General features: G+C 61.3%; 49 protein-coding genes (1 of these 49 running past the window's edge). 20 read left to right on the plus strand and 29 right to left on the minus strand.

Annotation, left to right across the window (positions count from 1 at the left end):
• Positions 1-168 precede the first annotated feature (168 nt).
• The 15 genes from DCO57_RS24025 to DCO57_RS22795 all read right to left on the minus strand — a co-directional run bounded on the left by DCO57_RS24025 (position 169) and on the right by DCO57_RS22795 (position 16,076).
• On the minus strand, positions 169-2,142 hold the full coding sequence (locus DCO57_RS24025) for a hypothetical protein (protein ID WP_133192745.1): 1,974 nt from the start codon (positions 2,140-2,142) through the stop codon (positions 169-171).
• Between the two features lie 82 nt (positions 2,143-2,224).
• Positions 2,225-3,664, minus strand: a complete 1,440-nt coding sequence (locus DCO57_RS22730; RefSeq protein ID WP_116701204.1) for a hypothetical protein — start codon at positions 3,662-3,664, stop codon at positions 2,225-2,227.
• A gap of 20 nt (positions 3,665-3,684) precedes the next feature.
• Positions 3,685-4,185, minus strand: a complete 501-nt coding sequence (locus DCO57_RS22735) for a hypothetical protein (RefSeq protein WP_133192746.1) — start codon at positions 4,183-4,185, stop codon at positions 3,685-3,687.
• 3 nt (positions 4,186-4,188) lie between these two features.
• Complete coding sequence (locus DCO57_RS22740) at positions 4,189-6,621, minus strand: hypothetical protein (protein ID WP_116701206.1); 2,433 nt, start codon at positions 6,619-6,621, stop codon at positions 4,189-4,191.
• On the minus strand, positions 6,618-7,205 hold the full coding sequence (locus DCO57_RS22745; protein WP_116701207.1) for a hypothetical protein: 588 nt from the start codon (positions 7,203-7,205) through the stop codon (positions 6,618-6,620). Before DCO57_RS22745 ends, DCO57_RS22740 begins: the two co-directional genes overlap by 4 nt.
• Positions 7,206-7,228: 23 nt before the next feature.
• The gene (locus DCO57_RS22750; RefSeq protein ID WP_116701208.1) at positions 7,229-7,567 is read right to left on the minus strand and encodes a hypothetical protein; all 339 of its coding nucleotides are present in this window, start codon (positions 7,565-7,567) and stop codon (positions 7,229-7,231) included.
• Positions 7,568-7,637: 70 nt separating this feature from the next.
• On the minus strand, positions 7,638-8,675 hold the full coding sequence (locus DCO57_RS22755; RefSeq protein ID WP_116701209.1) for a hypothetical protein: 1,038 nt from the start codon (positions 8,673-8,675) through the stop codon (positions 7,638-7,640).
• 258 nt (positions 8,676-8,933) lie between these two features.
• Complete coding sequence (locus DCO57_RS22760) at positions 8,934-9,833, minus strand: hypothetical protein (protein ID WP_116701210.1); 900 nt, start codon at positions 9,831-9,833, stop codon at positions 8,934-8,936.
• On the minus strand, positions 9,833-10,147 hold the full coding sequence (locus tag DCO57_RS22765; RefSeq protein WP_116701211.1) for a hypothetical protein: 315 nt from the start codon (positions 10,145-10,147) through the stop codon (positions 9,833-9,835). The genes DCO57_RS22760 and DCO57_RS22765 overlap by 1 nt, the downstream gene beginning before the upstream one ends.
• A complete protein-coding gene (locus tag DCO57_RS22770; RefSeq protein WP_116701212.1) occupies positions 10,134-11,837 on the minus strand; it encodes a portal protein in 1,704 nt (567 codons plus the stop codon). The genes DCO57_RS22765 and DCO57_RS22770 overlap by 14 nt, the downstream gene beginning before the upstream one ends.
• Positions 11,837-12,064 (minus strand): hypothetical protein, encoded by a 228-nt coding sequence (locus DCO57_RS22775; protein WP_133192747.1) that lies wholly within the window; start codon positions 12,062-12,064, stop codon positions 11,837-11,839. Before DCO57_RS22775 ends, DCO57_RS22770 begins: the two co-directional genes overlap by 1 nt.
• A gap of 462 nt (positions 12,065-12,526) precedes the next feature.
• Positions 12,527-13,129, minus strand: a complete 603-nt coding sequence (locus DCO57_RS22780) for a hypothetical protein (RefSeq protein WP_116701214.1) — start codon at positions 13,127-13,129, stop codon at positions 12,527-12,529.
• Positions 13,130-13,265: 136 nt separating this feature from the next.
• Positions 13,266-13,721 (minus strand): hypothetical protein, encoded by a 456-nt coding sequence (locus DCO57_RS22785; RefSeq protein ID WP_116701215.1) that lies wholly within the window; start codon positions 13,719-13,721, stop codon positions 13,266-13,268.
• Positions 13,722-13,765: 44 nt separating this feature from the next.
• Positions 13,766-15,346, minus strand: coding sequence for a terminase (locus tag DCO57_RS23670; RefSeq protein WP_165814826.1), 1,581 nt, complete (start codon positions 15,344-15,346; stop codon positions 13,766-13,768).
• Positions 15,318-16,076 carry a hypothetical protein gene (locus tag DCO57_RS22795; RefSeq protein WP_133192749.1) on the minus strand — a complete coding sequence of 253 codons (759 nt, stop codon included), beginning with the start codon at positions 16,074-16,076 and terminating at the stop codon, positions 15,318-15,320. Before DCO57_RS22795 ends, DCO57_RS23670 begins: the two co-directional genes overlap by 29 nt.
• Positions 16,077-16,401: 325 nt before the next feature.
• Here DCO57_RS22795 and DCO57_RS22800 point away from each other — a divergent pair, with 325 nt between their 5' ends.
• The 4 genes from DCO57_RS22800 (at position 16,402) to DCO57_RS22815 (ending at position 21,508) form a co-directional block, all read left to right on the plus strand.
• Positions 16,402-16,818: an Hpt domain-containing protein gene (locus DCO57_RS22800; RefSeq protein WP_116701217.1), complete on the plus strand. Its 417-nt coding sequence runs from the start codon at positions 16,402-16,404 to the stop codon at positions 16,816-16,818.
• Between the two features lie 161 nt (positions 16,819-16,979).
• Positions 16,980-19,613, plus strand: coding sequence for an ATP-binding protein (locus tag DCO57_RS22805; protein ID WP_165814827.1), 2,634 nt, complete (start codon positions 16,980-16,982; stop codon positions 19,611-19,613).
• 240 nt (positions 19,614-19,853) lie between these two features.
• Positions 19,854-20,201: an Hpt domain-containing protein gene (locus DCO57_RS22810; protein ID WP_116701219.1), complete on the plus strand. Its 348-nt coding sequence runs from the start codon at positions 19,854-19,856 to the stop codon at positions 20,199-20,201.
• 8 nt (positions 20,202-20,209) lie between these two features.
• The gene (locus DCO57_RS22815) at positions 20,210-21,508 is read left to right on the plus strand and encodes a diguanylate cyclase (protein WP_133192750.1); all 1,299 of its coding nucleotides are present in this window, start codon (positions 20,210-20,212) and stop codon (positions 21,506-21,508) included.
• Here DCO57_RS22815 and DCO57_RS22820 read toward each other — a convergent pair.
• Positions 21,489-21,854, minus strand: a complete 366-nt coding sequence (locus tag DCO57_RS22820; protein WP_116701221.1) for a response regulator — start codon at positions 21,852-21,854, stop codon at positions 21,489-21,491. The two genes, DCO57_RS22815 and DCO57_RS22820, sit on opposite strands and share 20 nt — an antisense overlap.
• 159 nt (positions 21,855-22,013) lie before the next feature.
• Positions 22,014-22,670, minus strand: a complete 657-nt coding sequence (locus tag DCO57_RS22825) for a GntR family transcriptional regulator (protein ID WP_116701222.1) — start codon at positions 22,668-22,670, stop codon at positions 22,014-22,016.
• A 136-nt stretch (positions 22,671-22,806) separates the two neighbouring features.
• Between DCO57_RS22825 and dctP the strand changes: the two genes are divergently transcribed.
• The 6 genes from dctP to DCO57_RS22860 all read left to right on the plus strand — a co-directional run bounded on the left by dctP (position 22,807) and on the right by DCO57_RS22860 (position 29,744).
• Positions 22,807-23,793: a TRAP transporter substrate-binding protein DctP gene (gene dctP, locus DCO57_RS22830; RefSeq protein ID WP_116701223.1), complete on the plus strand. Its 987-nt coding sequence runs from the start codon at positions 22,807-22,809 to the stop codon at positions 23,791-23,793.
• Positions 23,794-23,878: 85 nt separating this feature from the next.
• On the plus strand, positions 23,879-24,427 hold the full coding sequence (locus DCO57_RS22835) for a TRAP transporter small permease (protein WP_116701224.1): 549 nt from the start codon (positions 23,879-23,881) through the stop codon (positions 24,425-24,427).
• A complete protein-coding gene (locus DCO57_RS22840) occupies positions 24,427-25,743 on the plus strand; it encodes a TRAP transporter large permease (protein ID WP_116701225.1) in 1,317 nt (438 codons plus the stop codon). Before DCO57_RS22835 ends, DCO57_RS22840 begins: the two co-directional genes overlap by 1 nt.
• Positions 25,740-26,987, plus strand: coding sequence for a malonyl-CoA decarboxylase (locus DCO57_RS22845; RefSeq protein WP_116701226.1), 1,248 nt, complete (start codon positions 25,740-25,742; stop codon positions 26,985-26,987). The genes DCO57_RS22840 and DCO57_RS22845 overlap by 4 nt, the downstream gene beginning before the upstream one ends.
• Before the next feature lie 11 nt (positions 26,988-26,998).
• Positions 26,999-28,516 carry a malonyl-CoA synthase gene (locus tag DCO57_RS22850; RefSeq protein ID WP_116701227.1) on the plus strand — a complete coding sequence of 506 codons (1,518 nt, stop codon included), beginning with the start codon at positions 26,999-27,001 and terminating at the stop codon, positions 28,514-28,516.
• A gap of 469 nt (positions 28,517-28,985) precedes the next feature.
• Entirely contained in the window at positions 28,986-29,744 is a 759-nt protein-coding gene (locus tag DCO57_RS22860) for a matrixin family metalloprotease (protein ID WP_165814828.1), read from the plus strand.
• Between the two features lie 23 nt (positions 29,745-29,767).
• Here the strand turns inward: DCO57_RS22860 and DCO57_RS22865 are convergent, their stop codons facing one another.
• A complete protein-coding gene (locus DCO57_RS22865; RefSeq protein WP_116701230.1) occupies positions 29,768-30,646 on the minus strand; it encodes a LysR family transcriptional regulator in 879 nt (292 codons plus the stop codon).
• A 114-nt stretch (positions 30,647-30,760) separates the two neighbouring features.
• On the opposite strand from DCO57_RS22865, the gene DCO57_RS22870 reads away from it, so the two are divergent.
• From DCO57_RS22870 to DCO57_RS22895, 6 genes are all read left to right on the plus strand, one after another.
• Positions 30,761-31,588: a putative hydro-lyase gene (locus DCO57_RS22870; RefSeq protein WP_116701231.1), complete on the plus strand. Its 828-nt coding sequence runs from the start codon at positions 30,761-30,763 to the stop codon at positions 31,586-31,588.
• A gap of 22 nt (positions 31,589-31,610) precedes the next feature.
• On the plus strand, positions 31,611-32,669 hold the full coding sequence (locus tag DCO57_RS22875; protein ID WP_244288004.1) for a TRAP transporter substrate-binding protein: 1,059 nt from the start codon (positions 31,611-31,613) through the stop codon (positions 32,667-32,669).
• A 12-nt stretch (positions 32,670-32,681) separates the two neighbouring features.
• Entirely contained in the window at positions 32,682-33,215 is a 534-nt protein-coding gene (locus DCO57_RS22880; protein WP_208978102.1) for a TRAP transporter small permease, read from the plus strand.
• On the plus strand, positions 33,212-34,492 hold the full coding sequence (locus DCO57_RS22885; protein WP_116701232.1) for a TRAP transporter large permease: 1,281 nt from the start codon (positions 33,212-33,214) through the stop codon (positions 34,490-34,492). Before DCO57_RS22880 ends, DCO57_RS22885 begins: the two co-directional genes overlap by 4 nt.
• A 12-nt stretch (positions 34,493-34,504) precedes the next feature.
• On the plus strand, positions 34,505-35,158 hold the full coding sequence (locus DCO57_RS22890) for a DUF2848 domain-containing protein (RefSeq protein WP_116701233.1): 654 nt from the start codon (positions 34,505-34,507) through the stop codon (positions 35,156-35,158).
• Between the two features lie 141 nt (positions 35,159-35,299).
• Positions 35,300-36,592, plus strand: coding sequence for an amidase family protein (locus DCO57_RS22895; protein ID WP_116701234.1), 1,293 nt, complete (start codon positions 35,300-35,302; stop codon positions 36,590-36,592).
• Between the two features lie 66 nt (positions 36,593-36,658).
• On the opposite strand, the gene DCO57_RS22900 is transcribed toward DCO57_RS22895, so the two are convergent.
• The 3 genes from DCO57_RS22900 to DCO57_RS22910 all read right to left on the minus strand — a co-directional run bounded on the left by DCO57_RS22900 (position 36,659) and on the right by DCO57_RS22910 (position 37,866).
• The gene (locus DCO57_RS22900) at positions 36,659-37,018 is read right to left on the minus strand and encodes a DUF6362 family protein (RefSeq protein ID WP_133192751.1); all 360 of its coding nucleotides are present in this window, start codon (positions 37,016-37,018) and stop codon (positions 36,659-36,661) included.
• A 108-nt stretch (positions 37,019-37,126) separates the two neighbouring features.
• Positions 37,127-37,537 carry a hypothetical protein gene (locus DCO57_RS22905; RefSeq protein ID WP_116701236.1) on the minus strand — a complete coding sequence of 137 codons (411 nt, stop codon included), beginning with the start codon at positions 37,535-37,537 and terminating at the stop codon, positions 37,127-37,129.
• A complete protein-coding gene (locus tag DCO57_RS22910; protein WP_116701237.1) occupies positions 37,537-37,866 on the minus strand; it encodes a hypothetical protein in 330 nt (109 codons plus the stop codon). The genes DCO57_RS22905 and DCO57_RS22910 overlap by 1 nt, the downstream gene beginning before the upstream one ends.
• Before the next feature lie 271 nt (positions 37,867-38,137).
• Here DCO57_RS22910 and DCO57_RS22915 point away from each other — a divergent pair, with 271 nt between their 5' ends.
• From DCO57_RS22915 to DCO57_RS22925, 3 genes are all read left to right on the plus strand, one after another.
• Positions 38,138-38,872, plus strand: coding sequence for a S24 family peptidase (locus DCO57_RS22915; RefSeq protein WP_116701238.1), 735 nt, complete (start codon positions 38,138-38,140; stop codon positions 38,870-38,872).
• A gap of 200 nt (positions 38,873-39,072) precedes the next feature.
• The gene (locus tag DCO57_RS22920) at positions 39,073-39,390 is read left to right on the plus strand and encodes a hypothetical protein (RefSeq protein WP_116701239.1); all 318 of its coding nucleotides are present in this window, start codon (positions 39,073-39,075) and stop codon (positions 39,388-39,390) included.
• Between the two features lie 155 nt (positions 39,391-39,545).
• Positions 39,546-40,457, plus strand: coding sequence for an SMP-30/gluconolactonase/LRE family protein (locus DCO57_RS22925; protein WP_116701263.1), 912 nt, complete (start codon positions 39,546-39,548; stop codon positions 40,455-40,457).
• 41 nt (positions 40,458-40,498) lie between these two features.
• On the opposite strand, the gene DCO57_RS22930 is transcribed toward DCO57_RS22925, so the two are convergent.
• The 7 genes from DCO57_RS22930 to DCO57_RS22960 all read right to left on the minus strand — a co-directional run bounded on the left by DCO57_RS22930 (position 40,499) and on the right by DCO57_RS22960 (position 50,475).
• Positions 40,499-41,596: a transporter substrate-binding domain-containing protein gene (locus DCO57_RS22930; RefSeq protein ID WP_165814829.1), complete on the minus strand. Its 1,098-nt coding sequence runs from the start codon at positions 41,594-41,596 to the stop codon at positions 40,499-40,501.
• 53 nt (positions 41,597-41,649) lie between these two features.
• Positions 41,650-43,620 carry a hypothetical protein gene (locus DCO57_RS22935; protein ID WP_133192752.1) on the minus strand — a complete coding sequence of 657 codons (1,971 nt, stop codon included), beginning with the start codon at positions 43,618-43,620 and terminating at the stop codon, positions 41,650-41,652.
• Between the two features lie 326 nt (positions 43,621-43,946).
• The gene (locus DCO57_RS22940; RefSeq protein WP_116701242.1) at positions 43,947-44,744 is read right to left on the minus strand and encodes an FCD domain-containing protein; all 798 of its coding nucleotides are present in this window, start codon (positions 44,742-44,744) and stop codon (positions 43,947-43,949) included.
• Positions 44,745-44,881: 137 nt separating this feature from the next.
• Positions 44,882-45,892, minus strand: a complete 1,011-nt coding sequence (locus tag DCO57_RS22945) for an oligopeptide/dipeptide ABC transporter ATP-binding protein (protein WP_116701243.1) — start codon at positions 45,890-45,892, stop codon at positions 44,882-44,884.
• A complete protein-coding gene (locus DCO57_RS22950; protein WP_116701244.1) occupies positions 45,889-47,826 on the minus strand; it encodes a dipeptide/oligopeptide/nickel ABC transporter permease/ATP-binding protein in 1,938 nt (645 codons plus the stop codon). Before DCO57_RS22950 ends, DCO57_RS22945 begins: the two co-directional genes overlap by 4 nt.
• The gene (locus DCO57_RS22955; RefSeq protein WP_116701245.1) at positions 47,826-48,770 is read right to left on the minus strand and encodes an ABC transporter permease; all 945 of its coding nucleotides are present in this window, start codon (positions 48,768-48,770) and stop codon (positions 47,826-47,828) included. The genes DCO57_RS22950 and DCO57_RS22955 overlap by 1 nt, the downstream gene beginning before the upstream one ends.
• Positions 48,771-48,915: 145 nt before the next feature.
• Complete coding sequence (locus DCO57_RS22960) at positions 48,916-50,475, minus strand: ABC transporter substrate-binding protein (RefSeq protein ID WP_116701246.1); 1,560 nt, start codon at positions 50,473-50,475, stop codon at positions 48,916-48,918.
• A 146-nt stretch (positions 50,476-50,621) separates the two neighbouring features.
• Between DCO57_RS22960 and DCO57_RS22965 the strand changes: the two genes are divergently transcribed.
• Positions 50,622-51,875, plus strand: a complete 1,254-nt coding sequence (locus DCO57_RS22965) for a Zn-dependent hydrolase (protein WP_116701247.1) — start codon at positions 50,622-50,624, stop codon at positions 51,873-51,875.
• A 67-nt stretch (positions 51,876-51,942) separates the two neighbouring features.
• On the opposite strand, the gene DCO57_RS24115 is transcribed toward DCO57_RS22965, so the two are convergent.
• On the minus strand, positions 51,943-57,671 hold the 3' portion of the coding sequence (locus DCO57_RS24115) for an autotransporter outer membrane beta-barrel domain-containing protein (protein WP_116701248.1). Its footprint extends 1,015 nt past the window's final position; the window shows 5,729 of its 6,744 coding nt (coding positions 1,016-6,744); the start codon falls outside the window, past its right edge — the gene reads right to left on this strand; the stop codon is at positions 51,943-51,945.

The following is a 57,671-nucleotide window of genomic DNA, read 5'->3' on the forward strand; positions in this document are numbered from 1 at the left end:
CTTCCTGACTAAGCGAAGAATACCCGTTATTGGTGAAATATAAAAATTTCACCTATGTTAATAGCGCACTCATGCACATGAACTTCAGTGCCTATCCATAATTAACCAGAGCACCGGCCAGCCCCGATGGCAGTTAAAATGTCAAAATTTCTCATATCGCAACAATTATCATGAAACCCTTTCGTATAAAGCATAACTCTCGGAGATTATACCACCTTGCCGCCACCTCACGGTAAGAGCGGCACCTTTAGATCCAGAAAAAGTGCTATCGACATACTGTTTGTTATCATCACCATACAAATACAGAGTACGGCTAGCATTTCTATTGGGTCCAGAACCATATGCTGCGGCAATATAGTGTCCAATTGGGAAGTTTGTCTCTGTGTGCGAAGAGCCGTCATAAACTAACGCGAGCTTGTGCATACCTCCATCGTTCTCTTCAGCAACAAAAGCGTTTGCACTGTCGTCCCACAGCAACGACCTCCAGGTATTACTGTTGTCATCGTAGAAATAGGCGTTGCTGTCGCCACCTCCGTTCTTGCCAACGTACCAGTTCCCCTGCACCGAAAGGTTCCCCGTCACCGTGTAGGTCCCCGACAGGGTATCGTTCGCATCCGAACGGACAAATTGCGTGCTGTTCAGCCCGTCGAGCGTTCCGGCGTCATAGCTGGTCGAGCCTGCAGGTCCTTGTGGCCCCTCCGGTCCGGTCGCCCCCGTGGCACCCGTATCGCCTTTCGCGGCCAGAAGCCCCCAGTCATCGGGTGACGTACTCGGATTGCGGCCGGTATTGACCGTCAGGGAGATATAGGCCGACCCGTTGTAGGTCACTGTTTCGTCGGAATTGTACGTCTCCCCGGAAGACCACATGCCCCGATAGGTCAGGCCGGGATCTCCCTTTGGACCCTGCGGTCCCTGTGCCCCTGTCGGACCCTGGGCACCGGTGTCTCCCTTCGGACCCTGGATGCCTTCCGGCCCCTGAACGCCCTGAGGACCTTCCGGCCCCTGCAGGCCTTGCGGTCCCTGCAGTCCCCGTTCGCCTTTCGACGCTACGATGTCCCATTCGGCGGCAGCATCTTCCGGGATCACATTCACATGGGGAAGAATGCAAATGTAGTAGGAGCCGTCATGGGAGACAGTATCGCCAACGTCATAGCTCTCCGTTTCTGACCAGCTTCCCCGATGCACCATGCCCACCGGACCGGCAGGCCCCTGGATCCCTTGCGGTCCCTGCAGGCCCTGAGGGCCGCGGCCGAAGGGAACCCCGTCCGACCATGCCCCGATGTCATTGGAAAGCTTGAAGTAGACCGTGCCTGTCTCGACATCGAGAAACGAAAAGTTGGCCGGTTCCGCGTTATAGGCAGCCTTGTCGGCGGTCAGGCCGGCCGCGTCCGGGTCAAACGATTTGCCCACAGGGCCTTCCGGGCCCTGAGGCCCCTGCGGTCCGGCCGGTCCCTGGGGGCCTGTCGGACCCGTCGGTCCTTCCGGCCCTCGCGGACCTTCCGGTCCCTGCAGTCCGGTCGGACCACGCGGCCCCTCATATCCGATCGGTCCCCGCTCCCCTTGCGGACCCTGCGGCCCTTCCGGCCCCTGTGCCCCCGCCGGACCGGTCGGCCCCTGATCACCGACAGGCCCCTTCGGACCCTGGGCCCCGGGCAGCGAGGCGATCTCCAGCACCTGCTGAAGAGTGGGCAGGTCACCGTTGTCAGCCGCTTCGATCCCGTTGATCAGGCGCCGGCCCTGCAGGTCGAAACCGCCGTTTTTCTCCATCAGCGCCCGGGTCGCCACGGACTGCATGTTGATCGCGGACCGGTCCATGGCCCGTTCCATCACCGCCGGATCAATCTCCCCACCGGCCAGGCTGTAGGGCTGTTCGAATGCACTTACCAGCAGGACTGTCAGTTCCTCCCCCGGCTGCAATGCCGACGCATCGAAGAAGACCGTACCGGTGGCGAAGTTCCCTCCGGTATAGGACCAGTTGCCGGGGTTCTGCTGATATACCCAGATCGTCGTTTCCCCTTCTGTGGAGGTGTGAATGACCTGCAGATTGGTTTGGTCGACAAACTGAAATGGCAGGTCGATGCGATCGGTCACGCCGTCACCCTGAATCCGGGCACGGCCTTCCGCCAAGGCTGCTACTGTCATGAAATTTCCTTCGTAACGTTCGCGGCTTCATGAGCTGTTCGCGGCCGGAGTACCGGCCCCGCTGAAAATGCCGCCGGATGGCCTATCCCAAGAGATGGCTTGCCGGCCCGTTTCCGGGCACCTGCTCAAAAACTGCCTGCTTTTCGAGATCGTTCATTCTTGCCAGCTTTTCGGCCGCCTCTTCCGCGGTAAACCCGGAATGATCCGTGAGCAAATGCCATCTGGCTTTGGCTTCCAGGAGATATTTGCCCTGCTCCGAAGCCTGAACCGCGTCCGGGTTGATGGCAAGTATTCGCGCCAGGTTTTCATGCGCGTTGGCCACATCTCGCGGGTCTTTGCTCGCCAGTTCCTGCCGAAGCGAAAGCGCGTAAGGCCCCGGCAAAACGCCTTTCATGCGCAGCAGTCCGCGCGCCAGTTCGTCCCGGTCCGTCTCGCCGTCATCCAGGTAGGAGAATGCACGATCCGCAAGTTCTCCTCGAGTCTTGTCCCCCTCCTCCTCCGGACCGGAGGACCACACCCACTGGAGAGCTTCAATATCCTTCTCCCGCTTCGCGACCGAATCTTCGAGACCTCTGATCAACTGCGCTTTCTGATGCGGTTGAAGCAGGGAATTGTCCGCGATTTCGGCCGGATCGATGTGCCCGTGCTCCACCGCTATTTTTCTGGCGATACGCTCGGCCTCCGTGGCGGCCGCGGTCGTCCTTTGCTTCACGGCGGCCTCATGCAGCCGCTTCAGTGCCATGTCCGGCAGGATCGAAAGCGGTTCGGAAGTCTTTCCCGATGATGGCGCTCCGGATGCATTTCCGGCGTCCCCGGCTTCGCCAACATCACCGGCCTGCGGCTTCCGCCGCCTTTGCAGCTCCCTTTCAAGCGCGACAACCTGCTCTTCGAGAGGCAACGCCTCCACCCAGGTCGTGGCAAGCAGTTCATCCAGTTCGAGCAAGGCCTCTTCCTTCGCCTGCGCGGACAGAGGCATGTTTGCCAGAACCGATGCACCTTCGAGACGGACCTCATCGAGCATCCCGGGGCTTTCGCTCACCTCGGCTGCAAGCAGCCTGGAAAGATCGCGGAAGCCCTGCCGGAAATAGGCCCTGTATTCCGCATGTTCGCGCGCTGCGAACCGGTGCGCATGGCGGGCATGGGTCGCCTCGAATTCCCGGTTGAAGCTGGCGTGCACGCTTTCCGGCAGCGTCCCGAGAGCTTCCTCCCGTCCTTTTTCCAGATGCGCCAGCATGGCTTCCGTGTATCCGGCAGCGCCCGGGCGAAGGTTCCGCAGCTCCTCCGCCTGCCTGTCCCTCACATAGGCCAGCAGCTGCCGATGGGCCTTGCTCCGTTCAAAGTCATCAATCTGCTGCTGACGCTTTTGCGCCAGATGCGCCAACCGGTCGGCCTGCCCTGCCGAACGCTGGATCTGCCTGCCCAGCGCTGCGGTTTCCGCACCGACCGCCGTGTCGGCAATCACCTGTGGGCGCCGTACGCCCGGAAGGCTTTGCGCACCGCTGTATTTTTCAAATCTTGCCATCTTCCGAGAACCGTTCGCCGTCAGCCGATTTTTGAAACGCTGCTGTAAAATCCATTACCGAGCGTGGTCGCTGCGCCGGTAATGCTGCCCAGAATCGCCCCGGTGGCGCCGATTCTTCCCGCCCGGCGCTGCGATCTGGCGCGCTCCCTCGCCGCACGGGCCTCGAAGTCGAGAGTGTCCCCTTCGCCCTCCGCCCTGTAACGGATCGCCTCGATGTCCTGCGCGGCCTCATAGGCATTGTCATCGGCGATATCGGTGAGCGAGCCGGTTTCGGACAGCCCCCGTTCGGCTCCTGCCGCCCGGTTGTTCCCGAGCACGCGGTCCAGGCGTTCAAGCGTTCGCTTCCGCTCGAATGATGCCTGCGTCCGGTTCACGTCCTTCTGCCTGTCTGCAAGCTGTGCCCGGCGCTCTTCCGCCTGGGCCTCCGCATCCGCCTGCTGCCTGATGCCCCGGGCCTGCACGGCACCGCCTGCCAGGGTTCCGGCCACGGAAACCGCTGTTAGAATTGCTGGATGACACATGGTTCAAGGCTCCAAGTCTCGGCCGAAATTGATGGCCAGGATGGTGCAGGGTTTGCCGCCACCGGCTTCCAGTGTCAGCTGCCCCCCGTCTTCCCACCGCGTTTCGATTGTCTGGTCGAGCACCCCTGTGCGCAGCGGTGCCGGCTGCCCCGCAGGATCGCCTGCCCGGTAATAGATCAGCTCGTCCAGATAGGTTTCGTCGGCCCCCGCTTTCAGCGTGCCGGTTTCCAGAACCGCGATTTTGCAGCTGTCGACCCGCATCTTGCGCCCCATCGACGATCCGTCCTGTGCATTGACAGGAAAAGGCAAGGTCCTGGCTCTCGCCGTAACATCCAGTCCGACAAGAATGTTGCGCGCGGTCTGCCCGTTTGGCAGGCTCACCTCCCCCTCGGACACCCTTGTGCGGTAATCGGTCCCGTCAGCGTAGAGGACGACATCCTCCCCTTCCAGATAGTCCAGTCCTGAAATCGTGTTCGCCGGTGCGCCTTCATAGCGGCTGGCGCAATCCAGATGCCAGGCGTCTTCGATGGCCCCAGCCGGGAAAGGCCGCTGCATGATTTCGATATATCGCCTTGTCTGCCCATCGATGGTACGCCGGACGATCATCCAGATTTCATCCGCTTCTGCCCCGGACAAATCAGCCATGCATTCCACGACACCGCCAAAATCGTGACGCTGCATGCCGTAGACCTGTTGCTGTCTCTCGTAGGTAAAACCGATGACACGTCCCTGTGTGTCCCAGGCCCAGATGATGCTGTCCGGATATTGCTGATAGCAGGCACCGGCTACGCGCTCGCGGAAAAGATGCGACTGCACCTCGCTGACCGATTGTGAAATCCGGCCGTCCGCACCGAAGTCATAGGCCATTTCCCGCATGTCGGTTCCATACGGACCGAAATACAGCAGAACGGAACCGACCTTGATCGGGCTCACGCTGTTGGCGCCGAAATTGGTTTCCGGTCTCTGGTCGACATTTTCAGGCCCGTAAGGATCCTGGTCTGTCGCCTTGCCGACCGCGCGCACGGCTCTTGTGGTTCCCACGATCAGATCACTGTCGTCGATAAGCCATTGAATGCGGTTCACCTGGCCCGACAGGATGCCGGCGGTCACTGCATCGGATGCGTCAAGAACATGGGACACCGAAAAATTGGTAAAATCCTCCGTCTGACTTTCCCAGATCTTCTGCGGTTCCTGCTGCGTCCCTGCAAAGGCCAGCCGGCTTTTGTGCCAACCGACGGTTTCCGGCCAGCCGGTTGTCTGCGACCATGCGCCGAGCCGCCAGATGCTCTGGGCCTTGGTATCCTGCAGCGACTGCCCGAAAAGCTGCACCTTCACCACGGTGGACGACGTGCGGCTGCTGATCCGGAACCAGCGCCAGAAACCGTCGGACCCGCGAAACCGGATATGCCGGCCGACATCCGAGGTCTTGAATCCCGCCCCGCCGTTGATACCCGCCGTCCCCGATGCGGTCAGATCGAACGGCGTCTGGTCGCCCCCCGCCTGGTGATAGACGATCTGCCCGATCGCCGAATTGTCCGAGGTCGAGCCGCCGCCCTGTTTGAAGCTCAGCCGGTAGTGGGTAAAGGCGGTCTCATTGTGGAAGGCGTATTGCCGCCATTCATTCGAGGCCCAGGTATCCTGTCCATCCTGCGTGTCCAGGATGGTCCAGCCTGAACCGTCGTTGGAGGCCTCGATGGTCCATTGCCAGGGCATGTCGTCATTCTGGCTGTTGTCGTTCGGCGCCTGCAGCATGTAGCCGTCAATCACCACCGCGCTCGGGAAACGGTACTCCACCCAGCCGCTCCCGCCGTTTGACAGCACGACCTTGCCTTCCGATCGGCTGAACACCTGCCAGGCGCTCGCGCTGCCGTTGGAGGCCGAAACCGTCCCGCTCGGCGCGGTGTTGGAGGTCATCTGCGGAACCGGGTTTCCGGTGCCCGAAGGCTTGAGATTGGTCGGCGATATGTTGACGTCCAGATAGGGACCGTCCTTGAAGGACATCGGCTCGATGATCCACGACGTCTCGCCAAGGCGCTGCAATGCCTGTGGCGGCACCCCGCCCCCCGTGATGAACAGCGTGTCGGTTGACTGGACGAACTTCAGGTCCGGCAGCACCTCCGTGCTGTAGGGTGTCGCCACCTCCACGGTACCGACACGGCCGGAACTGGTATGGACCCGGAAGTAATGGCTCCCGAATTCCAGCATGTAATACTGGCCGTTCCCGAACTCGAAGGGGATCAGCCAGCCGCCCGTTGCACTGCTTTTCAGCTCGGCGATGAACCTGGTTCCCCCGCGCCGGCGCAAACCGCCCCGCTTCAGGGTGATGAAATTCCGGCACTCGGCAAGCGAGGACCGGAAAAGCTCGAGGTCCGAACGGTAGATCAGTTCCGGGTCGAGTTCTCCCCGGCTGAATGTGGCTTGAAGGTGATAGGTCATCGGTCCGTGATGATGTCCAGATCAATCATGGGCAGGGGCGTTCCCTGCATGGCATCGAAGCTTCCCGCCTGTTGAAAGGTTTCCCGCGCGGCCTGGCGCAGGGCCTCGGCCCGGCTGTTCTTGCCGGTGATCGCATGGGCGCAGCCGGCCGCCAGGAAAAGGGAAAATCCGTGCACGAACAGGGGGGCGAATTCGACCTCGCGGATCACCCGGCGAATGTGACGGAGCGGGAAAGGCGGCGGCTGATCGGTCATGATCCGCTGTCCCACCACTTCAAAGGGAACCGCCCGGCCTCCCGCCTCGCCATTCACGGTCTGCAGCGGCACGCGCAAGCTGTCGGCCGGCCTCTTGTACTGGTAGGCCCAGCGGAAAGGCGGCCTGTCCGCCTCCGCCGGCAGTTTCACAAGTTGCGTCGCAAAGTCCCAGTCATGCATGGCCAGATAGGCGTCCCTGTGGGCGGCATAATGGTTGCGGAACCAGCGGGAGGCGACGGAGGAAAAGTCGAAATCGCGGATGGGCGCCTCCTTCAGATGCGCAAGCGCAAGGTTGGCCATCTCGACGGATGTATTGACCGTACCGGACATGTAAACGCTTTCTTTTCTGCTGTTCAGGCCGCCGCATTCCCGGCGAGCCGGGCTTCATAGGCGGTGAGCGCCTGAACGGCCTCCTGTTTGTTGGCCGCCTTGACACCGGCATAATGCGCCGCCATCGCCTGCTGGGTTTTCCAGTGTTCCTTGCGCCAGCCCTTGGGAAGCGCCTGGGGCTGCGCGGAGGAACCCGCGCCCTTGCGTTTTCTGTTCCAGTCGGCCGATAGCGCATCGCACAGGGCCGCGTGTCGTTCCTCCGGGCTGGATCCGCGGTCACCGCGGCGCGCCTGAAAATCCTGCTCGTGGTTCTCCTCGAGCCGCTGTAGATGCTTCAGCCGCCGCATGATGAGTTCATCCATGTCATCCCCTTTCCAACAGGAAAAAAGGCGGCCGAAGCCGCCCCGAAAATCCGCTGTCTGACGGCAGGAGTCAGATATTCACCTTCAGACAGGCGAATTTCACGTTCTTGCGGGTGTACTTCCGGTCCCAGTTGGCCGCATCACGCAGCTCCGCCAGCGATGCTCCCTGGGACTTGGCAAGGGTGTTTGCCAGAAAGTCCATGCCGGCCGGATGGATCAGCTCGAAACGACGCGTGGTCAGGTAATCCGCGCCACCGCCGTCGCCGATATCCGGATCGCGCGTGATTTCCGTGCCTTCATTGCCGTAGATCGTCGGTCGGTTCGGCACCTCGTCGAAATGCATGAAGGCACCGGGAGCGAACAGGAAGCAGGAATATTCATCGGAACTGGCCCCCGCCGTGACCGGCATCATTTCCGAATGCACAACCATCATGCCTGCATAATAGGGCACCTCGAAAGGCGCCTCGGACGGCTTCTTGAACTCGATCTTTTCGTCATCCAGAAGCGTGCCGTACACGAAGCTGTGCATGGCGATGACACGCAGGTCGTCCAGATTTTCCCCCATCGTCAGCCGAGCCCGGTTGATCGCCTGATAGCTGATCCGGTTGGCTGCCGTCGGCGAGCCGACATCGGCATAGATCGAATAGACCATGTCACCGCCGTCATTGGCCACATTGTCCGCGATCACCCCTTCGGCGGTGGCAATGATGCGCTCTTCCTTGCGCCGGCCCCAATAGGCCCCGATCCGCTCTGCGACCCGGTTCATGGCGCTGTCGCCCCGGCCCGTGGCCGCGTAGCTCGCAACCGTCTTGGCGCCGTATTTCTTCGCAAGCCGGTGCTTGTAGGCCTTCATGTCGCTGGCGGTGATCTTGCTGGTGGTGATCCTGTTGTCGCTGTCGTCCATCACCGTCGGTTCGGCATCGTCCAGGTCTTCCCAGTAGGGCACCTCGATCTGGTTGCCGCCGGTCTTGAAGCGTTTTGCGATCTCCGGCGCCGGAGCTGCCAGAATGCCGGATTTTTCCAGCATGATCAGTTTCGCCGGTTTGTTCTCGGCCATGTAAGGCGTGAAAACGCGCGGCACCACGATATCGGAAATTGCAGAAGTCATCGATTTTCCTTTGATTGGAGTCCTTTGGGACATGTGCCGGCCGGAAGCGGCCGGCGAAGCGGACGCAATGTCCGTTTCGGGTCGGGAGATCGAGGGGGAACTGCCTGCATCTTTGCAGGCCCCGAGGTCCCGGGCGCACCGGGAGCTCAGGAGGTCTGTCTCGCCACCGGAGCGGACAGGCGCCAGGGAAGCACCTCCCGCTTTTTTCGCGATCCCCGGCCCCTTCTCGGCATGAAAGCGTTGGTGGTTTGAAAGCGCTTAAAGCATGAATTTTCGCGGATCTCGGCCGGCCGCAAGGATCAGTTGTCTTGCCCGTGCCGGATTGCGTTCCAGCAGATCGGATTGCTCTTTGAGGTTGGGACGATCCCGGTCGAAAGGATTGGCGCCGCCCCCTTCTGTTCCGGATACGGCAAGGCCATCCTCGGCAAAGGCCTTGTCATGAACGAAGGCAAGCAGCTTCACCGCGGCTGGATCGGCCACCTGCTGAAGACCGTTTTCATCAGGCTGCGTCAGGGCGCCCTTGCCGCTGAACCAGTCGCCGAGATCGACGCCGGCATTCTTCAGGCCGGATAATGCCCGCTCGGCCTTGGCGACCACGTTCTGATATCCGTCGCTTCCCGGTTCTCCATATTCCTTCACCAGGGCCCGATGTGCGGCCTCCACGGCCTCCGCCTGCTGTCGGGCAGCATCTCGGGAAGCCTGTTCATGAGCAGTGAACTGATCGGCCATCTTGCCGACCCACCTGTCATGCAGCTTCTGCGCCGCCGCCGGATGCAGTCCCGCCTCCTGGAACCAGCCTTCCGCCTCTTTCGCGAATGCCTGATCGTAGGGAAAATTTTCCGGCAGCGCTTCGGGCATCCTGAACTGGTAGCCGTCTTCCGGCGTCCAGGTCTTTGACAGCTCCGCATAGAAGGCCGCCCGGTCTTCCTCGCTGGCGGATTTTTCCGGAAGCGTTACCGCCCCCGAGAGCTGTTCCCGCAGCGTCCGGTAGCTTTCCAGCACACTGCCGATATCCTGCCAGCCGTTCTCCGTCGCCAGCGCCCTGTCGTTGTCGCTCAGCGTGGACAGAAACGCTCCAGCCGGCGTGTCCATCCCTTGCAGGCCCTCCGCCTGCGGATTTCCCCCAGCTTCGCCCCTGTCGAATTCCCCGTCGCTCATCACAAGTCCTCATCGTTTTCAAGGTCGGGAAGTGTTTCCAGCCGGGCCGCCTCCTGCAGGGCCGCATGTTCCTCCGGGGAAATGCGGATCATGGACAGGATGCGGGCATAGAGCGCCTTGCGCCCGTCAAGATAACCGCTCGCCCGTGGCGCGAGATCCACCGGCGGCGCCTGATAGATCCCGCATTCGGCGGCCAGATCCGCCAGGACGGTTTCACCTTCCGGACACAAAAAAACGGACCGATAGGCCCGTTCGATCTCCGTGGCTCTGTCCCGTCGCCGTCTGGCAACCCGTCTCAGGCTATGCCAGACCATCTATCCCTCCCTGCTCCCCCAGGGATTTCAGGAGCGGCGCACCGTCCTTCGCCATCCGCGCCAGGCTTTCACCGGCCGCGAGCTGTTGCTGCCGGCCCTGCCGCGCCGCCCGTTCGGCCCGCAGGGCCTCCACCTCTTCGGGCCTGCGTTTGAGTTTCGCCGGCAGCCCCAGAGCCCGCCGGGTCAAGTCATATTCCTCTTCCCGGTCATGCAGATCCAGGATGGAGGGATCGGCCCCGGCGGCGATGCTCAGATACTCCTGGAAGCCCATGATTGCCTCGAAATGTCCCGCCTCGCGCATCTGGTCGATCGGCGCCGTCGAGGTCAGCGTGACATCACTGTCGAGAACGCTCTCGGGCGGAGACAGGGGAGATCCCGGTACAAAGGCGCCCCGCCGGCCCAGAATGCCGATCTCCCGCTCGAACAAAGCGTCGTTGCCCGCCATGATATTGGTGGAGAACGGACCGATCATGTCGGCCATTTCCTTGCGGCGGATATTGGCCTCCGTGGCCGTGCGGCCGTTGCCCTGCAACAGCGTCTGCCACAGGTCGCCATAAAGGCCGATACGCAATTTCTCGCGGATGGCTTCGATCTGCGCATCGGCTGCCCCCGGATTGACCGTGTCGATCATCGGCCGGAACAGCGGCCGCCCCTGCTCGTCGATCAGGCCGGGATTAGTCCGGCCCGGATTGAGATCGAGCTGCCGTTCCTGCGCATGAGTGGCGATCGGCGGCCGCACGGCCTGTGAACTGGCGATCAGACTGTCCCGGGCCAGGCTCTGCAGGCTCTTGATATCGCTCATCAGCTTTGCCTGCGGCGGCGAGCCGTAGGGCGACAGACCGTCCCGGTCCCACCGGCTGATCACCAGCGGATATTCGAAGAAGCCGCCCCTTCGGCAGATGTGTTTGCTTTCTTCCTCGAAATGCAGACTCTCATAGCGGGACTGCCCAATATCCGAGGCCTGCGGATGACCGCCCTCGCGCAGGAAACAGGCATGCACGAAGGCGTGCTCCGTGTTTTTGCGTTTCGGATCATCCGCCTCTTCCTTCACCTTTTCCGAAACATTGCCGCCATACTCCTTCACCGCCTGCCACGACGTCAGCATACGCACGCGGAAAAACCCGCAATCGTTTCCCTGCGCATCCACGATCAGATAGATCTCGTAAAGCGGCACATACCGGTAATGGACCGGTGTCCGAATATCGGCAAGATTGTCCTCGTTCTCGATTGGAAAGAGAACGCCCGTGCCGAGCTTTACCGTCGACAGCAGCCGGGAGCGGTTGGCGAGCGCGAAGCCGGACCGGCCGGAGTAGCGCACGCGGAAAAGATGGTTCCGCACCCGTTCGAAAAACTCCTCATCGGCCTGCGCCGGCTCTGGCGCGAAGGGATCGGCGAAACCGACTCCATGCCAGTGAAACCCCTCCGGCATGGTCAGAGAACCGACGCCGGAGGCCAGGCGATCCAGCAGCCAGACCGCCGTCGGATCGTAGAGCTTGCGCGAACGGTCGCGGGCTGCCGAGTGCCGAAGGGCGCTCATCCCGTCCGGTGCGGTCACACCGCCCGGCCGGTTGAATGCCCGCTCCATGTCGGGCGCCGTATAGGTCACATATTCCTGCCAGTCGGCTTCGTACCATTGACGCTCGCTGCGCGCGGTCTGCAGTTCCGATGTCAGATCGTCGACAATGCCCATCAGGCCCGCCCCAGAAGAGTGACGCCGGGCCGGGAGGCGCTGCCGTAGTCGGCAACACCCAGCGGACCGGTCAGATTGGTTGCCCGCGTGCCATAGGCCGCGGCCCGGCGGCGGCGGTTGTTTTCCTGCAGGTTCCTGGCCTGCCGCTGCGGGTCGGGCTCGCGCGGCGGCGGCGGTGTCGGTTCCGGGTCGGGCTGTTTCGAGCCGCCCCCACCAAACATGCACATGACTGGTCCCTTTCTGATGCTGGTTGAGTGTTCTGGAAGGTCGGCCCGGGCCTGCCGGGCGATAGCCCACGGCATGGCCGTCCCTGGGAAGACAGCTTCCCGGTGGTCTCGACTTTCAGGATTTCGGAACAGTCCGGATCAATGCCTCGCGGCGGCTGCGCCGCAGCGGCTACATGTGTCCGGGATAACGTTATGAGGGCCGTTTTAGCCCCGATCTGACGAACCGTCCATCGCGGTCATTCGTCTCAACTCGTTGTTTAGACAGTTCTTTTTCGCAAAATCTTGTCAAACAACAGCTTTGCGCGCCTGTTCTTTTATGCGCGCCTGTCCGGCTTTTCCGATTGCTTCTATCCAGTTCCCGCCAGGCATTTCCCCGGCAAGCAATCGTCCCCTGGCCCGTCCAACCGGCGCACTGCGGAACGTCTCCGTGAAACGGAGCAGGCTCCGTCTTGGCGGACTGGGTTACACCGTTTGCAGGAAATGCTGCAGCTTCTCGCGCTGCCGAAGATCGGTATCGATCGAGCCGCTATTCAATCGGTAGGTCGCGCCTTTCGTCTTGACGGTTCCGTCAGCGAGAAAATGCGCGGCAAACAGAAACGGCAGCCCCGGTTTCTTGAGGTTCCATTGGAGAAAGCCGCCTCCCGGGGGATATTGCCGGTCCGGGCTCATGTCGTCGTCATGCCTGGTTTCCGGAAGGATCTTCACCAACCGGTCCGGCCCGGTAAAGGTTGAAATGCTCAGAACGTGTTTCTGGAATTCCCTGTACCCCTTCTCCCCGCGTTCTTGAAGAATGTCCTCGTGAACCGAAACGCGCCGCCTGTCCTCGGCAGCCGTTTGCGCCGGCAGACCGTAACGCCCGCCGGACCGCGATGTCGTGCCGTGAAACTCGAAATCCTCCGGTTTTGGAGGCGTTTTCAGAACCAGCAGCTTGTATCCCAGCGAAAGCCGGCCCGCGTGGTAGCCGATATTCTTCTCGGTCGCCCGATAGTTTGCCAGAATGATTGCCCTGAGCCGGGAAATATTGCCGGAGATGGCAGGTGTCATTTCGCCGAGTTTGAAACTCATCTTGAAAATCTCCGGGAAGAAAACGATAAAAAATAACTTCCTGCAATTTTAGGGGCACCTGTCCGGTTTTCAATGCCTGAAAGCCCGCGGTGTCCAGCTTTCCGCGCCGGACTTCGGATTGCCACGCGCGCCCGCGTCAGCCAGTCGGCTCCTTCTCGGTATCCGAGTGCCGGTCTTCCCGTATCCAGGCATAAACGAAAAAATCCTCGCCTCCCCGCCCGTAGGAGCGCAGCCGGCCTTCCCGCCTTGCCCCCAATGTTTCGAGCCACCCATGTGCGATGTCATGGTCCACCAGTGTGATCGCCTGCAGACGGCGGCAGCCGCGCCTGATCTGCGGACGCAGGCTCGTCAGGTGCCGGGTGATTGCCGGGACACAGCGCCTGAACCGTGACGTTCCGAAGGCCCAGACCTGCCAATGTTCGGGATCGAAGGCCGACGCCCTGCTGAAACCAAATGCGGCTGCCGGCTGGCCATCGTACCAGACCGACCAGACCATGCCGGGAACGCAAGTTTCCAGGGCACAGATGCCCAGCGCCCGCGTATCCCAGTCCTTCCACAGACAGGCGATTTCCCGAAAGTCTTCCTCCCGCATGTTGGCGGCGACGAAGCTGGCGTCCCGGACGCACAGGTCCCTGATCAGAATCCGTCCAGAGGATCCGCCAGCGGCGCCATGCCGCCGCGGTCTGAAATCCGCAGTGCTGCTTTCAGCTCCGCCCTGTCCTTCCATCCCAAAGCCTCGACAATCGCATCCGCTTCATCCGGGGACGAGCCGAGCCGCTCCCGGATTTCTTCCTTGCTCTCGATCAGAATTCGTCCGCCTTTCATCTTCCAGCGATGAGCGGTGAGCTGCGCCTTGACGCTCGCCGACCGCTTGATCGCCAGCCCCAGTCCGCTCTTCGGATGCAGCGCCTCTCGCAGCCGCCAGTAGAGCTGCGCGCGAAGATTATGAAACGGAATCCTGCTGTCCCTGGCACATTCTCCGGACTGGGCGGAAAAGACACATTTCTCGACCCGAATGTTGTTCTCCCGCTGGAGAAAGCCGACCGTGTCGCCGCCCCATCCGCCGGTACAATCGACTACAATCAGCGCATTGTCCCGCCGCTCGCGGATGATCAGCGCGCCGACATCCGCCCCGTCTCTCGTGTCCGCTCCCCTCACGACGATGTTCTGCTCGAACCGCCGTCCGTGCAACGGCTGCAGAACGGTCTTGTCCTTGCCGCCCTGTGCCACATCGACGGCCAGCACACTCATCGGCGCGTCTTTGTCGACGCCTTCCTCATAGCGTTGAAAGGCCAGATCCACCCAGTCCGACGGGATCACCTGCCAGTCGTGATCCTGGCGCGCCGCAAGGAAGTCCCCGGTCTTCAGCGCCGTGCGCATCGGCTCCGGCATCTGGTCGAGCTGGGCATCGTAGTCCGCGCCCAGATACCTGTTGTCACCCCGCCTTGCGGGAATGAAGGTCCGGCTTTTCGGCGTGCGGATCTCACCCTCGATCCTGACCGGCTGCGGTCCGTCCACCCAGACGGTGCGAACGGCATCGCCGTCGTCGATGAAAACCGCCCAGAGCAGTTCGCCGGGTTTCACCCTGCCGTAAAGCGGATGCATCGGATCGAGCCAGGGCGCGAACCACTCGCTCAGAAAATCCCCCTGGCCGCCCAGCGGCGGGTTGGTGGCGATCAGCCCGCGGCAGCGCTGCCCCTTTCTTGTCGAACGCAGCCAGCCGAGCACGAAGAGGATCTTGCGCGGATCCATCTGCGCCCCCTCGTCAAAGGCCTTGAAGTCGTGATCACGGCCCTGCCAGTCTTCCTCCGATCCCGGCAATCCCAGATGTCCGAATTCGATGATGCGCTCATCCGGCCCCACCCATCGCGGCGGATTACCCGAAATCTTGCCCATCCCGGCCTGGCGCAACAGCGTGTTCATCCGCTCGATCAGGCCTTTGAGGGACTTCAGCGACTGGCGGAAGATTGCCGCCTTGTGATGGGCGAAAAGCGCCAGCCCGGCGATCAGATCCGTCTTGCCACCTCCGGCCGCCCCACCGTAAAGCGTCAGGTCGGCTTCGCAGAAATATCCCTCCGTCTGCGGTCCGGGCTGCGGTCGCCAGACGGCGAACTGCTCCAGAACCCCCGCTTCATCCAGTTGCTTTTGCAGGGCGACACGCTCCGGCGCCGCCATCCTGTCGATGTGATCAATCAGCGTCTTGAGAGCCGTCGCCATCTTCGGGCATATCCTTTGCGGTCAGAAGAGCCAGCACTCCCAGAGCGATCTCCTCCGAGCTGCGCGGCTTGAATGTCTCTGCTCTTACAATGCCATCCCCTGTGCATGGACTGCCCCGGGCGTCGGCCTCCGGCCGGTCCTGCCAGCCGGCGCGGTTCTTCATCGTGAATGTCCATGCACTGGCATTGAATTTCGCCAGATCGCCCTTCGCGCCTTCCTTGCCGATCCGCTCCCACTCGAGCAATCCGAGCCTTTCGGCTTCCTCCAGCTTTGCGGGAGGGAAGTCGTTCGGAAACTGCTCGACGTAATAGCGGATGGTCGTTCGGTTCGCGCCGGGAAAACTGTCCAGCGAATATCCGGCGGCAATATGTGCGCACAATGCCTCGCATGCCGCCCGGCGCGCTTTCCGTGTCGGCCACTTCAGCGCGGGCGCCTCATCGTCCGGTAGGACCATGCCATTTCCTTCAGTCCGTTTTTCGAAATGAAAAATCAGGCGGGCAGCGTCCACCTCCAGGCATGAAATATGGCTTTTGCCGAAAGACGGCTTTGGCCTGCGTCCCGGTGAAAGCCGCGCGCCGGCGGACGTGATCGCCGCAGCTTGAAACACCTCGCCGCCGCGGACGCCAGTTCCCTGAGATAACCTGATGGGGCCGGTTTTAAGCCCGTTTTGACGAAGCCGTCCAGCGCCCGCGCTTGCCTCGATCAGGCGTTTAGACGCGGAATTTCGCAAAGCCCTTGCCGATCAGCACGATCGCAGCCCCGCGCCATTAAGCGCAGGCGGACCATTTTCCGGCACCGGCAGCAGGTTCTGATCGGCCGACACCAGCGTTGCATCGGTTGGCGTATCGTCCTGCAGCTTGTTGAAGTCGTCGATCCCGGAAAGCGACAGGAACCCACCGGTGAAGTTAAACGCAGCCTCATCGCGGCCGTTGTTGATCAGGCAGGATTATAAAGACATTTCGAACGACACTGACAATTATCACAATAATTAAACGTAAAAAAAATATTAATACTTAAGACAGATACTGTCGATCGAAACAGAGCGAGACAAAGAAATGAACCGTGCTCTTCGATCCAGGGCCGTGCAAATGGTTTCCGCATTCGAGCAACGCCTGGACGAAGACAAGGGCGCGCTCGTTTCGAGCATGTCGTCCATTCAGGACAGCCGCCATGACGACGCGGGCCGCGAGAATGTCCGTTATATCGCTCATCGCATAAACGGCGGCGCGGGACTGTTCGACTGCAACGACCTGACGGAACCGGCTCGGGAAGTTGAAAAACTGGTCGATGACGGTGCGGACACGCATCTGGTTGTCAATGCGGTTCAGGAACTGATCGACCGTATCGAACGGCAGCTTGCCTCCGGAGTGTCCCAGCCGGAGTGGATAACGTCCCGTCTGAAAAGACAACCTGAGCCCAAAGCCGGGCAGCCTGCGAGCAGCGCCGGCAGAACCGGTTCAGACATACCGTAACCTTCCGGATCCGCATTTTCCGGTCAGAAGTCAACGGGCGCACCTGTTGATTTGAAGCGAAACAGAGGCCCGCAGTGTCCCTGACGAAAAAGCACTTTTTCGGAAAGATTTCCGAGGGCCTTTACAGGCTGATAATGCCCTCCAGTCTCAAGAAGAGGATATTGATCCTCACCGCATTCTGCGTAGCCCTGTCCACGCTTGCGGTCGGCTCCCTTTCCTATGTTCGCATCAGATCCGAAACCCTGCATCTGGCAGAAACACATCTGGCCACGGAAGCCGAGTTGCTGTCCCAGAGATTCGGCTTCGACTACCATCTGATCGCCAACGACCTCAGGACGATCGCCGAAACGCCTCCGGTCCAGGGTCTGATCCGCAGCATCAAGAGCGACGGTAGAGATCCACTGGATGGCTCCGCCGAAGCTGACTTGCGCTCACGTCTCGCGATCAACTTTCAGGCGGTCCTGCAGGGCCGGCCGGAATACTTCCAGTTCCGTTTTATCGGCGTGGAGGATGCCGGACGCGAGCTCGTCCGCGTCGATCGCACGCTCTATGGAATGAAAGTGAAGGAAAGAGGAGAGCTTCAACAGAAGAAACTGGAGCCCTATTTCCGCTTCGCAATCGAAGCCCCGACCGGGGAAGTCGTCTTTTCCGATATCTCCTACAACCGCGAATACGGTCAGCAGGACCGCTCCTATACTGCGACATTGCGCGGAATGATGCCAATCGACGATGAGGACGGCAACCGTTTCGGTTTCCTCGTCATAAACGTCAACTACGAGGCAATGCTTCAATCCGCCTTTGCCGAAATCAACCCTGACCAACATACATTCGTCGTCAATGGGGGGGGAGATTTCATGGAGCACCGGCCCGGTATGGAACAAACCGTCTACCGGCTCGAATTGAACGGCAACATGACACGCCCTTTGCCGGATATCGTGAAGCAGGTCCTGGAAACCGGGGAAGATCGCGGGCTTCTCTCCACGGCAGATGACGTTGGATATTTCATCCGGGACACGAGCCACTTCTCCCAGGCTTCAGCAAATCTGGGTGTCGTGGTCGTCGTCCCGAACGAGGTCTGGTATGCCGCATCGACGCAAAACCGCAATGAGGTGCTGCTTGTCGGCTTTCTTGTAATTTTATGTAGCGTCCTTCTGGCGGTCGTTGTCGTCAGATCCATGATGCAGCCGCTGTCGGATCTTGCCGAGGCCGTCCGCCTCTCCGGTGACGAGGACAGCCTCGAGCATCTTCCCACCTGGCGCAACGATGAAATCGGCAAGCTGGCGTCCGCAATTCAGAAACGAAATTCAGACCTTGTCGAAAGCCGCACACGCGCCTCTGCGATCGTGAACAATGTCGTCGACGGTCTCGTTCTGATCGACGGTTTCGGTATGATCGAGCAGTTCAACCCCAGTTGCGAACGCATGTTCGGCTATTCCGCGTCCGAAGCCATTGGCTGCAACATCAAGATACTCATGAAACCGGAAGACGCCGGCGCTCATGATGGGTACCTTCAGCTCTACCGGGACGGACTGGGCGGCAAGTCGTTCGACACCACCCGCGAACTTGAAGCCGTCGACAAGTCCGGCCGGGTGTTTCCCATCGAACTTTCGATCAATGCTGTCAAACTCAACGGCGCGACGAAATTCAGCGGCGTGATCCGGGACATCGGCCAGCGCAAGGAAATAGACCGTATGCGCAAGGAATTCGTCTCCACCGTCAGCCACGAGTTGCGCACACCGCTCACATCCATCCGCGGATCGCTGACACTGATCGACATGTTGGCACCGGAAGACATGCCGCCCAAGGTGTTCCAGTTGATCGGCATGGCCCGGAAAAACACGGAACGGCTGATCCAGCTCGTCAACGAAATTCTCGACTTCGAAAAGCTGCGCGCCAACAAGACCAAATTCGAGTTGAGTGTCATGGATCTCAACGACGAAATCGAAAAGGCACTGGAACTCAACCAGGGCTACGCGGACGATGCCGGCATCCAGCTGGAAGCAGAGCGGGCAGCCACTGCAATTTCCGTCTCCGTGGAGGCCACGAAATTCCAGCAGATCATGAGCAACCTGATCTCGAACGCCGTGAAGTTCTCGCAGAAGGGTCAAAAGGTCACGATCCGCACCATGATTTCGAAACGCAACGGCAGGATCGAAGTCGTGGACAAGGGGGTGGGCATCGACGAGAATTTCAGGAAACACATCTTTCAGGCCTTTTCCCAGGCAGACGGCAGCGCGACCAGAAGCGAGGGCGGGACAGGTCTCGGGCTGAATATTTCCAAAAGCTTCGTCGAGGGCATGCACGGTCAGATCGGCTTTGAAAGCGAGCTGGGCACCGGGACCACTTTCTGGGTGGAATTCCCCTTGCAGGCCTCCACCGGAACCAGCGGTGGCAAGTCGCGGGATCCGGCGGACACACGGCTTCTTGGTCTGCACGTGGAGGATGACAATGACTTCTACACGATACTGGCCACAGGACTTGAACCTGATCTGGAACTGCTTCACGTCAAGACGGTCGCCGAGGCCAGAAAGCTGTTGAAGGAACATGTCTTCGACATCGTTATCCTCGACCGGCTGCTCGAGGATGGTGAAGGACTGGATGTCATCCCGTTCATCCCGGCTCCGGAAAGTACGAAAATCCTCGTGGTGACGGCGATCGACGAGAATGTTCAGCACATTCACGTTGATGCGACACTGGTCAAGGCCAAGACACGGCCGGGAGAATTCGCTGCCAGAGTCACCGAATTGGTGGACCAGATAAAACGGAACAAAGACCTCAAGTCCGGAGCAGCATGAGCCAATATCTTGTCGAACCAGTCGAAAGAACACTGCTCACAGAATGAAGGCACCTTATTTGCCCCCCAGACAGAAAACAGAAAAACGGGCCCTCTAAAGTAAATTATATAAACTTACCAGACACCTACATGTTTATGAAAATAATTTTAAATAACACCGTCAAATATACCGATATAAATGGATAAAAAAATCTTAACAAACAAATGGCATTGTCCTCAACGCAACGTAAAGAGAGATTGAATGACAGATGCCCTGAAAGTCAGGACAGCGCGACTCGTCGCCGCCTATGAACTGCGTCTCGACAAAGACAAGAGCGAACTCATCTCCAGCCTGGCGGCGGTTCGCGACGGCAATACGGCCGGGGGATTTGAAATCGTCCGCTACATAGCACACCGGCTCGTGGGCAGCGCGCGCCTGTTCGGATGTGAAGACCTCGACACTCCGGCCCGCACTGTCGAACAAATGGTCGATAGCGGCGTGGAGCCCAGTCTCATTATCCAGGCTGTCAATGAGCTCGTCGAACGGATCGACCGGACCTTGCTGATCGGACTGCAGCAACCGGACTGGTCGGATAGGCGCACGGATTGAATTCGCAGGTGAAAAGCAATGAAAGCTTGGGCAACGAGTGCCATTCGGATGACATGCTGACCGCGCCGGACAGAAAGGTCGTCGTTCTCGACTCCGACGAGAACCTCGAGCACATTACCCACATCCTGAAGGAATTCGGACTCGTTGCCGTTCCCTATACGGAAAGCTTTCCGCCGGAAACCGCCATTGTAGCCCTGATCAATCCGGAAAAGGACCCGCACCTCGAAATCTGCAAGTCACTCAGCACAGGATGCAAGGTCCTGCTCACAACCGGAGAGCGGGCCTTCGAGTTCAAGATCAAGGCCGTGCATATGGGCGCCAGCGGCCTGCTGAGCTTGCCGGTGAACGCCGTCGAGGTTCTGTCCAACCTGGAGGACACCCGCAAGTCCGAAATGCCCGATGCGCGTGTCCTGATCATCGACGACGATGAACTCACCGCGTCGGTCTATGCGCTGGCGCTGGAAGAATGCGGCTTGCGTGTCGCCGTTATCGACGATCCTCTGCGAGCGGAAGCAACGATCGAAGACTTCCGTCCGGATCTGGTGATCATGGACATCGACATGCCCCAGGCCAACGGCATCGATGTGGCACAGGCCATCCGGCTTGATCCGGCCCACACCTCGCTTCCCATCCTGTTCCTGTCTTCCATCTATCAGAAAGACATACAGGATCTGGCCCGCAAGATTGGCGGCGACGATTTCATCAAGAAACCCGTCGATGTGGGATATCTCGTCAAAATGGTGCGGATGCGCGCCGTAAGGGCTGTCGAGCTCCGACAGATCATCGTTCGCGACGGTTTGACCGGCCTCTTGAACCATGTGGCGTTCAAGGAGCGGCTGACCGGTGAACTGAACCGCAGCAAACGAACCATGTCGACCTTCACGGTTGCCCTGATTGATCTCGATCACTTCAAGACGGTCAATGACACCTACGGTCATCAGATCGGTGACACGGTCATCCAGTCGTTTGCGACCTTGCTGAAAAATTCCTTCCGCAACATCGATATCATCGCGCGCTACGGTGGAGAGGAATTCGCAATCATCCTTGTGGATGCGACGCCCGAGCAGTCCGAAAAGATCATCGACCGAATTCGCAGCGCGTTCGAGCGGATCGAATTCAATGCCTCGGGCAGGAAATTCAACGTGACGTTCAGTTGCGGCCTGGCCGGCTCGGAAGATAACACCTCGGAGGAAGGGCTTCTTACCGAGGCAGACATAGCGCTTTATCAGGCCAAGTCCTACGGGCGGAATTGCGTCAGAAAACAGTGTCGAGCCACTGGTGACGGGCTCACGACAACAGCGCCCTGATATCGCTCGCAAGGCTTGTCGGATCGAAAGGCTTGGAAATCACGCCGACCGCGCCGAGAGCCTCAAGTTTTGCAATGTCTTCCTGCATCGATTTGGCGGTGATGAAGATCACCGGAATCTCCGCCGTCTCACTGTCCTTCTTCAGAAAGCCGAAGGTGGTCGGCCCATCCATTTCCGGCATCATGAAATCCAGCAGGATCACGTCCGGCTTCCATGCGCGGGCGGTATTCAGCGCGTCCCGCCCCGACATGACACATCGAACCTCATAGGCGCCGTCGATATCGAGACACATCTCGACGATCGTTCCGATATCCTCGTCATCGTCGACATAAAGGGCTTTGAGCATCCCGTGGCTCCCTGCAGGCGTCTAGCGGATTTCCTTCGGATCGAAACTAGTCTCTTGGCCCACGGGTTGCCAGCGCCTCGGACCCTTTAGCTCACTTATACACCCCGGTCTGCGCCTATCGACGACGCAAGCCGGTTCCGGTGTGAGCGAACAGACCGGCTATTCGGCCGCCGGCTTGAGGCGGGCAACCAGGTGATGGAACTTTTCCCCCTGAACGGAAACATGCTGGCGGATCGCCTCGGCCGCTCTTTCGCCGTCAGCGGCATCGATCGCCGCGACAATGGTCTCGTGCTCCGCCATCGACTGGGCCATGCGTCCGCGCACGCGCAGCTGCCCTCTGCGGAATGGTTGCAGACGGCGCTGCAGGCGCAGGCATTCCTGCTCCAGGAAGGTATTGCCGGACTGCCTGTAGAGGATCGCATGAAAGCGCTCGTTTTCACGATAGTAGGTGAAGATGTCCTGCACTTCGACAACCGCCTTGCAACGCCGGTTGGCGTCAAGGAGATCCTTGAACCCCTCGTCGGAAATGCGTGATGCGGCAAGCCTGGCACACACCGCTTCCAGCTCGGCCATGACCTCGAACATTTCAAGCAGTTCGACGGGTCCAGGCTGACGGACGAACACTCCCCTGCGCGGGATCTGCACGACCAGACCGGATTGCGCAAGCCGTTGCAATGCCTCGCGAACCGGCGTTCTGGAGACAGAAAATCGGTTGGCCAGCTGGACCTCGTCCAGTCTCTCACCATCGGTGAAAGTACCGTCGAAAATCAGTCCTTCCAGATCATCCGCGATGCAATCGGCACGTCTTCGTTCCATGCTTCTGCATTTAGCATAAGCCAATTTGGCGCGCAATATTGCTAATCTTGTATACAAAATCGCTTGACAAAAAAACATGGCTTGAGGGTATGATCATGGTCCGGTCCCAGAACCGGAACTTCCAGGGAGGAATGAAATGAACTTCAAGCTTTCAGCGTCCGTTGCCGCCATGGCGTTTTTTGCCGGCGCGCTTACGGCAAACGCCACTGAACTGCGCCTGTCGCATCAATGGTCGAACGGCGATGTCCGCCACAAGGTTGCGCAGATGGTCGCCGACGAAGTCGCCGCTGCGGACGTCGACCTCGACATCAAGATTTTCCCTTCGCAGTCGCTTCTCAAGGCGCGCGAACAGTACAAGCCCCTCACCCGTGGCCTGCTCGACATGGCTGTCCTGCCGCTGAGCTATGCGGGTGGGCAGCAGCCCGCTTACAATCTCACCCTCATGCCCGGCCTGGTGAAGAACCACGATCACGCTGCACGGCTGAACGAAAGCCCCTTCATGGATGCCATCGAAGGCATCATGGCTGATGACGACGTGATGGTGCTGGTGCACGGCTATCTTGCGGGCGGATTTGCCGGCAAGGACAAATGCATCACCAAGCCCGACGACATGCCGGGACTTCAGACACGTGCGGCCGGCAAGGCCTTCGAGCAGATGCTCGCCGGCGCGGGAGCATCCATCGCCTCCATGTCCTCGTCCGAAATCTACAACGCCATGCAGTCCGGCGTGCTGGATGCGGCGAACACTTCCTCGTCCTCTTTCGTGAGCTACCGGATTTACGAGCAGGTTTCCTGCTATACGCCGGCCGGAGAATACGCCCTCTGGTTCATGTACCAGCCGCTCATCATGAACAAATCCACCTTCGAGGGCCTGACCGAGGAGCAGCAGCAGGCGCTGCTGGCCGCTTCCGAGAAGGCACAGGCGTTCTATCTTGACGAAGCCAAGAAGGAAGATGCCGCGTCCGCAGAGGTTTTCCGCGAAAATGGCGTCGAGATCGCAGCCATGACGGAAGAGGACTTCGAAGCCTGGAGGGCATTGGCGAAGGAAACGTCCTACAAGGCCTTTGTGGAGGAAACTCCCAATGGACAGGAACTTCTTGACCTGGCCCTGTCGGTCAACTGACGCCTCCGGGCCTGATCTCAACCGGGGCGGCACCCAGCCGCCCCGCAAGATGCCTTCTACCCGATCTCATTCGAAGGAGTGACCCATGGCGGGCCACAGTACGGCTACGGTTGCGTATGTCGGCAACAATCCCTTTCTGCGCGGCGTTGCCGCAATCTCGACTGTCGCGGGCTGGTGTTCCGCGGCCATGATCGTCATTGCTGTCGCCATCACGTGCCAGATGATCTTCATGCGCTTCGTGCTCAACGCCTCGACCGTCTGGCAGACCGAGGCGGTCATCTATCTCGTTATCGCCGCCACGCTTGTCGGCCTTCCCTATGTCCAGCGTCTGCGCGGGCATGTGAACGTCGACCTGTTTCCCTTGTCGCTTGGTCGGCGGGCGCGATACTGGCTTGCCTGCCTGACCCTTTCCACCTCGTCCCTGCTCATCGGCGTGATGCTCTACTACGGCATTGAGTACTGGCACTTCGCCTGGGCACGTGGCTGGACTTCGGACACGGTCTGGGGTGTCAGGCTGTGGATTCCCTATCTCTCGATCCCCGTCGGCTTCGGCCTGCTTCTTCTGCAGCTGGTCGCGGATCTCTTTGCGGTCCTGACCGGACTGGAAAAACCCTTCGGACTGGAGGACGCCTGATGGATCCGCTGCTTCTCGGCCTGCTGGTCGCCGTAATCACAATTATCGTTCTGTTCTCCGGAGTTTCGGTCGCCATCGGCCTTCTGATCGTCTCCGCCGGTTTCCTGCTCTTCTTCGACGGCTCGCGCTCTCTTGAGCTGATGCCGGAAATCTTCTTCGGAAAACTCGACAATTTCGCGCTTCTGTCGATCCCGATGTTCATCATCATGGGGGCCTCGATCGCCTCAACCCGGGCCGGTGCCGACCTTTACGAAGCCCTCGAGCGCTGGATGACGCGCATTCCCGGCGGGCTGGTGATCTCCAATCTCGGCGCCTGCGCCCTGTTCGCCGCCATGTCCGGCTCTTCGCCGGCAACCTGCGCGGCAATCGGCAAGATGGGCATTCCGGAAATGCGCAAGCGCGGCTATCCCGACGGCGTCGCCGCCGGCTCCATCGCTGCCGGTGGCACGCTGGGCATCCTGATCCCGCCATCCGTCACCATGATCGTCTATGGCATCGCCACGGAAACATCGATCGGCCGCCTGTTCCTTGCCGGTGTTGTTCCGGGCATGTTGCTCATGGGTCTGTTCATGGCCTGGTCGCTCTATTCCACCTGGCGCAGCGGCAAGGCCAGCGTCCTGAGCGCCGGCAACTATTCCTGGGCCGAAAAGTTCGAGATCCTGCCCCGTGTCCTGCCTTTTCTCGCCATCATCCTCGGCGTTCTCTACGCCATGTACGGCGGCGTCGCGACCCCTTCGGAAACCGCCGCCGTGGGTGCGCTTCTGTGCCTCGTGATTGCGATGATCATCTACAAGCTCTGGAGTCCGGCCGCGCTCTGGGTAGTCCTGCGCGACAGCACCAGGGAAAGCGTGATGATCCTGTTCATCGTCGCCGCCGCGGGCGTGTTCTCCTACATGCTGTCCTCGCTGTTCATCACCCAGGCCATTGCCGAATGGATCGGAACCCTTGAGGTCAATCGCTGGATCCTGATGGCGGCAATCAACGGCTTCCTTTTGATCGCCGGCTTTTTCCTGCCGCCGGTCGCCGTCATCCTGATGGCGGCACCGATCCTCCTGCCGATCATTGTCGCGGCGAATTTCGATCCCGTCTGGTTCGCCGTCATCCTCACCATCAACATGGAAATCGGCCTGATTTCCCCGCCCGTTGGCCTGAATCTCTATGTTATCAACGGCATCGCACCCGATATCTCGTTGAAAACCATCCTCACAGGATCTCTTCCCTTCGTGGCCTGCATGGTTTTCGCGATCTTCCTGCTGTGCCTGTTCCCGGAACTGGCCACCTGGTTGCCCGACACCGTGATGGGAGTACCCAAATGACCTTTCTGGCGGACATCCTCTCTACCGTCTTCGAGAGAAGATATCGTTTCAGAATGTCCGACAAGACGGACGACAGGCCGCTTGAAGCGCTTGTCGCCGATCTGATCGGCGCGACCGGCGAGGTCTCCGGCGTCACCATGGCCCGGCAGATCCTGAGCCGTTACGCCACCCTGGATGACGCGGAGAAGCAGGCCTTCTTCCATCATCTGGCCGAAGATCTGACCATCTCGGTGCCCGCGGTTCGGGCCGCGCTGGAAACCTATGAAATGGGTCAGTCCAAGGCCAGCTACCGGGCCTTCATGGAAGCTGCCGAGCCGCCGCGGCAGGAACTGATCCGCCGGCTCAACCAGGTCCCCGACGCAACCCGCTCCCTGGTCAGAATGCGCGAGGACCTTCTGCGGCTGGGCCGGGACGACGATGCCCTGCAGGCGCTCGATCTCGATTTCCGCCACCTGTTCGGAAGCTGGTTCAACCGCGGCTTTCTGGTTCTGCGGCCCGTGAGCTGGGAGAGCCCCGCGCAATTTCTGGAAAAGATCATCGCCTATGAAGCCGTCCACGCCATCGACAGCTGGGACGACCTCCGGCGCCGGCTGGAACCGGCGGACCGGCGCTGTTTCGCCTTTCTCCACCCGGCCATGCCCGACGAGCCCTTGATCTTCGTCGAGGTGGCCCTGACGAAGGGCCTGCCGGGCTCGATCCAGGACCTGCTAGCCGAAAACCGCGAGGTCATCGATGCCGATCGCGCGGACACGGCGGTTTTCTATTCGATTTCAAACTGCCAGGAAGGGCTCGCCGGAATTTCCTTCGGCAACTCGCTCATCAAGCAGGTCGTCACCGATCTTTCCATCGAACTGCCGGGTCTGAAGACCTTCGTCACCCTGTCTCCGATCCCGGGACTGGTGCGCAAGCTCAAGGCCGACGGCAGGCAATACGATCCGACCGACGACGAGAAGATGCGGAGCCTGGCCGCGAACTATCTCATGACCGCCAAGCGCGAGGACGGGCTGCCCCTCGATCCCGTCGCCCGCTTCCATCTCGGCAATGGCGCCATGATTCATCAGGTCCATGCCGGGGCGGACATTTCGGAAAAGGGCATGCAGCAGTCCGCCGGCGTCATGGTCAACTACCTTTACGATCTGGCGAAAGTCACGCAAAACCACGAGCGCTTCGCCTCCAGCCATACCATCGCCGCATCGTCGGAAATCCGGTCGTTGAGCGCGGCCGCCGAAGAAGCTCTCGCTTAGGATCCCATACCATGACCAACCCACTCTATGACCGGTTGTTCGGCAAACATGCCGGCAAGGATACCCCGTTCCTCTACCTGCCGGACGGCACTGTCCTCAGCCATGCGGCGTTCCTGGAAAAAGCCGCCGGGATTGCCCATGTCCTGACGCGAAACGGATTGCAACCGGGAGACCGCCTCGCCGCACAGGTCGAGAAATCGCCGATGGCTTTGGCGCTCTACGCCGCCTGTGTTCAGGCCGGCATCGTCTTCCTGCCGCTGAATACTGCCTACACCGTCGATGAGTTGAGCTATTTCATCGAAAACAGCGGTGCCCGGACAGTCGTCTGCGCCGACGCAAGCAAGGAACGGCTGGCGCCGGTCGCCGCGGAGATGAAAGCCCGGATCGAAACCCTGAACGCCGACGGCTCCGGCTCGTTGACCGATCTTGCCGCCACCATGCCCGCGACCTATCCGACCGCCGAGCGGACCCAGGACGATCTCGCCGCCTTTCTGTACACCTCCGGCACCACCGGCCGCTCCAAGGGGGCCATGCTGACGCAGAAGAACCTCCTGTCCAACGCCGAAACGCTGGCCGGATACTGGCGGTTTTCTTCCGGCGACGTCCTGCTGCATGCACTGCCGATCTTCCACACGCACGGCCTCTTCGTCGCGACGAACATTACCCTGATCGCCGGCTCCTCCATGATTTTCCTCCCGAAATTCGACCTCGACGCGATGATCGAATGGCTGCCGAAAGCAACCGTGATGATGGGCGTGCCGACCTTCTACACCCGCCTGCTTCAGGACCCGCGTTTCACCCGCGAGCTGACCGGCCACATGCGCCTCTTCATTTCCGGAAGCGCCCCCTTGCTTGCCGACACCCATCAGGAGTTCGAAAAGCGCACCGGCCACCGGATCCTGGAACGCTACGGGATGACCGAAACCAACATGAACACCTCCAACCCCTATGACGGCGAGCGCCGGGCCGGCACGGTCGGCTTTCCGCTGCCCGGTGTGGAGCTGAAGATCACCGATCCGGAAACCGGCGAGACCCTGCCTCAGGGAACAGTCGGCCAGATCGAGGTGCGCGGCGACAACGTCTTCAAGGGCTATTGGCAGATGCCCGAGAAGACGGCGGCGGAACTGCGTGAGGATGGTTTCTTCATCACCGGCGACCTTGGCCTGATCGACGTGGACGGATATGTCCATATCGTCGGACGCAACAAGGACCTGATCATCTCCGGCGGCTACAACATCTATCCCAAGGAGATCGAACTGGTCCTCGACGACCAGCCCGGAGTGCTGGAAAGCGCCGTCATCGGCGTTCCCCATGCCGACTTCGGAGAAACGGTCCTCGGCCTCATCGTGCCCGCACCCGGCCAGACACCGGACCTGGACGCCATAATGACAGCCGCCGGTTCGTCGCTGGCCCGTTTCAAGCACCCGCGCAAACTCATCCTCGTCGACGCTCTGCCGCGCAACACGATGGGCAAGGTTCAAAAGAACATTCTCCGGGACAAGTATCGGGACGTTTTCGCGACCGGCTAGAACTCGCCGGCCGTCGAAGAACCGGAAAACTGGTCCGCACGGCTGGCAGGATCGTCCTCAGTCGCCAGGGGCCGCCATTTTCGGGCAATCACCGCAGTGCCCATCCCCGTGCGGCCCGCCCCTTTGGCATGTCCCGCAGGCAACGGTCCCAGGACCGCTGCGGGACGGAAGTTCGCTTCCGCTCCCCTGATTGACCCCGACATTTCAGAAAACTGGGCATCCCCGGCCCGAACAGGTTCTCCGGAATCCGATTTGACGTTACCGTGACGATGAACTTGAATGAGACAGACCTGCTTCGGGAGGAGCCCGGGCAGGACATGCGGAAGTCGGAATATCGCTGATCCGTTTAGGCACTCGGTCGATGGTTGATCGACCGGATCTGCAACAGGCAGCCGGACTTCCTGACTCACGAAGACAGTCGCATTTCATGCGTGCCCCTCTGACTGCAAAGGGCCTGACGTTGAAGTTTGTGATTTCATTTTTACTCCTCGCAGGTCTGAGCCTCGACCTGTGCAACACGGCACGGGCCGTCGAAGTGGGCAGGTTTTCCCCGCTGAAGCTCGACGGTCTTCTGGTGAAATGGGGATCGGGGCAGCTCGGAACACCCGCGCATGTCACCTACGCCTTCGCCAACGGCCCCCTTGCCCGGAAAAACAGCCGCAACTGCCGCTCCATGGACAGTCTGGACCGACTTGCCCGGCTTTCCGGACTGTCTCCGGCCGCCATCCGCAAGGAGGCGGCTGCGGCCTTCCGGCTGTGGGAAGACGCCAGCGGTGTGTCCTTCAAGGAAGCCGCAAGCGTCGGCGAGGCGGATATCGTTGTCGGTGCGCAATCCCTGCCGCGCGGCTATGCCTTCACCAGCGTGCAATACGCAAAGCCCCTCCCGCGACGTCCCGACAGGACCCTGGGAGCGGACCGGGGCCTGAACCGGCCCGGCCTGGAAACAGCCAGGAAAAAGGGCCATGCAGGCGCGCCCGACATCGCCGAGATCACCCGCTCGGCCGTTTGCCTCAACCCGGCGCACAAGTGGAAGATAGGTTTCGACGGCGATCTGAAATCCTATGATCTCAGATATACATTTGCCCACGAGATAGGCCATGCCATCGGCCTTGACCACTACCTGCGCGGACGCTCCATCATGCACTTCAAGTACCGCGAGACCTTCCGCGCGCTCCAGCCGGGCGACATCGCCGGCGCCCGGTGGCTATATGGCCCGGACGGAAGCTGAACCGTTCCTCACCGGACCGCTATTCACGCGTAGATCGCTTCGTGATGCGCCACGGCGACCTGCTGGGCGACCCTGGCCGCGCGGATGATCAGTTCGTTGCGCGGCTCGCCGATATAGGTCGCCGTGAACCGCAGCGGCGTCGGCAGCCAGCCCGGATCGAAAGTGGCAATCCGTTCCTCCTCCACCAGCCGGCGTCCGAGTTCCTGCGGCAGGATGCCGACACCGATCCCCGACGCCACCATTTCAAAGCCTGTCGAAAGGGAATTCGTTGGAAAGATCTGCGCCGTGATGCCGTGGCGATCCTGAAGCTGCTGCATCAGCTCGCGGTAGGGACGCGAATTCCGGTTGTAGGTGATGACCGGAGTAACGCCGAGATCCGGCTCCGGCAGATCCACGGGCCGGTACCAGGCGAGCTCGAAGGGAGGCAGGTCCAGATTGTCGACGCTGTATTCCGAAATGGGTCCCATCAGGATCGTCAGATCCAGCGACCGGTCCAGCAGCATCTCCCTGAGGTTGAGGGAAATATCGACCGAGACTTCGATCTTGAGCCGGGGGAAGTTGCGATGCAGTTGACGCAGGAAATCCGGCAGCCAGGTCTGTGCAACCGTCTCCGCAACGCCCAGCCTCAGTAGCGAGCTGACGCTGTCTTCCGACATCACGTCCCCCTTGATCCGCTCCAGGATCGCCATCACCTGTTCCGCATGCTGGCGAAGAAGCACCCCCTTGCGGGTCAGCACCACGCCGGTGGACACCCTGCTGAAGAGTTCCGTACCCAGGTAAGTTTCCAGGCTGGAAATGCGCGCGGAAACAGCCGGTTGAGAGATATTCATCTGCTCGGCCGCGCGCCTGACGCCCCCCATGCGGGCGACCGCCAGAAACGTCCTGAGCTGTTCAAGGGTCATGAAAAAACACCTCTTTCAGGTGATCAGGATATCTGATCACTTTGGACAGAAATTCACGATTTGACTTGATAATAGATCCGCCGCAGCATTTTGCCACCGACTTTCGAGGTGAAAATGACAACTGCGCTTGCCGAATTTTCCCAATTGGCCGACATGGCCCCGTCCGACGCACGCCGGGCGATCCGGCTCGGCCGTTACAGCGGCCACACCGCGGGCCTTGCCAGAGGCAGGCTCCAGTGCAATCTGGCGATCGTGCCGGGCGATTATGCCGCCGACTTTCAGGCCTTCTGCCGCAACAATCCCAAGCCCTGCCCCCTGGCCGGCATCTCGGCTCCGGGAGACCCGGCAATTGCCCGGCTCGGAGACGATGTGGACATCCGTACCGACGCGGCCCGCTACAACGTCTACCGGTTCGGCAAGCTGGAAGAACAGGTCACCGATCTTTCCGCCCTGTGGCAGGACGATCTGGTCGCCTTCGCCATCGGCTGTTCCTTCACCTTCGAGAACGCGCTGCTGCGGGCCGGCTTTGCCATGCGTCACATTGATGCCAATGTGACCGTTCCCATGTACCGCACGACGCTGGAAACGGTACCCGCCGGACCTTTCGGCGGCGGCATGGTGGTCTCCATGCGGCCGGTCGCCGAGGATCGGCTTGAAGAGGTCAGGGCGATCTGCCGGACCTTCCCGCTTGCCCATGGCGCACCGGTTCATGCGGGTGACCCGCGCGCCATCGGCATCACCGACCTGAACGCCCCCGACTGGGGCGAGCCGGTCGAGATTCGCAAGGGCGAAGTCCCGGTGTTCTGGGCCTGCGGCGTCACCCCGCAGGTTGCTATAATGGCGGCGAAACTCCCCCTTTCGATCACCCATGCACCCGGCGCCATGCTCATCGCCGATGTCGATGAACGGACCGCCCCGATCTACCCATACGTCGATAACTGACCGACATAAAAAGCAAAAGAGGATGGAACTGCATATGAAGACCCTGTTGAAATTGTCCGCGATCTCCATGATCGCGCTATCTGCCGGCACGGCCGCCCAGGCCGAGGAACTTGCCGTGGTCGGCAGCTGGAGCGGCCTGCCCCTGCACAAGCAGTATGAAGCCCCCTTCTGGAACGAAAAACTTCCCGAACTCTCCGGCGGCGACCTGACCGCGGCGCTCACCACCCACGATCAGATGGGCATTGGCGGCGGTGACGTCTTCCGCCTGCTGTCGCAGGGCGTCTTCGATGTCGGCATGACCGTCGCCGATTACGCGGTTTCCGACAGCGCCGCGCTCGAGGCCCTCGATGTTCCGCTGATCGCCCCCGACGCCGCCACCGCGAAAAAGGCCGTCGATGCGGCGCGGCCGATGGTCGACGACATCTACAAGGACGTCTTCAACGCCAAGGTTCTGGGCATTGCCCCCTATCCGCCGCAGGTGGTTTTCTGCAACGCCGAAATCTCCTCGCTGGATGACCTGAAAGGCAAGAAGGTCCGTGCGTCCGGGCGCATGACCGCCAAGTTTCTCGAAGCCCTCGGCGCCGAAGGCGTGAATGTCGGCTTCGGCGAGGTGCCCGGCGCCCTGCAGCGTGGCGTCGTCGATTGCGCGATCACCGGAGCCGGTTCGGGCTACAATGCCGGCTGGTGGGAAGTCTCCACCCATCTGATGCCAATTCCGCTCGGCGGCTGGGATCCGGTCGTCACCGCGATCAACCTGGACAAGTGGAATACGCTGTCCGACAGTCAGAAGGCCGTTCTTGAAAACGGCGTGAAGGAATATCTCGAGGCCCCGGCCTGGGAGAGCGCCCAGAACGCCCTGGACAACGACATCATCTGTTTGACCGGCAGCGGCGAATGCCCCTACGGTGAAGCCAGGGATCTGGTGCTTGTCGAGGCAAGCGATGCCGACCTGGCCAAGGCCAGGGAAGTCCTGATCACCGAGGTTCTGCCGGAATGGGCCGAACGCGCCGGTGGAGACTGGGCAAAGCGCTGGAGCGATACTGTCGGTGAAGTCACCGGCGTCAAACTCGAAGCAAACTGAGGCGCAACTCCGATGATGTCCCTGGTATCTCTTGTCCGGCGGTTGAATGACCGTCTTGCCATCGGTGTCGGTCTCGTACTGATGGCATGCGTCGCATTCACCCTGGTGGAGATCGTCACCCGACGGCTGGGGGCCTCACTCGGGGGCGTCGACGAAATCTCCGGCTACGTGATGGCCGTCACCACGAGCTGGGGCATAAGCTATGCCCTGACGGAGCGGGCGCATGTGCGCATCGACCTGCTCCGTCAGCGCCTCATCCCTTTCGGGCGGGCGGTCTTCGACATCGTGTCTCTCTTCTGCCTGGCGGCGACAGCCATTCTGGTCGCCTGGCGCGGGTGGGCGGTGCTCGAAAAGACCCTCTCCACAGGCGCGCGCGCCAACACGCCGCTTGAGACACCGCTTTGGATTCCGCAATTGCTGTGGTGGGCAGGCTGGGTCTGGTTCGCCGTCTCGGCAAGCCTGCTTCTCCTCTCCATCCTGGTAAAATTCCTGTCCGCCGACTTCCGGTCCGTGGATGAAATCGCCGGTGCGCGGGGGGAAGCATGATTTCCTTCACATCCTTCGGCCTTCTCGGCCTGCTGACCCTGTCCATTCCGGTCGGCATCGTCCTGTTCCTGCTGGCCTTCGGCATCGACACGTTTTTCAGCCCGTTTCCCCTGATGCGCGGCCTCGGCCAGGTGGTCTGGTCGTCCTCCAACAGTGCCACGCTCATTGCCATTCCGCTCTTCGTGCTGCTTGGCGAAATCCTGGTGCGCAGCGGCGTGGCCCGGCGAACCTATGCCGCGCTGGAAAAATGGGTGGCCTGGATGCCGGGCGGACTGATCCACGCCAACATCGCCACCTCGACCATGTTTTCGGCGACATCCGGCTCGTCGGTCGCCACGGCGGCAACCGTTGCGACCGTGGCCATGCCACAGGCGCAGGAACTCGGTTACAACCAGAAACTCTTCTCCGGTGCGATCGCTGCCGGCGGCACTCTGGGCATCATGATCCCGCCATCGATCAACCTGATCGTCTACGGCTTCCTCACCGAAAGCTCCATCCCGCAGCTCTTCCTCGCCGGCCTCGTCCCGGGACTGCTTCTGGCCGCCCTGTTCATGGTGACGACAATCGTCCTGTGTGTCGTCTGGCCGTCCCTCGGCGGTCCCCGGCGCTCAAGCTCGGCGGCGGAAAAGCTGACAGGTCTTGCCGACCTGCTGCCGATCTTCGGCCTCTTCGCCGCCATTGTCGGCTCCATCTACGCGGGCTGGGCCACGCCGACGGAAGCAGCCACGGTCGGCGTCGCGATCGCTCTGCTGATCGCCGCTCACCAGAAGGCCCTGACATGGACCATGCTTTCCGAGGCCCTGCGCGGTTCGGTGAAGACCTCCTCCATGATCATGCTGGTCGTCATCGGCGCCTATGTGCTGAACTTCGCCCTGACGGCAGCCGGTGTCAGCCGGGCGCTGCAGGACCTCCTGGGCGGCCTCGGCCTCGGACCGCTTGAAACACTGCTGGTGATCATCCTGATCTACATCGTTCTGGGCTTCTTCATCGAAACCCTGTCGCTGATGGTGGCCACCATCCCGATCGTGGTGCCGATCGTCGTCCAGCTCGGTTACGACAAGATCTGGTTCGGCATCCTGATGATCATCCTGGTGGAAATGGCGCTGATCACACCGCCGGTTGGCCTGAACCTCTATGTGGTCCAGGCCGCGCGCAAGTCGGGAAGCTTCAGCGACGTCATGCTCGGCTGCATCCCCTATGCGCTGGCAATGCTGGCGATGGTCGGGCTGCTGATCCTGATGCCGCAACTGGCCCTTTTCCTTCCCTCAACCCTCTGAGAGAGAATTCCCATGCAATTCAAAACGGCGACAGGAGTGCTCTCCTGCACTCCGGACCGGCTCATCGTGGCCGGCTGGACCGGCCGGGACCGGTCCGCGGTCAACCACCATATCGAAGAGCTCGCAGCCATCGGTGTCCCGGCTCCCTCCTCTGTCCCGCTCTATTACCAGTGCGCGCCCGCACTACTGACGCAGGACGCCTCCATCCAGGTCCTGGGCGACCAGTCCTCCGGCGAGGCGGAACCGTTCCTGCTCAAGCAGGACGGCAGGATCTGGCTGGGGCTTGCCTCGGACCATACGGACCGGGCACTGGAGACCTATTCGGTTGCCTGTTCCAAACAGGCCTGCGCCAAGCCCGTTGCCGACACGCTCTGGCCCTTCGAGGAGGTCGCCGATCATCTCGACAGCCTCAAACTGCAATCCTGGATTCGCGAAGGCGGTGACTGGGTCGCCTATCAGGACGGCACCCTGGCATCGATCCTGCCGCTTCAGGAACTGATCGCCGGAGCCGACCTTCGCGATGGCACCGCCATGCTGTGCGGCACCCTTCCGGCCATCGGCGGCGTGCGGCCTTCCACCGACTTCAGGATGAAGCTGGAAGACCCGAAGTCCGGACAGTCGATCGAGTGGACCTACAGCAGCACCGTTCTCGAGATCGTTTCGTGATCGCCACCGGCGGGAGCGAAGACAGACAATTCCCTTCGCTCCGGCCTGGCGATGCCCTTCCGGTCCCGGCCGAAAGGGGTTGATGGCAGCGGCAATTCCGGGTCATCTCTGTTGGTGTGAATTTTTCTAGGATTCTTGTTCATGAGCACTTCGTTTCCCTGGTCCCCGGACACCGCTGAAAGCCGCCTGGAAACGACCCTGCAGACGATCTCAGGCGACCCGGGCTCCAAGGCCGTTTTCCTCAAGCTGCTCGAGGCTCCCGCCCGCGCCCAGGCCAAGGCGGCGGCAAGCGGGGGGTCTCCTCTGGCCGGCGCCCTGATCAGCGTCAAGGCGCTGTTCGATGTCGCAGGCGAAGTCACGACATCCGCCACCAGAGTCCTGTGCAACGAACCTCCGGCCAGGGCCCATGCTCCCGCGATCGCTCGTCTCGATGCGGCCGGCGGCGTTTTCGTCGGACTGACCAACATGTCCGAATTCGCCTACTCCGGGCTGGGTCTCAACCCCCATTACGGCACGCCGCAAAATCCGGTCTATCCCGGCTGCGCGCCCGGCGGATCCACCAGTGGCGGCGCGGTCTCGGTCGCCCTCGGTCTTTGCGACATCGCGATCGGCAGCGACACCGGCGGTTCGCTGCGCATCCCCGCGGCCTTCACCGGCATCACCGGCTTCAAGCCCAGCCAGGCCTCCGTGCCGCTGACAGGCGGCAAGCCCCTGTCGGACAGTCTCGACAGCTTCGGGCCGATGGCCAGAACCGTCGGGATCTGCGAGCTCGCGTGGCAGGTAATGGCCGGCCGGCCCGCCCGCCCGTCATCGCCCGCTCCCGCCCGTCTGGTGATCGCGCGCAATTTCGGTTTCGACGAGATCGACCCGCAGGTCTCTGATGGCTTCGAGGCTGTCGTTCGGATGCTGCAGGACAAGGGCTTCGAGGTGATCAGCAAGGATCTGGCCTCGATGAGGCTCTATGGTGATGTCCCCCCGTGGCACATGACATCGGTGGAATCGCGCGCCCATTACGAGGAGTACTTCCGCGACACTCCAGAACAATTCGATCCGCGCGTACGCGCCCGCATGGCACGGGCCGATGAAATCACCGCGATCGATTACCGCCGGACCCTGAACCGCCGCGCAGCGTTCATCGCGGCCTTCCGCGAGGAGCTGGGCAACGACATGCTCCTGCTGCCGACCACCCCCATCCTGCCCCCGAAGATTGCCGATCTTGAAGACGACGAGACCTTCAACCGCATGAACCTCCTGGCCCTGCGCAACCCCTCCCTGGCGAATGTTGCCGACGCCTGCAGCCTCGCCCTGCCCTACCGCCACACGGACAAGGTCCTGAGCGCCATGCTCGTCGCCGCAGGCGGGCGGGACGACGCCCTGCTGGCCTGCGGCAAGGCCGTTGAAGCGGCCCTCGCAGGGATGAACGGCACCGATTGAGGAGAGCTTCGGCACCAGACGCAGGGTTTCCTGGTGCCGGTAGCAATCATTGGCGGACCGGGGCTTTCACAGCCTCTCCGCCAGCTTCTTCAGAACCACCCGGTTCCGGCTGGTCACTGTCGAACGTTTCCAGCCGTATTTCCGGCACAGGGCGGAGAACTTTCCTCCACCGGCCTTGCACATGACCTCGAACTGCAGCGCCCTGCGGGCATCCGCATCCTCGATCAGAAAGAACCAGCCCAGCGCTTCCTCTGCCCGGCTCACCTGCGCGGGCGAAAAGAAGCGGCGGCGCCTGGCGATCCTGCCCTTGCACCCCGGCCAGGCTGCCAGGATTCCGCGCGGCCCGTCTCCCTTTCCCGTGGCGGCAATCACTTCGACGGCCTCCGTCAGACGGGCCATGATGTCTTCAGGGGTTTCAGCTTTCACCTGACAGCTCCTGCGAATTCATGTTTTGGCAAAATTCGGTTTCGACTGAGGTGCCGCCGCCGGAAGTCTCAGGCGACGGCATGTTGTTTTCTCACATCCCCTCTGCGGTCATGCCGCTTGGGCCTCTGCCGCCATCAGCCGGTCCAGCTCATAGGAAAGCAGGACCGACAGGGTCAGCGTCGGCGCGGAGGGGTTGATGTATTTGGCGCGCCTGAGGAGCTCTTCCAGATCGAGCTGGTCGAAAAGATCGAGAAATCCTCTGCGGTCGATCCACTCCGGCTTGCTTTTCACCAGCCAGGACACCGCCGTCAGACAGGGCGCCGACCAGTTGCCGCGGTTCTGCGCCGTGTTGATCAGACCGAAGACCAGGCGCAAATGCTCCGGTCCGTGCTTTTTCAGCAGGGTCTGGCAGGTACGACGGGCCTTGGACTGGTGACGCCCCTCCACCCGCCGGGTGTGATTGATGAATTGCACCCCGTATTCGGCGGCAATCCTGTCGACATGCCCACCGGACGCCATCAGTCACGGCCTTTCGTTGCGCAGGCAACGGGTCGGCTGTCCGGCACCCGCTGCAGGGAACCGAAGGCGGCTTCCGCCCTTTCCCGGGCAGTCAGGATTTTTCGTTCCTGTTTTGTTCTTTTTGTCCTGCCTTCGGGCACTTTCCGACCGGTTTCTCCCCGTGACCCTTCTCCCAGTTTCAGAAGCCGGAGCTCCAGGGTCAGCAACCGGTTGCGCGCCTTCTCCAGCGCGAATTCGTCTTCCAGGCGTGCGCTCGGCCGCTCCGCCCGGATCCGGCAATAGGCGACTTTCTCCCGCGCGGTCTCGATCTCGTCCTTGAGGTCAATCATAAAGGCTCTCCTCTGCCCCGCCCCTGCCGTCGGCCTCCTTGCGGCACAACTGCATCGTTCTTCCATTCGCACTCCGTCTGCATGACACCATGCCCCTCGCCCGGAGATGAACCGGACCGTCGGAACACATCACAATTTCCATCATGTCTTCCATTCATCAAACTCATTGCTTGCAAATTCGTACGCATTATGCGTATAGTTGTCAACGTGGAATTCATACGTTTTCTACTGCTACCACGTACGCACCTCAAACGGCACGGCAGATACGATCATGGAAGAGAGCACCCAATCGGCCGTCTCCAGGCAGCTTGCGGACCTGAAGAACCGCAGCGGATTGTCCATCCGCGCCATCGCCCGCGCGATGGGGTACCAGAACGCATCGTCCATCCAGCGTTATTTCAGTCCGGACTATTCCCGCCCCGCGCTGCCGGCCGATTTCGTCGCCAAGCTGCTGCCGGTCCTCACCGGCAAGGGAGAGCAGCCGGTGACCCGCGAGGAAATTCTGGCGTTGGCACCGGAGTCCATTACCGACCTGGAAGCCACCCATGCCCCGTCCAGGGCCGCAAGACCCCTCGAGATCAAGGGACAGGTTGCCGCCGGGTTGTGGATGGAGGCCGGATTGTTCGAGACGGACGCCACTCGAAAGGCCACCATGGCCGGAGACCTGCGCTACCCGAGCGAATGCCAATATCTGTTGCAGATCAACGGAGAAAGCCTGAATCGGATCGCCCGGGACGGCGACCTTGTCCTTTGCCTCGACTATCTCGCAGCCGGAATCGACATCCGCTCCGGCGATCTGGCTGTCGTGGAGCGCTCAAGGGACGGCGGGCAGACGATCGAACGCACTGCAAAGCGCATCATTCGCCACGAAAACGGAATTGAATTGCGTCCGGAATCCGACGATCCGCGTTTTCAGGAGCCGATCATCTTCAACGAACTTGACGAAGAAGCCACGGAAGTGCGGATCATCGCCAAGATCCTGACCGTCATCCGCCAGATCGTCTAGCCCCGCCTTGCCACACAGTCCTGCCGCAGGCGCAAGCCAGCCCCCGGCTCCCGCTTTGCTGCGCTCCAGTCGGAAACACCCCTTTCTTCGGGCGGATCGTGAACCTCACCGCTCGCCAACCGCGTACGAATTTACGTACATTTATTGACATATACGTAAATTGCGTATAAATCGATTGCTGTTGAAGGGAGAGTGTTGCGATGCCTTTGAACTTGGACAGGCCGGTCTTCTGGGTGATTTGCGAGCTGGACGGCACTCTCTATCTGCCCGAAACCGAACTGGCGGACATGTCCTTTCACCGGATTGTTGGCGATATCCGCAGCGGCCAGCTTGAAAACGTCCAGGCTGTTCTGGAGAGCAATCCGGCCGAAGGCTGGTGCAACGACATCACCCGCACCGTCATGGCCGCCGCCTTCCCGGAAACGGACGACGAGAGCGGGGGCGAAGACTGGTCGGATTACAGTACCGAGCGCCTCGACGGCAGGCTCGCAGGCGTCCGGGTCCGGGTCGCCGCCTGATTTTCCCCAAGCATCCCGAATAGCCCCCCTGGTCCGGCAAACAGACACGCCCCGCGCGCCCCCAGGCCGCGCACCGGAACATTTACGGGAGCGTGATCATCGCTATGCTGCCGTCCACGAATGCGACCAGCGCATCACTTCACAAGGGAGACATCATGACCGGCACGCACTACGAAATTCTCGACGACCGTTTTTCCGGACTGATCCACACCAACGCCGGTCTCGATACGCTCTGGACCGGCGGACGCTGGACGGAAGGCCCCGCCTATTTCGCCGCCGGCCGTTATCTCGTCTGGTCGGACATTCCCAATGACCGGCTCATGCGCTGGGACGAAATGAACGGCGCCGTCGCCACCTTTGAACAGCCCTGCCGCAATCACAACGGTCACTGCGTCGACGGACGCGGACGCCTGATCTCCTGCGAGCATCGGGGCCGCTGCGTCAGCCGCTATGAGATCGACGGTTCCCGGACGATCCTGGCCGGCAGCTTCGACGGCAAGCGCCTCAATTCCCCGAACGACGTCGTCGTGAAATCCGACGGCTCGATCTGGTTCACGGACCCCTCCTATGGCATCGACAGCGATTATGAGGGCGATGCTGCGCCGATGGAGCAGGATGGGCGGCATGTCTACCGGATCGACGCGGACGGAAACATCACCCGCGTCATCGATGACATGAAACAGCCCAACGGCCTCGCCTTCTCCCCGGACGAGGCATATCTCTATGTCTCCGATACAGGCAGATCCCATTTCCCCGACCATGCCCCCAGGATTCGCCGCTACCTGGTGGAATCCGGCGGCATGTCTCTCGGCGCGGGCGAGGATCTCGTCTTCTGTGACACCGGGGTCTTCGACGGCTTTCGCGTCGACACGAACGGCAACATCTGGTCCTCCGCCGGCGACGGCGTCCACTGTTTCGCCCCGGATGGCACTCTGCTCGGCAAGATCCTGATCGACGAGACCGTCGCCAACCTCTGTTTCGGCGGCCCGAAACGCAACCGCCTCTTCATCTGCGCGACGACATCGGTCCAGTCGGTTTACGTCAGGGCGCGGGGCGCGAGGCCCTGAGAGATCCGGACGCCTCATAGTGCTACAGGACGGCTCTTCCGCTATTGTGAAACATCCTTCGGAATCCCCGGTATGGAAGATGCATCGGTCTTCGGAGTTCCTACGGTGTCCCCGGACTCGGCACTGCCTTTGGGTATGGCGTTCACACCGAACAACGTATTGAGATGTTGCGATTTTTGCGTTTCGGGAAAGTGGCCCTTGTACAGCCGTTCCATCGTTCCGTCCGAGAACATGCTGTATAGGGAGAATGTCAGGAGCTCCGGGAATTCGGGAATGCTGCGTGACGAGGCGACAAAGGCGTAAGGCTCATATGTTCCTCCGGGGGCAATCGTATAGCTGTTCAGACAGGAAACACCGGGCTTGGCCCGATAGGCCGAAATGGACGCCCTGACGATGTCGGCATCGCCATAATATCGGGACACACGACCTTCGCAAAAGGCTTTGGCAGCCTCATGATGCGAACTCATCGGACTGGTGCAAATCACCGGCCCGGTCTTGTGGCTGCTTGAGCGAAGCCGCGCCTCCAGTTCGACTTTGTTGCCAATCGTCGTTCCCTCAACATAGCCGTGGAACTCGAATGTGCTGTTCTCGCCCGCGTCGTTTTTCGGCGGGAAAAACGTAATCCAGGGTTTATCCGGCTTGGCGTTGTCGTCGTCTTCCGGCAGCTCAATCTGCTCCGCGTCGCTGAGGGGGCGTTGCTTCAGCACGCGACAGTAGTCTTCGCCTTCCTGAATGTTTTCGGGAATCTTTCCCCAACCCCAGCCCTTCTGACCGAACCTTTGAACCGCATGCGTTCCGTTTGCCACAAAGATGATCGGCGAAAAGGCCAGATGCGAAGCCTCTCCACCTCCAGCCCGGGTGAAATTGCGCATCCTTAGCAGCGTTATGGTCGTCGGGTCGCAGAGCAGATCGATATCTTCCTTCCCGGCGCTCAAAAACGCGCTGCGCTCTGCCGCGTCGATTGATACGCTTTCAAACCGGAAGCCGGCTCTTTGAACCGCCTCGGTGCAGATGTCCCAGAAAAAGCCGAGATAATGCCCGGTCTCGGCGTCTTTCCAGATAAATGGCCGGGCATCGTCTCGGGCAGCTATCCGGACGGTCTCTTCCGGTCCTGCAAAGGTCCGGTCCCCGCTGACCATCAGCAATTGCAAGGAAAGGAACAGAAGACAAATCGGATCGCGTCCACGCATGACTACACCTTCAAGGCCTTGGAATTCACCGATCCTGGAATGCGGCGCTGATAAAGCAGCACTTCGGAAACGGCAAAGATGACGCAGAAGCCGATGATGGCCGAAAAGATAGCCGCGTAGGCAATTAGCCCGCGATCGATCTCATCCAGGCTTTCTCTGGGGACAGCCGCTTGAACAGCCCCTGCCCAGGAAGACATGTAGCGCGTCAATCCCCCGACGAACCCCATGAAGACCGCTGTGCACATGGCCCAGCCAAAGCTCGTCATGTGGGTGGGCCGCCAGGCCTTCATCGTACGAGGCACACGCCAGGCATCGAGAAGCAGGATAATGATGAGGGCGAGCAGAGCGCCACGAAGGGGGATGGGGCCGTTATAGGCAAGCGAAAACCGCAATGTGGCCCAGACATCGTACGCATTGGCATTCCAACCCCGGCCGGCCCCCGATTCCCAAAGGGCCGCCGCGAGGATACACACAGTGCCCAGCGCCCAGGACATCGCGAGCACGAAAATGGCTTGCGGCAGAAGCACCGTCCAGTTGCCGAGCGCCAGGCGCATGTTGCGCCAGCGGTGCAGTTGCCTCCCGCCATCGCGTATGGCAAGCGCCACGGTGATGGGAATGCAAAAGGCGAGGAAGTTCGTGAAGGTATAGGTGAGAACACGCCAGAACATTCCCACTTCGGCACCGCGCTGAAGATGGCTCTCATAACGGCCCGGGAACAAGCTCCAGAGCAACGCAATGGACATGACGATGCCGAAGGTCCACAGACCGATGATCATCCCGAAGGAACGCGAACGCGCGGGACCGGTCTGATCGCCCAGATGGTCCTTGAGAAAACCTTCCAGCTTTTTTCTTGCAAGTTCCCTCTGCAAGGTGACCGGACTCTCCGTCGGGCCGCGATGGCCGTCAGTTTGCTCAATGACAATGATTTCGTGTTCGGCGTATAACGCAAGCAGAATGCAGAAATCATCCGCAAGTTCATCCACTTCGACGGAAAGTCTCTCCCAGCTTGTCGATCGGCCTTCGTTGAGATTTACATCATCCGCCGATGCCTCCTCCTGGTCAGCCATCGTTAGATGATCTTTCCGGCTGGCGAAAAAATCTGTCTTCTCGTCGAGAGCATGGACAAGTTCATTTCTTCGTCTGGTCAACGCCTCTTCAAGCTCGTGAAACCGCTCCCGCTCGTGAGGATTGTTCAGTTTCAGTTTTCCTTTCAGAATCCAGGCAGAAATTGCAAAAATCAGCGCTATATCGTTGTGGAAGTCCTCCGGTGCGTCGAGCAGACCCTTCGTCTTGACACTGTAATGATAGATGCGGCGCCAGTCGGTTCGGGACACGAGAAGACTGTCTTTGGGCGCCTGGCCATCGGGAGCATCGTTGGGCAGGGTCAGGATTTCCGCGCGCAGATCGTCCCGAATGCTCAGAACGCGCGTGGGAATTCCCGCCAGCCGGTGCGCGGAAGCCCGCATCCAGGTTTCAAAACGCTGCAGCACCGGAAATGCCGGCGCCAATCCGATGATCATCAATGCAACGGCCATGGAAATCTTTGCATCGATGCCAATATCGTAGCCTCCTGCGTTTTGGGCAGAGGCCGACGCGGACGATTGCGCCTGCTGCCCGTCAGCACCGCCAGATCCCTGTGCGGAGGAAACCGGCGTGAAGCCTGTGGTTGGACCGGCCACTTCACCGCCCGCCGGAACTGGAAGTTTGCTCGCGCCAACAGCCAGGTCCGGTCCACCCAGCGCCGGTATCAGTTCGGCATAAGCACAAAGAAAGACGTAGATGAGCAGGAAGGTTGCCGCATAAAAACCATAGGCGTTCAGGACCACGCGCCTTGAACGCAACTTGTCCGGTGATAACAGATCGACCAGGCGCTGAAGCTTCTGTCCGGCTTCATCTGTCGTCCGGTTAAAACGTTCAAAAGAAAAAAGGAGGACGATCACCGCCCCGAAGACCAGTGCCAATAGGTTCGTCATGACTAATTTTCACAAGTTAGGTCAAAATCCTAACGGCATTGCTGCACAGCCGGGTTACACGCAGTTTGTGCGGAAATAGCAGTCGGAAAAAAACCTGTAAGAACGAAAATAAGAAACAAAACTCTCATAATAATACTCCGCCAATTATGGCAACCCTTAGTAGGTACTACAATTCGTCAAAAAACTCAAGTTTTCCGTATCGGAGCGGCATTCGGATTTGCCGGAACCTCCCCGGCTTTTTTCAAAGTCATGCATGTCTCACCGGAAGAATGATGAGCAAATTGCCAGTTCAGAAAAAAAGGGTGAACCCGGGTTTTCCTGCCGGACTACCGATTGCCGCTCAATTCCCCCGATGCCTTCTTCTGCCCTCCTCGCGTGCGCATCGCCGCCCGTTCCAGCATGTATTTCTCCGCCTCGATCATGTGGCCGCGCATGATCATCCGGCTGAGCTCCGCGTCCCCCGCCTTGATCGCCCGCAGAAGGCGGACCTGGTAGTGCAGGCCGGTTTCGCGCAGCGCCGGATTCGGTTCCTTGTAGATCGACCGGCACACGGTCATGTCGCGCAGCAGGCTGAGCAGGAACGAACAGGTGAAGGCCAGGATCGGATTGGAGCAATGGCGGGCAAGCTCCTCGTGGAAATCGAGCTCCGCCAGTCGCTGCGCGTATTCCTCCTCCGCCGTTTTCGGCTCGTCTTCGTAAAGGCGGATACATGTCTGCAGCGACTGGAAGGCCGGTTCCGTCAGATTGCCCGCCACGCAGGCGGCCAGCTCCGGTTCCAGCTGCTTGCGCAGCGTATAGATGTCGGTGATCGACGGCTGATCGAACAGGAAAAGATTGTCCAGCAGCCGGATGGCTTCCCCCGGCTCCACAGACGCCACGAAGACCCCTCCGCCCGGCCCGCTCTTGGTCGAGATCAGTCCCTGGTATTCCAGCACCTTCAGCGCCTCGCGCAAGGTCCCGCGCGAAACCTTGACGGCTTCCGGCAACAGCCATTCATGCGGCACCCGGTCTCCCGGCTGCAAGCCGGCTTCGACGATCTGCTCGCGGATCTGCTGGGCGGCGATATCGGTCCGCCGCAGACGTTTCCTGGTTTTCGGGTCGGTGGCACCTTCTGGAATTCTCATGGCCGGATAGTCAGCTAAGCCCTCTGCCGGATCAACGGACGTTCAATCGTCATCGACTGCGCGTCCCCGCGTTGATCCATCCTCGAAAAGTGTTTGCGCACCCGGCGTCCGATTGAACGCCGGGCTCTTCGGAATGCCTATGCCCGCGGCAGCGGATGATGGCAAGCCGCGAAGTGGTTCTCGTCCTGTCCCCGCGCAGCATCAGGTGCCGGTCGCGCGCTCAGGCAAAGATCGGATTTGCGCGGGCACCTTGCCGCGAAGGCACAGCCCGGAGGCGGGTTGTAGGGATCCGGCAGTTCTGCCGCCGCATCCTCGGACAGAAGATCGTGCCGGCCCGGAGCCGGTGCGGAGCGCATCAGCAGATCGGTATAGGGGTGCAGCGGATGCTTGAAAATCTCCTTCGCCGGCCCGAGTTCGGCCATGCGTCCGAAATACATGACCGCCACCCGGTTGCTCACGCTTTCGACCACCGACAGGTCGTGGCTGATGAAGATATAGGTCAGCCCGAATTTCTCTTTCAGGGCATCCAGCAGGTTGAGCACCTGCGCCTGCACGGAAACATCCAGGGCCGAGACCGGTTCGTCCAGCACGATCAGCTCCGGCCCGGCCGCCAGCGCGCGGGCGATGCCGATCCGCTGCGCCTGACCGCCGGAAAATTCGTGCGGATAGCGCTCCAGGAATTCCGGCGCCAGGTTGACCGCCTCCAGCAGCTCCTCGAGACGCCGTTCGCGTCCCCTAGCATCGAGATCGGTCAGATGCTTCAGCGGCGCTTCCAGGATGGTACGGATCGTCTTGCGCGGATTGAGCGAGGCGACCGGGTCCTGAAACACATATTGAACCTTGCGGGCAAGCGCGTTGCGGTTCCGTCTGGCAAGGGCGGTCAGATCCTCCCCGTCAAAGGTGATCGTTCCGGCCGTCGGCAGATCCAGGCCGACGACCAGCCGCGCCAGCGTGGACTTGCCGCAACCGGATTCACCGACCACGCCAAGGGTCTCACCCCGGCGCACATTCAGTGTCAGACCCTGCACCGCATGAACCGCCGGCATCTTGCCACCGAACAGCTTTCGCCCGCCGCCGAAAATCCGTTCGACATTCTCGATGTCCAGCAAGGTATCCCCTCCGGACTTTCCTGCATGCAATTCGTTCATGCGGCCCCCTCGGTATTCAGCGGATAAAGGCAGCGCACGCCGCGGTCTTCGCGCGATATGACCAGCGCGATCTCGCCGGACCGGCACTCGGGTCTCACCCGCCCGCAGCGGTCGGCGAAGGCGCAGCCGTCGGGCAGGTTGTTGACCACGGGCGGGCGGCCCTCGATCGCATCCAGTCGCCGTTCCGGCTCGCCCAGCACGGGAACGCATTCGATCAGCTTTGCCGTATAGGGATGTTGCGGACTGGCCAGCACCTCGTTCGTCCGGCCGGTCTCCACGATCCGTCCGGCATACATCACCGCCACCCGGTCACAAATCGCCGACACGACACCGAAATCATGGGTGATGAACAGGATCGCCGCATTTCGGTCCCGGCGCAGGCCGTTCATCAGTGTCAGGATCTGCGATTGCACGGTGACATCCAGCGCAGTGGTCGGTTCGTCGGCAATCAGCACCTTGGCATCATTGGCTAGCGCCATGGCAATACACACCCTCTGCCGCATGCCGCCGGACAGCTCGTGCGGATAGGCCGACAGGCGTTCCTTCGCATTGGGAATGCGCACCAGCGACAGCAGTTCGATGGCTCTCGCCTTCACTTCGGCCGCCGACAGCGGCTGATGGGTGCCGATCGCCTCCCTGAGCTGATCCCCGACGGTGAACAGGGGATGCAGGGTCGAGAGAGGGTCCTGAAACACATAGGCGACCGCGCTGCCGCGCAGCTTGCGGATACGCCTGTCGCTGACAGCGAACAGGTCCTCGCCGTCGAGATAGGCCGCCCCGCCGGCGATCCTTCCCGGAGGCGTGGGAACCAGCCCCATGATCGACATGGCCGTGACCGACTTGCCCGATCCGGACTCTCCGACGATCCCCAGACACTCGCCCGCCGCGAGGGTGAGATCGACACCGCCGACCGCCTTGTAGACCGAGCCGCCGATCTCGAACTCCGTCCGCATGTCCCTGACATCCAGCACGCCGCCCTTTCCGGAAGGAGGCGGAACGGGTGCATCGCCGCGTTCCACCGCCGTGCGGGCCACCGGCCGGGTCAGGGATCCGGCACGCAGACGCGGGTCGAGAACGTCGCGCACCCCGTCTCCGAACAGATTGATGCTCATCACCAGCGCGAAGATCATCAGGCCGGGAATGACCGAAACATGCGGCGCCGTGAACAGGATCTTCCGCCCCTCCCCGAGCATCGAGCCGAGATCGGCCTGCGGCGGCTGGGCGCCCAGTCCCAGGAAGGACAGGCCGGCCGTTTCCAGGATCATCCAGCCGACCGTGGTCGACATGGTGATCACGATGACCGGCAGGACATTGGGCAGGATCTCGAGGAACAGGATCTGCGCGGGCGACTTGCCCGACAGCCGGGCCGCATCGACGAATTCCCGGCGCGACAGGCCCAGCGTGATGCCGCGGATGTTGCGGGCAAAGAACGGGATGTTCACCAGGGCGATTGCGTAAAGCGCATTGAGCAGCCCCGGTCCGAGCACGGCGACAATCGCCAGCGCCAGCAGGATATAGGGAAAGGCCATGACCATGTCGATGCCGCGCATGATCAGCGTATCGACCCGCCCGCCCGCATAGCCGGCAACCAGCCCCAGCAGGGATCCGAAGAAGGCCGCGATGACGGTCGCCGAAAGCCCCACCGCCAGCGAAACCCGCGTCCCCCAGATCAGCCGGGAAAGGAGATCCCGGCCCAGATGATCGGTACCCAGAAGATGACCGTCGCTGAAGACCGGCTGCAACCGGTCGACCGGTGCCGTCACATCCGGATCGGCAAGCGGCAGCAGCGGAGCCGCAAGCGCGATCAGGCAGATCGCCACGAGGACGATCAGTCCGCCCGTCGCCAGCGAGTTGTTCAGAAGAAGAGCCAGCGTCCCGGGCCGGGCGGACGTCCGCTTCGGTTTCATTTCCACCGTTTGTGTCGTGTCCGTCATCAGCGCAGCCTCGGGTCAAGCAGGGTCTGCACCACATCGGCAAACAGATTGAAGAGCACATAGGCCGCGGCGACAACCAGCACGCCACCCTGCACCAGCAGCAGATCGCGGGTGGAAATGGCGGTCACCAGCATCGAGCCGATGCCCGGCCACTGGAAGACCGTCTCGATATAGACCGCCCCGCCGATCACGAAACCCGCCTGGATGCCGATCACCGGCACCACGCCGACAAGGGCGGACTTGAAGGCATGCTTGTAGATCACCTTGCGCTCGGAAAGCCCCTTGGCCCGGGCCGTGCGGATATAGTCCTGGCGCAGCACTTCCAGCATGGCGGTGCGGGTCAGCCGCGCGATCACGCCGGTGGCCACCACCGAAAGGGTCAGCGCGGGCAGCGTCAGGTGATGGATGAGATCGGGCAGATCACTGCCGCCATAGATCGCATACATGCCGGAGGCGGGAAACAGCCGCAGGTTGACCGCGAAGATGAGGATCAGGATCAGGCCGAGCCAGAAGGACGGTGTCGAAATGCCGACCAGCACCAGCAGCGTGATGATCTTGTCGGCCCAGCCGTATTGACGAACGGCCGAGACAATTCCGGCGAGCAGGCCGAAGACCGAACACAGGACAAGCGACGTTCCGGCGAGGATGAGTGTTGCGGAGAAGCGTTCCAGCACCTCGTCCAGCACCGGCCGGTTGAGCGTATAGGAACGGCCGAGGTCGCCCTGGAAGAGATTGCCGATCCAGATGACATATTGCTCGAACAGGGTCTTGTCGAGACCGAGCTCCCTGTTGAGTCTGGCGACATTCTCGGGCGTCGCATAGGACCCCAGAATGGCGGTTGCCGGATCGCCCGGGATCATCGCCATGATCAGGAAGACGATGATGGTCAGCCCGAACAGCACCGGTATGGCAGCCAGCAGACGCCTGGCGATATAAGCGGCCAACGTTCTCTCCCTCTTGCGCGCGTGCGCCCCCGCTTGCCCCCGGACATGACAATCCGGGTGTTCGGTCTGAACCGCGGAACAATGCCCGGCATCGGAAGCGAAAATCCCGGCGAACCCTTCGGTTCGCCGGGACCGTGTGTTCAGCCTACTGAGGCTTCCTGACGTCCTGGAGCATCAGGAAGAAGGACGGCTGCAGCTTGAAGCCTTCGACAGACGCCTTGGTGACGGCATTCTGCTTCCAGTTGGCGACGAAGACCCAGGGAGCGTCTTCCTGCACGATCTCCTGCATCTCCTTGTAGAGCGCGGCACGTTCCCTCTGGTCGGTGACCTGACGGGCCTTTTCCAGAAGCGCGTCCACCTTGGCGTTGGAGTAGTAGCCGGAGTTGAACCCGCCTTTGTCGGGCATCGCCTCGGTGCGCAGCGCCAGGAACGGCAGCGTGTCCGGATCGTTGGTCATCCACGCCATTTCCGCCATGGCGGCCTTGCCTTCCAGGCCCGGGTTCACCTTGCCCAGGAAGGTGTTCCACTCGTAGGTCTCGATCTTGACGTTCATGCCGACCGCCTGAAGATCGGCCTGAATGGCCGTGCCCATGGCAATCGGATCGAGCATCCCGGAACCGCCTTCGGTGACATAGAAGGTGATTTCCTCACCATTGTAACCGGCTTCCTTCAGAAGCGCCCTGGCCTTGTCCGGATCATACGGATAAGGCTCCAGGCCCTCGTTGTAGGCCCAGGCGAAAGCCGGAGGTGTCGGACCGGCCGCAACCTCTGCCGTGCCCTGCAGGATGTTTTCCACCAGCGCCTTCTTGTTGATGGCGTAATTGGCAGCCTGGCGGGCGGCCTTGCTGTTGAAGGGAGCTTCCTTGGCATTGAGGATCAGGAACCAGACGTGGGGGCCGGCCTGTTCCAGCACGGTGAAGCTTTCATCCGTCTTGAACTGCTGCAGGCTGTCGGGCGGCACCTCGACCATGACATCCAGTCCGCCGGACAGCATTTCCGCAATCCGCGTGTTGGCGTCGGTGATCGGCCGGAAGATCAGCGCTTCCAGCTCCGGCGCACCATCCCAGTAGTCCTCGTTCCGGACCGCGACCATCTTCGCATTCGCATCCCACTCGGCGAACTTGTAGGCACCCGTACCGGACGGATTGCGGCCGAAGTCCTTGCCGTGCGTCCTGACCGCCTCAGGCGAGACCATAAGGCCCGTCGGATAGGCAAGATTGGACAGGAACGGCGCGTAAGGCGCGCTGAGCTTGAAGGTCACCGTCGTCTCGTCGTCCGCAGTCACGTCCTCGACCGTGGAGAAGAAGAAGGACAGCGGGAAGGGACCGGTGTCGTGAAAGGGATGATCCTCTTTCAGCATGCGGTCGAAGTTGAATTTCACCGCTTCGGCGTTGAACGGCGAACCGTCATGGAAGGTGACGCCCTCGCGCAGTTTGAACGTATAGGTCTTGCCGTCGTCGGAGATCGTCCAGCTTTCGGCGAGAGACGGTTCGACTTCCAGCGTGCCGTCCTTGTAGCGAACAAGCCCGTCGTAAAGGTTCACCAGAATGCGGAAGTCGTTGACGGCCGTGACCGCATGCGGGTCGAGCGACTTCGGCTCCGCGATCTGGCCGACGACCAGCACATTCGGTGGTGTTTGCGCCTGCGCCTGGGGTGCGAAGGCGAGAAAGGCCGAAGCAAATGCCGCGGCTAGGATTTTTTTCATGACCATTCCCCTCGTTATGTTCTATCGCCTAATTAATCATGATTAATTGCGAAGCTGCAATAATTATTTAATACTAATTACCGCTGGCGGGATTTCCCTCCGGAACAAAAAAGAGCTTGAATGCTGATTCATAGGGAGAAATCCGGATGCCAACGCCTCACCTGCGTGTCGATCTGAAGCGGCTGAAATCGCTTCTGGAAGGGGTCAACCGCTTCGGCCCCGACCCTCGGACGGGCGGTTTCAACCGGCCGGGCTTCTCTCGGGACGATACCCGGTGCCGGTCCTGGTTCGCGGCCAGAATGCGCGAGGAAGGCTTGACCGTGTGGACCGATGGCGCGCTCAACGTCTTCGGCCGCTTCGGTCCCGGGGACGGTCCCTGCATCATGGCCGGCTCTCATCTCGACACGGTCGTCAACGGCGGGGCCTTTGACGGAGCCCTCGGGGCCTGCGTTGCCCTGGAATGTGTGCTCGCCATGAAGGACGCCGGCATCGTGCCGAACACCGCCGTTGAAGTCGCGGCGACATCCGAGGAAGAGGGCCGGTTCGGCGGCATGCTCGGTTCCCAGGCAATCACGGGGCAGGTAACGCCGGAGTGGATAGCCGCGGCCGTGGACGCAGAAGGCAATCGCCTGAGCGAAGTCCTCAAGGCCCATGACCTTGACGCCGGCACCATTCTGGCTGCCGCTCGCCGTCCCGGGTCGATCGCCGCCTTTCTGGAACTCCATATCGAGCAGGGACCGATCCTTGAACAGGAACAGGTGCCCATCGGCATCGCCGACCGTGTATCAGGCGTCTGTTATCTCGAACTGGATTTCACCGGCACCGCCAACCATTCCGGCACCACGCCCATGCACCTGCGCGCCGATGCCTTTGCCGGCCTTGCGGAGCTGGCGCATTCGATCCCGCAGCTGATCGAGGCCCATGGCACGGATCAGAGCCGGATCACCATCGGCCATGTCTCCCTTACCCCCAACCAGCCCCACACCATCCCCGGCCGGGCCGTCTTTTCGGTGATCATTCGCGACACCTCGGAAGAAGTCATGCGGACCTTGCGCGAAAATATGACCCTCACTGCCGAAGCCAGTGCGAAAAGGCACAGGCTCACCATGAAGGCAAAGGAACGCAGCTGGCTCTCCCCTGTCCTGCTCGACCCCGATGTCGCCGATCTCCTCGAAGTCCTCTCTGAACGGCACGGGCTGCCCGCAAGGCGCATGCCCTCCGGCGCCGGACATGATGCCCAGACCATGCAGGCCTTCTGCCCGTCCGGCCTGATCTTCGTCCCCAGCCGCGGCGGCATCAGCCACGCGCCGGAAGAACACAGCGACTGGCAGGACATCGAAAAAGGCGCCAACCTGATGCTTCAGGCCCTGATCGAACTGTGCCGCGCCAAACCCGGTTGAAGAAGCCGCGAGGGTGGAGTCCCCCACCTCGCGGCTTCCCGGTCTTCGCTGCGCACCGCATGGACGCTCAGAAGGGAATGCTCACCCGAAGCGACCCGCTGTTCGTCGCCAGTTTGTCGGAAAAGCGTCCGTCATATTCGAGGCGAAGATCGAACCCGTCGACCGACGTGAGCTGAAGCCCCGCTCCGATAGATGCGAACACATCTTCATGATCCAGCGTGGTCGTGAACTTGCCCGCGCCCGACGGGGCGGATACGAATTGCGCCCTCGTTTGCCAGTCGTTGTTGGAAAGAACGGTCAGCCCGACCCGTCCGAAGAATCTCAGGCTTGTTCCGCTGTCGTAATTGTACCGGCTTCCCAATTCCAGCGATGGCGTGACAGCGAAGTTCCATTGATCCGTTTCATCGAATTCCAGACCGTAGATACCAGACTCCTTGTACTCCCCGACACGCGAATAGATCGCATCGAGATCGACAAACGGCTTCGCATAGAAGCTGGTCGCCGCGAAGGTACGCGCGATTCTGGCGCGAATGGCGCCGTTATAGACATTCGGCGAGCTTGAAACGGTTTCGGCAACGTTGGTGATCGAAATCCGTCGGTCCATGTCGTATTGCGCGTAACTGCCCGACACGGCCCCGGATAGCGTCCAGTCGCCGATCTCATGTTTGAGGCTCACGCCGGCAAAGCCACCCATTCCCTCGCCCGAGACCGAGTTGGAGGATTGGGAAATCCAGCTCTGCTGGAAGGCAGCGGCCGTGCCGACGAACCAGCCGGGCGCGATTTCCTTCTGGGCGCCCATCGTGTAGGTGACCGCATCCGCGTTGTAGCTCGGCGCCATCCCCGTCGCCTGCCGATGCCCCGTGCCCGCCGTAAGGCGCGCCCAGCCACAGCTTCCCTCGGAGAGGAAGGCATTGTCGGTTTCGAAAACCGGGCAGCTCATGAGACTGTTGCCGAAGGCGAGCATTTCGAAGGCCTGCTCGACCGCCGGAGCAAGCGCCGCCCTCGGCCGCAACTCGTCGAGCGTGCTGCCGTAATTGCGGCCCGCATTATCGACTTCATTGGCAATTGCCCCGAAGAGCGAACCGAAGGCGTTGTTGCCGCCCAGGTTCCAGATGGACTGCAGGTTCTGCGCCAGTCGTATCTGGTCTTCGCTCATCTGCGTCTTGTCCAGCGGGGTGAAGTCCGCGGCATCGACAGAAAGATAGTGATCCGTCCCGACCGTGTTGATCGCATAGTCGAATACCAGCGATTCCTGCGGCGTCAGCGAACCGCTAAGGGCGCCGTCAACGGTCAGGAACCGTGTCCGGCGGCCCGGCAGCAGACTGATCGCATCGACGCCGAGCGTGCCGTCAAGGCTGGCGTCTCCGCGGATTTCAAAAAGATCCGATTCGGAGTTGTTGAGGTCGATGTCGGCGACAAGTTTGCCTGCGTCCGATTGCACGAAGTTGCCCGTCAGAACCGTCGTTCCGGTGTCATGAGCCCGGTTCAGCACGAAACGGCCATTGTTGACGATATGCGCTCCGTAGAAATAGCCGCCGGCAAGGGTGTTGGGCGAATTGTTCGTAACCGTACCCGCCGTATTGCCATCGGCGTTTTCCAGCAGGACATCTCCGTAAAGTGAGGCCTCGTCATTGACTGTCACATTGAGGATGGCCCCGTCCGCGGTCGTTCCGCTGCCCGAATATTGAACGGCGTAGTTGTCTTCATAGTTGTTGCCGGTCACATAGGAGCCGGACTCGACAACCGCGTCGTCATTCAGGACAACACTGTTGTTGCTCCCGCCGGCCACCATGATAGCCGAGGACGAATCGCTGTACCCCCCGATGACCTGTCCTCCGGAGTTGACCGTGATGCTGACCTGGTCATTGCCGTCCGGTCCCTGGCTCTGGGCAAAGACACCCAGGCCGCGCGTGCCGGTGGACGAGACGGAATCCGTTATCGTTATGGCAATGTCGCCACCGGTTCCTGCCCCGTCGGAGGAGGTAACCCCGGCGAAGGCACCGGTTGCCCCACCGCCCAGGCCGCCGCCCCCGCCGATGGATTGCGCAACCACGCCGATCGCATCCTGACCGGTTACGGCAATGGGAGCACCAATGTCGAGCGTGATCGTGTCGCCATTGCCGCTCGCGCCGCCGGAGGCGTTTTCGCCCGAAGTCAATATATTGATCACCCCGCCGGTCGCATCGCCGCCCAGTCCGCCGCCCCCGCCGATCGACTGGGCGATAATGCCGTGGGCACCAATACCGCTGGTGGCGATGCCGGTGCCGCCGGTGAGGTCGTAGGTGACGGTATTGCCGTTCCCAGCCGCGCCGCCCATCCCTCCGATGGACAGATCCAGATCGCCTCCCACGGAGCCGGTCACCCCCAACCCGCCGCCGCCGCCGATGGATTGCAGCACAACGCCGTGGGAGCGATTGCCCAGCGTGACAATGCTGGTGGCAGCCTGGAGGTTGATCGTGCCGCCATCGCCTGCCGTCCCGCCCGAGCCACCAACGGATACACTCAGTTCATGGCCGTCTGCCCGGGTTGCCTCCACGCTGCTGCCAACACCTCCGGTGCCGCCACCGCCACCGATGGCCTGAGCGATCAGCCCTGCGGCATCGGAACCATAGGTGTTTATGAAGATGTCGCTGTCATTGTAGGTGTAGACCGACCCGCCGTCGTTGCCGGCACCGCCACCGCCGCCCCCGTCACCACCGATTGCCATGGTTCCGGTCTGGCTGTCGGAACCATCGCCCCCCTGGCCGCCACCGCCGCCGATCGACTGCATCAGGAGACCGGCGGCACCATAGCCATGAGTCTCAATGAGATTGCCGCTCTCTCCGGATACCCAGATCGCCGCATCGCCACCTGCACCTCCGGAACCACCGGTTCCCCCGACGCTGACTTCGATATTCGCAGTCACATCACCGCCGGTCGCGACAGATGAGCCCCCCTGTCCACCGCCGCCGCCAATGGACTGAAGCACGACACCATCTGCCCAATCACCATAGGTTGCCACGCGGCCTGCCTGGTAATACTTCACCGTGCCGCCGTCGCCGCCACTGCCGCCCTTTCCGCCGACTTCGACCGTCAACTGGTAGGAGCTGCCCTCGTCGGTAAGACGCGATATCTTGTCTTCCGTATTGCCGATCAGGTCGAGGATCTTGTGAGACGACGCATCGCTGCCGAGCGAACCGCCGATGCCGCCGCCGCCGCCGATGGACTGAAGCACGATCCCGTCCGCGTCACCGCCGAATGTTTCGGTAACACCGTATTCCTCCACATAGACGACCCCTCCCTTGCCGCCACTTCCGCCGGTCGCGCCGACGCCGACATTCAGCGTCCCCGTGAACCCACCAGTACTCGCCGCAAGATAGAGCGTCCCTCCCTGCGAGTTTCCGCCGCCGCCGCCAATCGATTGCGCGACGATGCCCTTCGCGCCCGATCCCTGGGTCTGCACCGTGTAACCGGCAAAATTATGCACCGTGACGGAGTTGCCGTTACCGCCCGAACCACCTTGACCGCCAAGTGAAATATCAGCCTTCAGAGACGCCACGCCGCCTTGCGCATAGGCGTTGCTGTTGCCCACGCCCCCGTTGCCGCCGCCGCCGCCGATGGACTGGGCGAGCACGCCATGCGCGCCATCGCCGAACGTCAGCATGGTCCCTTCAGGCGCCAATGAGCTCAATCGGGTCGCACCTGTGCCGGTGGCATTTGTGTCTTCCCCGTAGGTTCCCAGCGTGACGGAAACACTGCCGCCGGCACCACCGCCCGAAGTTGTATAGCTATAGCCGGCATTGAAATCGCTCATGATGTTGCCGGCACCGCCGCCGAAGGCGACACCTGCGGTTACCTCGACGGTATCCTTGTCGCCCAGCGTGGTGGAAAGTACCGAAGCGTCTCCGCCGTTGCCGCCGCCACCGCCAATCGACTGCGCGACGATGCCATGTGCCGCATCGCCGATCGTCGTCAGTCCGGAGTCGTCGTCGAAGGATACGCTCACGCTGCCGCCATTGCCCGCATTCGCACCGTTTCCGCCGACGGCCGCCTGATAATTGAAGGCGACCGGCACACCGGTTCCCGTCGGTGCGGCAACAACGAAATCGCTTGCCGAAACGGCCCCGCCGGAGCCCCCGCCGCCACCGATGGACTGGGCCAGGATACCGACCGAATTGTTCGGAGCGGACTGGGTGGTGGATTTGGTGACCAGGCCTGTCGCGATATAGGCGTCGGTCAGATCGAGATTCAGCGTACCGCCGCTGCCACCGGCGCCACCACTGCCGCCGACGATGAAGGCGGCATTGAAGCCGATCGTGGCATCGAAATAGCTGGCGCTTCCGCCCGTGCCGCCGCCGCCGCCAATGGACTGGGCGATCAGACCCGGCGATTGCGCACCGGATGTGTTTACCGCGAAATCGTTCTGAACGAACCGGATAGTTCCACCCGCACCGCCGGCCCCGGCCGAACCGCCCGTCTGAAGAGCGAAAAACGACAAGGCGCTGTAATTCTTGTCACTGCCGCCGTTACCGCCACCACCGCCGACGGACTGAGCGACCACGCCAGGGGCAAAATCGCCGATGGTGGTGACCCTGGCATCGCCGTCATCATCAGGATTGGCGAGGCTTGAAAGATAGGGAACGAACGTTCCCGAAGAATTGTTGGCTCCGCAAACAGCCGAATTGTCTATACACAGCAGGCCGCCATCACCACCGCCTGAAGCCGAGCCTCCGATCCCGATGGACGCAATGGCCGACAGGGTCAGAGTACTGCCGCCGTTCCCCCCGCCCCCGCCAATCGACTGGAACACTGCACCGGGGGATGAATCCTCAAACGTATTGATCTTGCCGATATTGGGTATCGCGACGATACCACCATCACCGCCGGCCGCCCCCTGTCCTCCGACTCCGGCAATACCCGCGACATCTCCACCGGAGCCGCCACCACCACCGATGGACTGCGCCAGGATCGCAATCGAGGATTCTCCTTTTGTAGCGATATTGCCGGTATTCGAGATGCCGACCGTACCGCCGTCGGATGTGGAATTCCCCTGCGCGTTCCCTCCCACGCTCACCAGACCGGTAGACGATCCGGCGGCGCCACCGCCGCCACCGATGGACTGGCCGATGATGCCCAGTGCATTGAACCCCTGCGTGGTAATCGGAGCGCTGGAGTTGACCGTGACGGTCCCGACGGATCCGCCACCGGCGCCGTCGCCCCCGAGTCCCACCAGGGTCGACGTATCGATGCCTCCGGTTCCGCCGCTGCCGGCAATCGATTGGGCGACAATTCCGAACGAATGATCGCCGTCGGTCGTCAGGCCTTGTGCATCGATGGAAACAAGTACATTTCCCGCATCGCCACCGTTGCCGCCATTGCCCGCCTGACCGCCGAGCACACTCACGAAGTCGCCACCCGTGCCGCCACCGCCACCGACCGAATGGGCCACGATCGCCGACGCGTAGTCACCATCGGTTGAAACGGAGTCATCCCAAAGATCCACGGAAATCGTGACATTGCCGGCATTGCCGCCAAAACCGCCACCGCCGCCGGTTCCCGCCAGCGCGGCCCCATCGCCGCCGTCACCGCCTTCTCCGCCGATGCTCTGGCCGAGAATCCCATAGACGTAGTCACCAGAGGCAGTAACGGCTCCGTCGTTGCCAACTGACATGGAAACGGTACCGGCCGAACCGCCGGAGCCACCATAGTGATCCTCGGAAGGACCGGTCCCCCCGCTGCCGCCCGCGCTCTTGCCCGCCATGACGGCACTGATTTCACCGACATTGCCGAGGACATCAAGAACAAGCTCATCACCGT

Source organism: Labrenzia sp. 011 (genome assembly GCF_003075075.1).
In the GTDB taxonomy this organism is placed as follows: Bacteria; Pseudomonadota; Alphaproteobacteria; order Rhizobiales; family Stappiaceae; genus Roseibium.

Excerpts from the sequence above, each read along its gene's own strand:
- DCO57_RS24025 (WP_133192745.1), bottom strand. The coding sequence starts at position 2,142 with ATGACAGTAGCAGCCTTGGCGGAAGGCCGTGCCCGGATTCAGGGTGAC.
- DCO57_RS22730 (WP_116701204.1), bottom strand. The coding sequence starts at position 3,664 with ATGGCAAGATTTGAAAAATACAGCGGTGCGCAAAGCCTTCCGGGCGTA.
- DCO57_RS22735 (WP_133192746.1), bottom strand. The coding sequence starts at position 4,185 with ATGTGTCATCCAGCAATTCTAACAGCGGTTTCCGTGGCCGGAACCCTG.
- DCO57_RS22740 (WP_116701206.1), bottom strand. The coding sequence starts at position 6,621 with ATGACCTATCACCTTCAAGCCACATTCAGCCGGGGAGAACTCGACCCG.
- DCO57_RS22745 (WP_116701207.1), bottom strand. The coding sequence starts at position 7,205 with ATGTCCGGTACGGTCAATACATCCGTCGAGATGGCCAACCTTGCGCTT.
- DCO57_RS22750 (WP_116701208.1), bottom strand. The coding sequence starts at position 7,567 with ATGGATGAACTCATCATGCGGCGGCTGAAGCATCTACAGCGGCTCGAG.
- DCO57_RS22755 (WP_116701209.1), bottom strand. The coding sequence starts at position 8,675 with ATGACTTCTGCAATTTCCGATATCGTGGTGCCGCGCGTTTTCACGCCT.
- DCO57_RS22760 (WP_116701210.1), bottom strand. The coding sequence starts at position 9,833 with ATGAGCGACGGGGAATTCGACAGGGGCGAAGCTGGGGGAAATCCGCAG.
- DCO57_RS22765 (WP_116701211.1), bottom strand. The coding sequence starts at position 10,147 with ATGGTCTGGCATAGCCTGAGACGGGTTGCCAGACGGCGACGGGACAGA.
- DCO57_RS22770 (WP_116701212.1), bottom strand. The coding sequence starts at position 11,837 with ATGGGCATTGTCGACGATCTGACATCGGAACTGCAGACCGCGCGCAGC.
- DCO57_RS22775 (WP_133192747.1), bottom strand. The coding sequence starts at position 12,064 with ATGTGCATGTTTGGTGGGGGCGGCTCGAAACAGCCCGACCCGGAACCG.
- DCO57_RS22780 (WP_116701214.1), bottom strand. The coding sequence starts at position 13,129 with ATGAGTTTCAAACTCGGCGAAATGACACCTGCCATCTCCGGCAATATT.
- DCO57_RS22785 (WP_116701215.1), bottom strand. The coding sequence starts at position 13,721 with ATGCGGGAGGAAGACTTTCGGGAAATCGCCTGTCTGTGGAAGGACTGG.
- DCO57_RS23670 (WP_165814826.1), bottom strand. The coding sequence starts at position 15,346 with ATGGCGACGGCTCTCAAGACGCTGATTGATCACATCGACAGGATGGCG.
- DCO57_RS22800 (WP_116701217.1), top strand. The coding sequence starts at position 16,402 with ATGAACCGTGCTCTTCGATCCAGGGCCGTGCAAATGGTTTCCGCATTC.
- DCO57_RS22810 (WP_116701219.1), top strand. The coding sequence starts at position 19,854 with ATGACAGATGCCCTGAAAGTCAGGACAGCGCGACTCGTCGCCGCCTAT.
- DCO57_RS22820 (WP_116701221.1), bottom strand. The coding sequence starts at position 21,854 with ATGCTCAAAGCCCTTTATGTCGACGATGACGAGGATATCGGAACGATC.
- DCO57_RS22825 (WP_116701222.1), bottom strand. The coding sequence starts at position 22,670 with ATGGAACGAAGACGTGCCGATTGCATCGCGGATGATCTGGAAGGACTG.
- dctP (WP_116701223.1), top strand. The coding sequence starts at position 22,807 with ATGAACTTCAAGCTTTCAGCGTCCGTTGCCGCCATGGCGTTTTTTGCC.
- DCO57_RS22835 (WP_116701224.1), top strand. The coding sequence starts at position 23,879 with ATGGCGGGCCACAGTACGGCTACGGTTGCGTATGTCGGCAACAATCCC.
- DCO57_RS22840 (WP_116701225.1), top strand. The coding sequence starts at position 24,427 with ATGGATCCGCTGCTTCTCGGCCTGCTGGTCGCCGTAATCACAATTATC.
- DCO57_RS22845 (WP_116701226.1), top strand. The coding sequence starts at position 25,740 with ATGACCTTTCTGGCGGACATCCTCTCTACCGTCTTCGAGAGAAGATAT.
- DCO57_RS22850 (WP_116701227.1), top strand. The coding sequence starts at position 26,999 with ATGACCAACCCACTCTATGACCGGTTGTTCGGCAAACATGCCGGCAAG.
- DCO57_RS22865 (WP_116701230.1), bottom strand. The coding sequence starts at position 30,646 with ATGACCCTTGAACAGCTCAGGACGTTTCTGGCGGTCGCCCGCATGGGG.
- DCO57_RS22870 (WP_116701231.1), top strand. The coding sequence starts at position 30,761 with ATGACAACTGCGCTTGCCGAATTTTCCCAATTGGCCGACATGGCCCCG.
- DCO57_RS22875 (WP_244288004.1), top strand. The coding sequence starts at position 31,611 with ATGGAACTGCATATGAAGACCCTGTTGAAATTGTCCGCGATCTCCATG.
- DCO57_RS22880 (WP_208978102.1), top strand. The coding sequence starts at position 32,682 with ATGATGTCCCTGGTATCTCTTGTCCGGCGGTTGAATGACCGTCTTGCC.
- DCO57_RS22885 (WP_116701232.1), top strand. The coding sequence starts at position 33,212 with ATGATTTCCTTCACATCCTTCGGCCTTCTCGGCCTGCTGACCCTGTCC.
- DCO57_RS22890 (WP_116701233.1), top strand. The coding sequence starts at position 34,505 with ATGCAATTCAAAACGGCGACAGGAGTGCTCTCCTGCACTCCGGACCGG.
- DCO57_RS22895 (WP_116701234.1), top strand. The coding sequence starts at position 35,300 with ATGAGCACTTCGTTTCCCTGGTCCCCGGACACCGCTGAAAGCCGCCTG.
- DCO57_RS22905 (WP_116701236.1), bottom strand. The coding sequence starts at position 37,537 with ATGGCGTCCGGTGGGCATGTCGACAGGATTGCCGCCGAATACGGGGTG.
- DCO57_RS22910 (WP_116701237.1), bottom strand. The coding sequence starts at position 37,866 with ATGATTGACCTCAAGGACGAGATCGAGACCGCGCGGGAGAAAGTCGCC.
- DCO57_RS22915 (WP_116701238.1), top strand. The coding sequence starts at position 38,138 with ATGGAAGAGAGCACCCAATCGGCCGTCTCCAGGCAGCTTGCGGACCTG.
- DCO57_RS22920 (WP_116701239.1), top strand. The coding sequence starts at position 39,073 with ATGCCTTTGAACTTGGACAGGCCGGTCTTCTGGGTGATTTGCGAGCTG.
- DCO57_RS22925 (WP_116701263.1), top strand. The coding sequence starts at position 39,546 with ATGACCGGCACGCACTACGAAATTCTCGACGACCGTTTTTCCGGACTG.
- DCO57_RS22930 (WP_165814829.1), bottom strand. The coding sequence starts at position 41,596 with ATGGTCAGCGGGGACCGGACCTTTGCAGGACCGGAAGAGACCGTCCGG.
- DCO57_RS22935 (WP_133192752.1), bottom strand. The coding sequence starts at position 43,620 with ATGACGAACCTATTGGCACTGGTCTTCGGGGCGGTGATCGTCCTCCTT.
- DCO57_RS22940 (WP_116701242.1), bottom strand. The coding sequence starts at position 44,744 with ATGAGAATTCCAGAAGGTGCCACCGACCCGAAAACCAGGAAACGTCTG.
- DCO57_RS22945 (WP_116701243.1), bottom strand. The coding sequence starts at position 45,892 with ATGAACGAATTGCATGCAGGAAAGTCCGGAGGGGATACCTTGCTGGAC.
- DCO57_RS22950 (WP_116701244.1), bottom strand. The coding sequence starts at position 47,826 with ATGACGGACACGACACAAACGGTGGAAATGAAACCGAAGCGGACGTCC.
- DCO57_RS22960 (WP_116701246.1), bottom strand. The coding sequence starts at position 50,475 with ATGAAAAAAATCCTAGCCGCGGCATTTGCTTCGGCCTTTCTCGCCTTC.
- DCO57_RS22965 (WP_116701247.1), top strand. The coding sequence starts at position 50,622 with ATGCCAACGCCTCACCTGCGTGTCGATCTGAAGCGGCTGAAATCGCTT.